The organism is Dongia sp. (assembly GCF_041910485.1).
Taxonomy (GTDB): Bacteria; Pseudomonadota; Alphaproteobacteria; order Dongiales; family Dongiaceae; genus Dongia.
This window is the reverse complement of record NZ_JAYRQR010000027.1, coordinates 1-51,314: the sequence shown is the minus strand read 5'-3', so window position 1 is coordinate 51,314 and position 51,314 is coordinate 1. Positions and strand designations below refer to the sequence as shown.

The window sequence follows — 51,314 nt, the reverse complement described above, 5'->3', positions numbered from 1 at the left end:
TAGCCGATCCAGCCCAGGGCGGTCAGCAGCAGCACCAGCGCGATGGTGACGAAGATATCGTTGAAGCCAGTGACGAGGCGGAAGCTTTCCTCATCGACCAGGCTGGTCGAGCGCTGGGCGGCGACATGGGCGCGGAAGGCGTCGGCGGTCGCGGCCGGCATCACCCCGGCGGCGACGGCTGAATCGAGATCGGTTTCGCTGTACATCGCCGGTACTTGCTCAATGCCGGAAGTGGCGCATGCCGGTCAGCACCATCGCGAGGCCGGCATCGTCCGCCGCCTTGATGATGTCGGCATCGCGCATCGAGCCACCGGGCTGAATGACCGCCGTCGCTCCCGCGGACGCTGCCGCCAGCAAGCCGTCGGCGAAGGGGAAGAAGGCGTCGGAGGCCACCACCGAGCCCTTGGCGAAACTGGTCGCGGCACCCGCGGCCTTCGCCGCTTCGTCGGCTTTCCAGGCCGCGATGCGCGAGGAATCGACGCGGCTCATCTGCCCGGCGCCGATACCGACCGTGGCGCCGTCCTTGGCATAGACGATGGCGTTCGACTTCACATGCTTCGCGACACGGAAGGCAAAGAGGAGATCGGCGGTTTCGGCTTGTGTCGGTGCGCGCTTGGTGACGATCTTCAGCTCGCCTTCGGTGATGTGGCCGAAATCGCGGTCCTGCACCAGGAGGCCTCCGGCAAGTGATTTGACGACGAGGCCCTTGGCCTTGGGGTCCGGCATCGATCCGGTTTCGAGCACGCGGACATTAGGCTTGGCGGCCAGCACCGCCTTCGCTTCATCGGAAATCTGCGGCGCGATGACGACTTCGGCAAAGAGCTTCACGATCTCCGCCGCCGTCTTGGCGTCGAGCGGACGGTTGAGCGCGATGATGCCGCCGAAGGCCGAGACCGGATCGCAAGCAAGCGCCTTGGCGTAAGCCTCCGCCATCTTCGCCGCATCGTCGATGCTGGCGACACCGCACGGGTTGGCGTGCTTGATGATGGCGATGGTGGGTTTGTCGAATTCGGCCACCAGTTCGAAGGCGGCGTCGGTGTCGTTGAGATTGTTGTAGGAGAGCTCCTTGCCCTGGAGCTGCACCGCCGTCGCGACACCGGCACGCGCGGGGCCGGCGCGATAGAAGGCCGCCTGCTGATGCGGGTTCTCGCCATAGCGCAGCATCTGCACGCGGGCGCCCGAGAAGCTGATCGATTCAGCGAGCGGGTCGGCCGCCTGTTCGTTCATCCACTGCGCGATGGCGCCGTCATAGGCTGCCGTGTGCGCATAGGTCTTGCGCGCGAGCGCCCGACGGAAGGCGAGCGACGTGCCGCCCTGCTGCTGCTCCATCTCGGCGATGAGCTTGGCGTAATCGGCCGGATCGGTGACGACGCTGACGAAATCATGGTTCTTCGCCGCCGCGCGCAGCATGGCCGGACCGCCGATGTCGATATTCTCGATGCAATCATCCCACGACCCGCCGCCCGCCACGGTTTTGACGAAGGGATAAAGGTTGACGACGAGGAGGTCGATGTCGGGAATGCCGTGCGCAGCTTGCGCCGCGACATGGTCGGCAAGATCGCGCCGCGCCAGGAGCCCGCCGTGGATCTTGGGGTGCAGCGTCTTCACGCGCCCGTCCATGATCTCTGGGAACCCGGTATGGGCCGCCACTTCCTTGACCGCGATCCCAGCGGCGCCGAGCGCCTTGGCCGACCCGCCGGTCGAGAGGATTTCAACACCCTTCCCAGCGAGATACCGGCCCAGTTCCTCAAGCCCCGCCTTGTCCGAAACCGAAATGAGGGCGCGGCGGATGGGGCGGTGCTGATGCGGCATGATCACTTCCCGTGACGTCAAGGAGATGCCGGCAGGGCTTAAAGCGCCGAACCCAGGGTGGCAAGGGTGATTTGCGGGGGTCTGGGCCGTGGGAGGCACCGAGACCCCTGCCAACCCTTTGAAAGACTTGGCAGGGGCCGGTACGGGAGGCGGCCCAGGGGACGGCCGGACCGCATCCAGTTCGCGGAAATCCGAGAGAACGGCTTTCGAAGCGAAAATTAGCGAAAGCCGAAACGCGCGTCTTGGACTTGGGCGAAGAAAATGGGCGAAATGCGAAATTGCAGACGTTAAATCAACAAACTTTGCGGATTTCGCGTGGCGTTGCCCCAAATCGGCGGCGGAAAGCCCGGTTGAAATGGGAGAGATCGCTGAACCCGGCGGCGTAGGCGAGGTCGGCGACGTTCCGTTCCGCCTGGGCCGGATCGCAGAGCAGCCGGTAGGCCAACGCCAGGCGCCGCTGGCGCAGAAAGTCGGTGAAGGTCGTGCCCGCATCGGCGAACAGCATCTGGATATAGCGGGGCGTCACCTTGTGCCGGCGCGCCAGCCGCCCGATGTCGAACGCGCAATCGGCAAGCGACCGCTCGATCTCGGCCTTGAAGAGATCGAGCCGCATGGCGGCGACACTCTGTCGCGTTTCCGCTTCCATCGGCTTTGCCCCGTCTTTGGCGAAGGCGTGGGCCGCAAGTTCGACCAGATGCCGCGACATGGCGGCAGCGAGCGTTGCATCTTGCCCGGCGCCGCCCTTGTAGACGAGATCGGCATAGCCCATGAGGAGACCGAGCAAGCCGTCCTCCGGCCGCAGCACGCGCAAGGGACAGGCGTCGAGATCGGGGATGACCTTGGCGAGAAGCGCGCGCGAGAAGCGCAGGCAGCGAACGTCGGCGCGGTCATGCACCATGCGCCACGCCCGGTCGAGCGGATAGAGCAAGCCGTCACCGGCGCGCGCCGTCACATGCCAACGTTTCTCCAACGTGAGTTCGACGGGCGCCGACATGACGTCGAGCATGAAATCGTCCTGACCGTCAGCGAGCATCGCTTGCGTGCGCTGGCAGGTGAGCGGATCGGAAAGGCCTTCGACGATGCGGATGCCGGGAAGAACCAGTGCGTTGACCGTGACGGTGAAGCCCGGGCCGTCGTTCGTCGGCTTGATGTCGATGCCCATCAGTTCGCGCGCCAGAAAATCGTGGAGCGTGTTGAGCCGATGATCCGCCGGCAAGCGGCGCGTATCGATGCTCTGGAATTCCAGCGCCATTCCCCGTCCACCCAGCAAAAGAGCCCTTTTCTTGGACTTCTCGTGCGGCGGCGGAGCCTTGTCAAGCGGGCATAACTTGTACGACTGTACAACCTTCGGGAGTCACACACCGATGTTCGTAGAGCAGCAAATCCAGGTGCGGCAATCTTGGGCGACGACACCTAGAGCGGTCGGCAATACCGAACGAAAGGCTATTTCTTACCTTCCTTTTGCAGCAGCCAGCGGATTTCTGTCTGATCGCTGTCAATCGTGCCGATGACGACAATTTGCTGCGACCGCTTCACCTGGCCGTTCTGCCCGATATGGACGCTTTCAGCGAGGCCCAGATCGGCCCCGTCGACACGCAGCCGCCAGCCTGAGCCCTTGGGCATCTTGATGATCGCGGCCTGGCCGTTCTGGGTGACGCTGACGCTGACCTGCGGATGCAGATGGAAGCGCAGCGCATATTCATTGCCGCCCGGCCCCACCAGATGTTCTTCACCCATGAAGTCGTTGCCGTCGGCCGACAAATAGAGCTTGCGCCGATGCACCAGGCCGAAACCTTCTTCGTACCCGTCATGCGACGTGTCGATCCAAATCTGTCCATCCGTTTCTTCGCGCCGGCAGGTCACGATCTCGGGCCGGAGCGCCAGGCCGCCATGCGGCAGCAGCATCGATGAATTCGTGTTGTCGACAACCAGCGTCGAATGCGCGGCGCTGGTCCGCTGCACCTGGCGCCATTCCTTGCTCCAGGGATGCGCGCCGCAATTGACGATCATGCGCTCATTGTCATAACCGAACTCGAAGGACAGCGTCCCGGCATGGGCGTGGCTGTCAAGCCCGTGGCGCGGCGGCGCCCCGCAATCCATGATGACGACGCTCTTGCCGCGATCGAGGCGCTGAAAACCGGTGAGCGGCAGCTGGTTGAGCGGCCGCAATTTTTCACCGGCGCGCTCCAGCACCTGGAAGACATGGGCCGGGTCAAGCTCCGGCGTGTCGTTGAAGCCCGCCAGTACGGCGTCGCCGTGGCTCAGCATGAGGAGGACCGAGCCCAGATTGTTGACGGCCATCGAGAGCCCGTCGGGCAGCTTCATCCCGGCCAGCGAATAGACGTCGCGCAGATCGATGAGGTGCTGCAGCAATTCCAGCATCACCTGGGGCGAGCGTTCGACATGGCCGCCATCGGCGAGGATCTGCGACGCCAGCGTCGGCCCCAACAGCGCCTGCCCCTTGGCCAGCCATTTCTCACCCCGGGGCAGCATCAAGCCGGCCAGCATCAGGCTGATGATCGCTTTTACATGCTGTGCGCCAGCGAGCGCATCAGGCAGCGCCCGGGCAAGATGTTCGGCCTGGCGCGACAGGGAGAGCAGCAGCTGCGAGCGGAAGAGCGCATCGCTGTTCACTTCGAGATAGGTGTGATTGAGCAGCACGTTGCGCAGGCGTGCCGCCAGAATGTCGGCGCGCCAGGCGAATTCCTCGTACCGCTCATTCTCCTCCATCCAGCGCGTCACCAGCGATTTGGCGAGGTTGCGCGCCGACGGTCCGCCCACGGCCCGAAGATCGTTGAGCCAGGCGAAGGAATTCACCACTTCGCGCCAGCCGTCGCTCATGCCGATCGGATTGCCGAGCGGCTTCGGGCTGCGCACCATTTCGCCGGCGAAACGGAATTCGTCGCTGAGCAGCAGCAGGCCCGCCTGCGCATCGCCCGGCCAGGGTTCAGGCGAGGAAAATTGCAGATCGCCCGCCGAACGCTTGCCCAGCGTCATGTGATAGAGGCTGCTTTGATAGACCGGCTGCAGCAGGCGCCGCCGGCAACGTTGCCAGATCAGCTGACCGGGCAGCGAGAAGAATGTCTGCAGGCGCGGCGCCACCAGTTTCGGCCGCTGGTTGCCGCGCCGCGGGCCGGGCTTCTTCGTTTCGCTGATGCTGCCCTCGGCCATCGCGGCGCCGGGCCCGGTCTCAGGTACGCAGGCCGGCGATATTGCCGGCGTAAGCTGTTGGCCCGCCCTTGAAGGTCGCGGTACCCGCGACCAGCACGTCGGCACCGGCCGCCACGACCTGGCGCGCGGTTTCCGCATTGATGCCACCATCGACTTCCAGGTCGATGACGCGGCCACCCTGGGCGGCACTCACCTTGTCGATGCGGCGGCGGATCTCGGCGATCTTCTCCAGAGCCGAGGGAATGAAGGCCTGGCCGCCGAAACCCGGATTGACGCTCATCACCAGGACGAGGTCCAGATCGGGCAGCAGATAGTCGAGCACGTCGAGCGAAGTGGCCGGGTTCAGCGAAAGGCCCGCCTTTTTCCCCAGCGATTTGATGAGCTGCACCGTGCGATGGGGGTGCGGCCCCGCCTCCGGGTGGAAGGTGATGATATCGGCGCCGGCCGCGGCGAATTCCGCCACAAAGGGGTCGACCGGGGCGATCATCAGATGCACGTCGAAGGGGATGGCGGCGTGGGGCTTCAGGGCCTTGAGGACGCCCGGGCCGATGGTGATGTTGGGGACGAAATGCCCGTCCATCACGTCGACATGGACATAATCGGCCCCCGCCGCCGCGATGGCGGCAACCTCGGCGCCCAATCTGGCGAAATCGGCCGACAGGATCGACGGCGCTATCTTGGTTTTCTGTTGCATGGCAGCCTAACTAGCATCCGCCCCGCGCCGCGATCAAGGACGGGTGGGAGAAGCTTTCGGCTAGCGCCGACACCCCCACCCTAACCCTCCCCCTGAAGGGAGAGGGGACTGCAGCCGGTCTGCCACCGCTGTCTCAGCGAACCCGGTGAAATTCCCTCTCCCTTCAGGGGGAGGGCCCGCCGACGAATGTCGGCATGCGCCGACGGGGTGGGGGTGCGCGCCAGCGAGCGGAACGGAGCGGATCCGCCCCCGCGCATGCCACCCCCGCATTACTGGCTCTTTGCCCGGGAGGCTTCGACCCTATATTGCTGAACCAACGAGTTTACCTGTCAGGAAGCGCCGATGGCCGCCCCCCATTCCCCCGCCCAGCCGCGCCCGGCGGGTGACACCAATCCGCATACCCAGATGCACGCCTTGCGCGCCCTGCTGCCCCATTTGTGGCCCAAGGGCCAATGGGACCTGCGTGGGCGCGTGGTCCTGTCCGTGCTGTGCCTGATCATCGCCAAAGTGGCCAATGTCTATGTGCCGCTTCTCTTCAAGCGCATGGTCGATGCCCTGGGGCACCCGGCGGGGACGGCCGCCGGGACAGCGACGAGCCTTATCGGCATCTCGCTGGGTCTCCTCCTCGCCTATGGCGTCGCGCGCGTCATCAGCCAGGCCTTTGCCGAATTCCGCGACGGCATCTTCGCCAAGGTCGCCCAGCGCTCGATCCGTGCCGTGGCTCTGTCCACCTTCCGGCACCTGCATGCACTGTCACTGAAATTTCACCTGGAGCGGCAGACCGGCGGCCTCAACCGCGCCATCGAGCGCGGCGCCAAGGGCATCGAGTTCCTGCTGTTCTTCATCCTCTTCAACGTGCTGCCGACCTTGATCGAGATCGGCATGGTCTGCGTCATCCTGTGGACGCTCTATGACTGGACCTATGCCGCCGTCACCTTCGTCACGATCCTGGTCTATATCTGGTATTCGCTCAGCGTCACCGAATGGCGCATCCAGTTCCGCCGCGACATGAACGAGAGCGATCAATCGGCCAATACCAAGGCCGTCGATTCGCTCCTCAATTACGAGACGGTCAAATATTTCAGCAATGAGGAGCATGAAGCGCGGCGCTATGACGTGGCGCTGCAGGCTTATGAGAAAGCGGCCGTCAAAAGCCGCACGTCGCTCGCCATCCTCAATACCGGCCAGGCCTTCATCATCGCCACGGGCCTGGTGCTGATGATGGGCATGGCGGCGCGCGGCACGGCGCAGGGCACGATGACGGTCGGCGATTTCGTGCTGGTCAATGCCTATCTCATCCAGCTTTACCTGCCGCTCAATTTCCTGGGCTTTGTCTATCGCGAAATCCGCCAATCGCTCATCGACATGGAATCGATGTTCGCCCTGCTGCGCGTCGACATCGAAATCGCCGACAAGCCCGGCGCCAAGCCGCTCGCCGTCGCTTCGGGCGAGATCCGCTTCGAGAATGTCGAGTTCGGCTACGATCCGCGCCGGCCGATCCTGAAAGGCGTCAGCTTCACCGTGCCCGCCGGCAACAAGCTTGCGATCGTCGGTCCATCGGGTGCGGGGAAGTCGACACTCTCGCGCCTTCTGTTCCGTTTCTACGATGTGGGGTCGGGGCGCATCCTCATCGACGGGCAGGATATTCGCGACGTGACGCAAGGGTCGCTCCGCGCCTCCATCGGCATCGTGCCGCAGGACACGGTCCTCTTCAACGACACGGTCGCCTACAACATCGCCTATGGCCGGCCGGGGGCGAGCCCCGCTGAAATCCAGCAGGCGGCGGAACTGGCGCACATCCATGATTTCGTGATGGGCCTCCCCGACAAATACGAGACCAAGGTCGGCGAGCGGGGCCTGAAACTGTCGGGCGGCGAGAAACAGCGCGTCGCCATCGCCCGCACGATCCTGAAAGACCCGCCGATCCTGCTGTTCGACGAGGCGACCTCGGCTCTCGATTCCCACACCGAGCGCGAGATTCAGGACAATCTGGCCGAAGTGGCGCGCGACCATACGACGCTCGTCATCGCGCACCGTCTTTCCACCATCATCGACGCCGACGAGATCATCGTGCTCGATGACGGGCGCATCGCCGAACGTGGCCGGCACGAGGAACTCCTGGAGAAGGGTGGCCAATATGCCGGCATGTGGCGCCGCCAGCAGGAAGCGGCGCGGAAGGAGCTGATGGGCAGCGATATGTCGGGTGGAGAATTGAAGAGCGGAAGTGCGGGCAGTAAAGTGCCGGCATGAACGCCGCCACCGGGTCCACCATAAAACACCATGCCGCCCAGATCGTCGCCGGAGACCGGCGGGCGCTGGCGCGCGCCATCACGCTCATTGAATCGACCCGGGCAGACCATCGCCGCCAGGCCGAGGCGCTGATCGAAGAGTTGTTGCCCCACAGTGGCCGGAGCTTGCGCATCGGCATTTCCGGCCCGCCCGGCGTCGGCAAATCAACCTTCATCGAAGCCTTCGGCCAGCATGCGATCGGTGAGGGACGGCGCCTCGCCGTGCTCGCGGTCGATCCTTCCTCGCGCCTTTCCGGCGGGTCGATCCTCGGCGACAAGACGCGCATGGAGGCCTTGTCCCGGTCGGAAGCAGCCTTCATCCGCCCCTCGCCTGCCGGACTGACGCTAGGCGGCGTCGCCAGGCGCACGCGCGAGGCGTTGCTGGTCTGCGAGGCGGCGGGATTCGATCTCATCATCGTCGAGACTGTGGGTGTCGGCCAATCGGAGACGGCGGTTGCCGAGATGGTCGACCTGTTCCTAGTCCTGCTGCTGCCCGGTGGCGGCGACGATCTGCAGGGGATCAAGCGCGGGATCATGGAGCTTGCCGATATCCTGGTCGTCAACAAGGCGGATGGCGATCTCAAGATGGCCGCCGACCGCGCCGCCGCCGATGTCGCCAACGCGCTGGGGCTGATGCAGCCGCGCCATGCGGGCTGGCGGGCGGAAGTATTGCGGACCTCGGCTTTGAAGCAGACCGGCATCGCGGAGGTCTGGGTGAAGGCCCTCGCCTTTGAAGAGACCTTGAAAGGCAGCGGTGCCTTCGACGCCCAGCGCCGCGACCAGGCCAAAGCCTGGCTGTGGCATGAGCTTTCCGACAGCCTCATCGAGGCGCTGAAGGCCGACCCGCATGTGGCGGCCAAGCTCGGGAACCTGGAGGCCAAGGTGGGCGCCGGCAAAATGGCGCCCGGCACGGCCGCGCAGGAACTGCTGGCAAGCTTCCTCAATCGCTGAAACAAGGTAAATCTTCCGTCGATATGACGGATTTCCCATAGAAGCGACATGAATTCGGCAGTTATTCCAGCTTTTCTGCCTATTCACCTGTTCAATTAACCAATCCGTTACCAGACCTGCGCCAGATTAGGAATGATATATAGCATTATCATACAATTGTGCGACATCACGGCAAATAGGTTTAGCAGCTGTGGGAAGCTAGGGTGCCGCGACTTAAATCCGGGACGGGTGACGATATGAACAGATCATTCGGGATCGCTGCCAAGCTGGCCCTGGCCATTGCGCTCTTCGCGCTGCCGGTCGGCTTCACGATCTACAAGCTTTACGAATCGCAGCAGATCGCGATCGATTTCGGCGACAAGGAAGCCCAGGGCAATTTCTATCTGGGCGCGTTGCGCAAGGCGCACGGCGCGCTGCTGGATGGCGGCGACAAGGCGGCGATCGCCGACACGGTCACCCAGGCCGAAGGCGCCTATGGCGATGGCATGCAATCGGCCGAACTCGCCGCCGCCGCCGTCACGGCGGTCAAGGGCGACGATGCGCTCGCTGCCGCCGGCGCCATCCGCGCGCTCATCACCCGGGTGGGCGACAAGTCGAACCTCATCCTCGATCCAGATCTCGACTCCTATTACGTGATGGATCTGGTGCTGCTGAAAGTGCCGGACCTCATGGACCGCGTGCAGGAGATCGCCGCCTACACCCATGATCACGCCAGCACCCCCACGGGCGGTTATTCGATCAATGACGTGGCCGGCCTCCTGAAACTCGACGGCGGGTTCAAATCGGTCGTGGCCGGTGCCGCCGGATCGCTCGATTCCGCCTATAGCGGCAGCAAGGACAATATCAACGGTTTGGCCGACATCCTGCCGGACCGCCTGGGCAAATCCTATGAAGCGATGACCCAGGCCATCAACGCCTTCTCCGACACCTATATGCAAAGCGAACTGGCGGGTGAGGCCGGCAAGCTCGACGTCGGCGCAGTCGACAATGCCGCAAAGGCGGCGCGGCAGGCGGTCCAGGCCTTTGGCGATGCCAACGATGCCGCTTTGGCCGAACTGCTCACCGCCCGCGTCGGTGTCTTCGTCACCGACCGCATCGTCACCTTTGCCGTCACCGCCATTCTCTTCGTGCTCGCCATCATGGGCACGGTCTTGTTCATCCGCCGCAACGTGACGCGGCCGATCGTCAATCTCGCCGGCATCATGGACGAGCTGGCACAGGACCGCACCGACCTTGCCGTGCCGCTGGTTGCCCGCAGCGACGAGCTGGGTCGCATGGCGCGCGCGGTCGAAACCTTCCGCGGCGGCATCTCGAAGCGCCTGGAACTTGAGCGCGCGGCACGGGCCGAGGCCGAGCACCGCGAAGCCCAGATCCGCGAGATCCAATCGCTCTGCGCCGATTTCGACAGCACCTTCGGCACCACGGTGGGCTCGATGATGGGCATCGCCGGCGATCTGAAGCAGGAATCCGAGGTGATGCGCGAAGCGGCGCAGACCTCCGGCGCGCAATCGGAAACGGTCTCGCGCCTGGCCAGCACGGCAGCGGGCAACGCGCAATCGATCGCGGGCGCCATCACCGAAATGTCGGCCTCGATCTCCGAGATCGGGCGCCAGGCCGAAACGGCGACCCAGACTGCCGAAACCGCCGTCGCCCGCGCCTCCGAAATCGGCCGCATCGTCAACGGCCTGACCCAGGTCGCCGACCGGGTGGCCGGGGTCCTCGGCCTCATCCGCGACATCGCGGGGAAGACCAACCTCCTCGCCCTCAACGCCACGATCGAGGCGGCGCGCGCGGGTGAAGCCGGGCGCGGCTTCGCCGTGGTGGCGACCGAGGTCAAGAGCCTCGCCAACCAGACGACCGACGCCACCGCCGAGATCGAATCCCAGATCGCCAGCGTGCAGAAGACGGCACAGGAGGCGGCCTCGGCCATTTCCGAGATCACCGACGTCATCAACGGCATGAACGCCTCGACCGGCGCCATCTTCGCCGCCGTCACCCAGCAATCGGCAGCGACGCAGGAAATCGTGCGCAACGTCACCGAAGCCAGCGCCAAGACCCAGGAAGTGGCGGAAGTCATCACCGAGGTGAAGGCCGCCGCCAACACGACCGGCGAACGCTCGGGCCATGTGCTCGAAGTGGCGGGGTCGGTCACCGGCCAGGCGGGTCAGCTGAAATCGGTGGTCGAGCAGTTCATCGGCCGCCTTATCAGCACGGCCGGTCGCGACAACGATCGCCGCAGTGCCTGAGCATCCGGCGCGATCACACGATCTGCGCCGCGATCTCGCCTTTGAACCAACGCCGCAGGTCGGCAACGATGGCGCGCCGGGCGATGCCGGAGCGCCAATGCAGTCGATATTCACCCAGGCTCAGCGCCGGCAGATCGAAAAGGCGGACGAGTTGACCGCTGTGCAGAAGGTCGCTGACGAAACGTTGCTCGACCAGCGCAACGCCCGCGCCGGCAAGGACCGCCTGGATGGCGGCATCGTCCATGTCGAGCTGCTGCGCCGCATTCAACGGCAAGGGGTCGATACCGTTCACCTGGGCGAAAATCCGCCAGTCCCATCCATCCGGCGTGTTGAGCAGCAACGGCAGGCGGCGCAGGGCCTTGAGGGGCAGCGGCGTTTTGCGGCGGCCGAGCAGCGTCGGCGCCGCCACCGCCACGGAACCGTCTGCAAACAATCGCTCGCTCAGCCGGTCGTCCGTTGGGACAGCGTCGAAACGGTGATAACGGATGGAGAGATCCGCACCGGCATCATCCGCGCCGAGCCTGCTGGCGATGGCCAGTTCGACCTTCGCCCGCGGCAGATCGGCTTGCAGGCCGAGATAGCGCGGCAACAGCCAGCGCAGATAGAAGGATGCCGAGACTTGAAAAGCGAGGCTCCTGTCAGGCGCCTGGCCGGGCATGGCTTGATGGAGCAGGTCAAAGGCCCGTTCGGTCAATGCCAACAGCCGTTCGCCGGTGGCCGTCAGAACCACGCCATGTGCATTTCGCTTGAAGAGATCTGCATCGACATGCAGCTCGAGGATCTTCACCTGGCGGCTGACGGCACCGGGTGAGACGCCGAGCTCGCGGGCGGCGCCGGCAAAGCCACCGTGCCGCGCTGCGGCGTTGAACGCACGCAATGCATTGAGCGGCGGCAGGTTTCTGGCCGATGCGAATCCAGGGTCAGTTTTCCTGAGCCTCGGTGATTTTTTCAGCAGTTGCGGCGGAGGCGTTTCTTTTGGCATGAGACTATGATGCTGACCTTGAGCGGATACCGTCAATCTTGAACAGAAACACTTACGCGTCGGGCTTCACCATCCACCCGAACCTCGGCAGCGCTATGGCTATTGTCGCCGTGATCGCCGGTGTCGGCATGGACGTGTTGGCAAAGACGGCGGCCTTCGATGCCAGCCCGGCGCAGGTCACGTTGCTGCGCTGGATCTACGGTATCGCGACGCTGGGCCCGATTCTCATCATCATGCGGGTAAGGCCGGGTTCGCCCCTGCGACCGATCTATCTGCTGCGCGCGCTGCTCAATCTGGTCGCCAGCTTCTCGCTCTATTACGCCCTGGCGCACCTGCCGCTGTCGCTGACGGTTGCCATCTTCTTCCTGGAGCCGCTGGTGGCCCTCACGCTCGCCGCCATCCTTCTGAAGGAACATGTGAGCCTTCATGTCATCGCCGGGATCGGCATCGCCATTCTGGGGATCGCGGTCATGGTCGCCTGCGACGGCGCCGGCATCGCCGATTGGCGGTTGGACCCCGCCATCCTGGTGGCTCTCCTGGGGGCCGTCGCCTGGGGCACCATGCTGGTGACGACCCGATCGATCGGCCGGCAGGAACCGGTCCTGTCGCTCATGTTCTGGCTGTCGGTGACGACATCGATCGGCATGGCGCCCATTGCCGCCCTGGATTGGCGGCCTTTGGACATCGAGGCGCATCTTTATATGCTGGGCGTCGCCGTGCTTGGCACTTGCTACGGGGTTCTCGGGATCACGGTCCTGCGCCACGCCCCGGTGCGGGTCAAAGCCGCCAGTTCCTTCCTCAGCCTGCCCCTTGCCTTCGTGGCGGGCTTCGCCTTTTTCGGCGAGGTACCGGCATCGGGGGTGGTTTTGGGTGGATTTCTGGTGCTTTTGGGCGTCTATGGGGCCCTTCGCCGGCCGAGATTGGAGCCGCCTTTGGCACCGGAATCGCCTTGACGGACGGGGCTTTGCCACGTAAAAACCGCCCCGAGCTGGCCGGAACCCATATTCCGGCCCCTTTCTTTTGACGTAAGTATCTGATTCAGAAGGATTACCGCCATGTCCCGGCGTTGCGATATCACTGGCAAGGGCGTGCAGACGGGCCACAATGTGAGCCACGCCAACAACAAGACCAAGCGCCGTTTCCTGCCGAACCTGCAGGAAACCAAGCTGCTTTCGGACACGCTGGGTCAGCAGGTCCGCCTGAAGCTCACCACCCATGCCCTGCGCTCGATCGAGCACAATGGCGGCCTTGATACCTATCTGGCCAAGACGGCGGACAAGAACCTGCCGGCCGAAGCGAAGCGCCTGAAGCGCCGCATCGAGAAGGCCGCTGCCAAGGCCGCTGCCTAAGAGCTTTTCGTCCCCGACGAAGGAAAGGCCCGCCCAACCGGCGGGCCTTTTGCTTTTTGGAGATCAGCCCCGCGCCCTGTGCGGGTTGTCGAACGGTGGGGCGCTGGCTAGATTCTGCCAATATTGCCAAACACCAAGAGCCAGCGATCATGAGCAAGCCCGGACCCTACCGCCTGAAAGAGACCCTTAGCCCCGACGCCCCCGTGGTCGCTGTGCCGATGTGCGTCAAGTTCATCGACGGGCAGAACTACCACACGGTCGGCGAGAAATATCTGACGGCGCTCATCGAAGGATCCGGCGTCTATCCGCTATCCTACCCGGCGCTCGGTGCCGCCCTGCCGGTCGAGGCGCTGCTTGACCATGTCGACGGGCTGCTCTTCACCGGGAGCCCCAGCAACATCGCGGTCGAGCATTACAATGGCGATCCGGACCGGGACGACAGCCCACAGGATCCCGGCCGCGACGCTGTCACGCTGCCCCTCCTCCGCGCGGCGCTGAAGCGCGACATCCCTGTCTTTTGCATCTGCCGCGGTTTCCAGGAACTGAACGTGGCACTGGGCGGGACATTGCACACCCGCATCCATGAACAGCCCGGCAAGCTCGACCATCGCGGCGCCGATGGTTCCTATGACGAGATCTACAAGCCGGCGCACCAGCTCATCCTCGAGCCCGGCAGCGCGTTCGCGCAGATCCTGGGCACTGAGGAGATCACCATCAATTCAGTGCACTGGCAGGCGATCAACCGGCTGGGCAATGGACTGGTCGTCGAAGGCCATGCCCCCGATGGGGTGATCGAAGCGGTACGCGTCGCGGGCAAGCGTTTCGCGCTGGGCGTGCAATGGCACCCGGAATATCGCTGCATCGACAATCCGGATTCGATGAAGCTGTTCCGCGCCTTCGGTGCGGCGGTGCGCGCCTACGCCGCCGAGCGGCGCGCGAAAAAAGCCGCCGCCAGCGCCGCCTGAGCGCTGCAGAGGCAACGCCGAATCCTGATCATATCTCCGTGAGGTCGGAATTCCGGCGGCGATTCCAACCACTTCCGAGTTATGCACCTGTGCATGTCAGATGTGCATTCTTTTGGAAGCGCACCTCTTGAATTCGGGTGTATCAGGATCATCTAAGTCTCATGCGATTGGCGCAGTTGCAATGACTGTCGCCAGCACCGGAAGCGGTCTCCCCCACCGTAACCGGACTCCGCGAAAACGGAGTGTCGAACGCCCGGTCCTCCCCTGACCGGGCGTTCTTATTTTCTGGGCGTTCCTAATACTGAGCCGTGAGTCGCCGCCCCAACTTGGCGGCCACGCTGATCATCCGTGTAACAGGATGCCGGTCGGCTGGACGCTGACCGATTCGACATGGCATCTCACCGGATAGTATTTCAGTCGCATCATCCGCGCGGCGGCAACTAATCCCACGAGTTCTCACCCATGCGTATTGCCACCTGGAACATCAATTCATTGCGCCTGCGCCTCGACCTGCTGCGGCGTCTCACCGTCCAGGAAGGGCCGGATGTCATCTGCCTGCAGGAGATCAAGGTCGAGGACGGGCTGTTCCCGCTCGCCGACGTCATGGCACTGGGGTACCCTTACGTGCGCTTCCACGGCATGAAGGCCTATAACGGCGTCGCCATCCTGTCGAAGATTCCTTTCCAGATCATGGACCCGAAGGATTGGTGTCTCAAAGGCGATGCACGCCACGCCCATGTCATCCTGGGCGGCGACGTGGAGCTGCACAATTTCTATATCCCGGCCGGCGGCGACATTCCCGACCCCGAAAGCAACGCCAAGTTTGCACACAAGCTGCAGTTCCTCGACGAGCTCAAAGCGCATTTCGAAAGCCACACCAAGCCGGGTGCCGCCGCCAAGGGCAAGGCGATCATGGTGGGCGATCTCAACATCGCGCCGTTGGAAGACGATGTCTGGTCTCATAAGCAGCTGCTTTCCGTCGTCAGCCACACACCGATCGAGGTCGAAAAACTCGATGCCGTGCAGAAGGCCGGGCAATGGGTCGATGCCGTGCGCCAGATCACGCCACCGCCCATCAAGCTCTTTTCCTGGTGGAGCTATCGTTCGGCCGATTGGACCAAGAACGATCGCGGGCGGCGCCTGGACCATATCTGGGTGACGCCGTCCATTTCAAAGCGGGTGCGGCACGCCACCATCCTGCGCGATATGCGCAGCTGGACCCAGCCCAGCGACCATGTCGCCGTCATCGTCGATATCGACTAGACGCCCTTGCCGCAAACCGGCGCAAAAAAAGAGGGGATGACCGTCTGGTCATCCCCTTCGTGAAGCGTCACAGGGTATTTGCGTTGGGGTTAGGGGTCGAGTGCAACGGGATTAAAGTCAGATGAGGCGCAACTCCTCGTCGATGCGTTCCAGCAGATGCAGCACCACGGAGAGCCGGCCCGGTTCGCGCAATTTGTCCTTGGCGAGCTTCACCAAGGATACCAGCCGGTTTGCGGCTTCATCCGACGCGCAGATATAGCTGACCGCTTCGTCACCGGCCTCAATGAAGCTGCGCAACAGCGAGGCACGCGCGCCGACCCATTCCAGATGATCGCTGAGGGTTCGCGCGGCGCGGAGATTGTGCGGCTGATCGTGAATGACATCGAGTAATCGCTCGGCCACCTGCAGATAAAGGTCTGCCAGATCGCTGACTGATTTGGTCATCAAAGCTGTGTCAGGAACATTGCCGACCGGGTTGCCGACGCGGCTCTTGCTGCGCGCACGCAGCGGCACGGCAGCGCCACGCATCATCGTCGCGACCATGCCTTTGCTGACCAGTTTTCGACTTGTCTGCCTGAGTTGTACGCCCATGTTCAATTCCCCATCTTCACTGGCGATCCGAGCCAGCGACTACAGAATGGTATGGGGTGTGGAATAACTGAAGCGAAGCCTGTCTCTTTTTCCTGCCAATCTCTACCGGATTCACGACAAGTTGAGGGAAGATGGCACTAGCTGAACAAACGCATGATAATGTTGCGCTCAAAGGCTGTGTTCGCGCGCACTTTCACGCCAAACATAGACCAGCAGGGTGATGAAGATAAGCGCACCACCCAACAACGTTGCCGCTGTCGGCACCTCGCCGAAAATCAGCCAGACCCAGAGTGGGCCGAGGGGCGTCTCAACAGCACCGAGCAGGGCCGCTTCACTCGCAGCAAGCCGCTGCGCACCCTTAGCATAGAGGACGAAGCCGATCCCCGAGGTAATGGGACCGAACAATGACAGCCAGATGACATCATGGGCGCTGACCGACAGCGGCGTCGCGAAGGGTAGCGCCATCAAGGCGGTGAGCAGGCAGGCGCAGGCACCGACACTGACCATCGGCAGATCTGGCCAGCGCCTTACATGCACTGTGATGAGCGCCATCAACAGGGTCATCAGCAAGGCCAGAGCATCACCCGACAAAGTGTGATCGAAGGCACCGGTAGAACCGGCTGCGAAGCTTGGCGCCATCATGATGGCGATGCCGATGGCGGCAATGAGACTGGCGAGCAGCGCCGCAGGGCTCGGCCGCTCGCCCAACATGACATAGGCGAGGCATGCCGCCGCGAACGGGACGGCGGCATAGATGAGCGACACTTTGGCGACGCTGGTGAGGCTCAAGGCGGCGATGAAGACCAGCATGGCAAAGGCGGTCAAAACGACGGCGATCCAATAGGGCGCCTTGGCCGCGCGGATCGCCCGCCAGCCATCGCGACCGTCACGCAGGGTCATGAAGACGAAAAGCGCCACCGAACCGAGCCCACCACGCCAGACCAGCATGGTCCAGAGGTCGGTATGGACAACACGGGTGAAGAAGCCGGCCGAACTCCAGGCCAGAGCAGCCCCCAATACGAAGAGGATGCCCAGATGCCGCTGCCAGCGGGCGCCCAGAAGAGCGGCCGGATCGGTGGCAAGGGGCAATGACAAGGCAGGTTCCTCCGATGGGAAAGCGGGGTCCAGTCCCCCTGCTCCAATCTGACATGCCGGCTCGTAGCGGTTGAGTACACACCATCCCGCAAAGCCGACAAAGAGTAGCGGGAAAGGGTCAGACGGCCCTGTCCGCCGTCGAAACGCGCCGGCTGAGGCTGATGGGGTCGATATCGGCATGGGATCCCGACCCGGCAGCACCAGGCCCGCCCGGCCCTGATTCAGGCCGCCCAACCTCCAGGGGGAGGGCAACCAGCCATTCGTCGCCGCGCCGGATGGCCGGCAGCGCGCGCCGGCACAAGGATGTCACCTTCTGTCCGTTGCCATGCCAGGGGCAGCGCCAGGTCCGGCTGCCTTCGTCGAAATGTCCCAGCGCCAACGGGCCACCGCGATGCGGGCAGGTCCCCGGCACGATGCGCGGCGGCCCTTCCTTCGTGCTGAGGAGGAAGTAGCGCCGCGCGCCATGCCAGATTTCCGTGCGGCCGGCGGGAACGAGAAGAAAGCGGTACTCGGTCATCCCGTTCACCCGGCCCGTGTCGCAATGAGGATGTCTTCATAGAGATCGTCTGGGGTCGGCAACCGTGTCACCGCGGCAAAGCCCGCCTCGCGAAGAAAGCCCGCCAGTTCGTCGAGATCGAAGAGATAGGATTGGCGCATCTGTTCGAATCGTTGCCCGTCCCATTCGACCTGATTGACCCAGGTCTTGATGCGGGTCTGCCAATCATAGCTCATGTTCCAATGCGCCAACGCCTCGCGCCCGTCCACCAGCATGCGGCCGACGAACATGGGGTGGTAGCTGTTGCCCTTGTGATTGTTTTTCTGGAGACCGATGAAGAAGCGCCCACCCGGCCGCGTCACGGCGTGGAAATTGCGCAGCACCTCGATCACCCGCGCGAAGATCGCCACCGGTCCTTGGCGCATGTCGCCGGGCAGCCAACTATCCATGAAGCCGATTGCCGCATCGACGTTGAGCACCGTATCGAACTGTCGGTCGATGCGTTGCGGCAACTCCTGCCAGCGTGCAAGTTTGAGCTCGGGGTTCCATTTGTCCCGGTCCTGCCGGGCGGCGATGGTCGCGCGGAATTCGTCCAGCAGATCGCGATCGGCATCGGCGCCGGTGAGGTTTTTGAAACCAAGGTCGCGGAGCTCGATCATCGGGAAACCGGTACCGCACGCGGCATCGAGGATGGACTGGTCGCGATCGCCGAGCGCCTGCGCCAAAAGCTTGGCAAAGGTGCGACGGTAGGCGTCGGTATGAAGCAGCTTGCCGCTGATGGACCACATGTCGGCAATCTTCGCGTCGTCGGTCGACACCGCAGGTTTATAGACCGACATGAGAATTCCGGCGTTTTCATTGGACATGTTGGTTCCCCTCTGTCTGCAGGAGTGAATCAGCATCGTGGCGCAGGAGTGGCAGGAGGCGCGCCAGCGACTGTGTATCCACCTGTTCGCTCATCACTTGGGCGCGCAGCCAATAGGCGCCGTGCGCGGTGCATCCCGTGAGGTAGGCATCCGACCCGGCGGCCAGACGGTCGCGGAGCCGACGATTGAGCCGGTCGAGCTGTCCAGCTGGGACGGCGGACGGACGGTACCGGAAACAGACCATGTTGAAGGTGGGCGGTGCCAGCAATTCGAAATCCGGCGCGGCGGTCACAAGGCCGGCGAGATGTCGGGCGAGATCGCAGGCATGATCGAGGCGTGCCGCAAGGCCATCGGTGCCATAAGCCGAAAGGGCGGCATAGAGGCGAAAGGCGCTGAAGAAGCGCGTGCAGGCAATGGTCCAGCGCAATGGCTCGTCGCCATCGGCGATCGTCTCGAGCGCCGCCGGATCGGGGATGACATAGCTGGCCTGGGCAAGGCCCACATCGAGGCTGGCTGCAAAGGCGGCGCGCTGCCGGCAGAGGAGAACCGAACAGGGGGACGATACGAAGAAGAGCTTGTGCGGATTGATGACGACACTGTCGGCCGCATCGAGACCGGCGAGCTTGGCACGGTGCCGCGAGCTCAGTAGGGCCGCACCGCCATGCGCCGCATCCACATGAAACCAGGCCCCCGCCTGTTGTGCCAAACGCCCCACCGATTGGAGATCGTCGAACGCGCCGTTCGCCGTGCCGCCTGCCGTCGCCACGATGGCCATGACGATGCGGCCGTCGGCGCGCAAGCTGTCGAGGCGATCCGCAAGGGCAGCGGGGTCGAGCGAGAGATCGGGCCGGGCGGGAATTTCAATCATCGCCTCGGCCGGCAGTCCCAATATGTGCCGGGCCCGGGGCAGGGTATAGTGCGCATGCGCGCCGACCAGAAGGCGCAGATTTTCGCGCGCGTGGCCGGCGGCAAGGGCTCGGTCCCGCGCTATCAACAATGCGGTGAGATGCGCCTCGGCCCCGCCATTGACCAGCGTCGCCACGGCATCATCCGGAAAACCCGCCAGTTGTTTCATCCAGGCAAGGACCCTGGCCTCCACGGCGACCGAATAGGGACCCCCTTCGAACATGGTGACGGTCGGATTGAAGGCAGCGGCAGCGAGATCGGCATAGAGGCTGGCGAAACTCGGCGCTGGCCGCTGATGCCCGAGATGAAGCGGATGGCGATAGTCACGCACCAGGGGCAGGAACTCCTCGAGCAGGATCTGACGGAGACGCGCTGCCCCGCCGCCTTCCCGCGGCAAGGCAGCGGGCAATTGAGTCTCGATCGCCGCCCGGTCGAGGCTCGCAACCGTGCGCGATGCCGGCCTGGTCATGCGACTGAGGAGGAGCGGCACGGCTTCGTCCATCAATTCCGCCATCGCTGACGGCATGAGGTCGAAGCCGTGGCCGGTCGCAGCAAGCGTGCCGGAAGAGATCATGCCGGGGCAGATCATGCCGCACCCATCGCGGCAGAAGGGCGCTGCCAAAGCGTCGCTGCGCTCTCGGGTGGCAGGATCGGCTGGTGATAGGTGCTGTCGGGCGAGGTGACGATGGAGCCGTGAAGCCTTCCACCCGGAATGAAGAGCGCATCACCCGCAATGAGACGCAGTTCCACGCCGGCCAGCGGGAAGAAGGTCATGGTCCCGGTTTCAATCACCAGCAACCGGTCGTCGGGATGGATGTGGGTGGTCGAGCGTTCGTCGTGGACTTCGCGGAAGGTCTCGCTGTCGAGGCGGCCGGCGCGCCAGTCGGCGAGGAACGGTGCGAGTTTCGGGTCGTTGGGACGCACGGCACCCGCCCAGCCGAGCTGGTCGGCCAAGTCGCGGTCAGCCAGCTCCTGCAACAATCGGAATTCCTCGAAGCCGCGCAGGATGCCCTCGATCGCCCGCGGGCCACAGGTGGCAATAGCCGGTTCGATGAGCCGCGTCAGCACCATCTGCCGGTGGTGCCGGTCGATATGGTGATGCTCGTCGAAATAGCGCAGATCGATTTCATTGCCGAAGATGCGGCGCAAGGTGCGCGCCTGTCGGCCGGTTACATTGACAAGGCTGGCTTCGGTATAGAAGAGCGCCCCCAGATAGCGGAAGACGTGGCGCTTGTTGGCGGCGACATAGTGGAAATAGTTGGCAAGCGCCAGCGATCCCGGTTGGTAGAATTGCCAATAGGCATGTGGCCGGCAGTCGAGGCCGATGCTGGCAAGAGTTGCCTCGAACAAGGTCGAATGCTTGGCGCCGTGTACAGCAGCGCCATATTCGTCGATCAGGACATTGAAGAGGGATGATTGCAGCGGGCCATAGGCACCGGGGGCAAGCCGCGCCATCGCCGACGCTTCGGACAGGAAATCCGGGGCCATCTGCACCAGATAATGCCCTGCGGCGGCGCGCGGGTCGGCGGCGTTGAGCAGCGCCGCCATGACCGGGTCGGCAAGATCGTCGGTAGGCGCCGTTTCCTCGGCCGTCAGAAAATCCCGAAGGCGCGCCAGCGCCGGTTCCGCCGACCAGGGTCCGGTGATGTCGATCGATGCCTCAAGATCGGCAAAGGCGAGATTTTCGAGATGCGGTCGCGCGGCACCCGCCCGTGACGCCGTATCCGCGCCGTAGAAGAGATCGAAATTCCGCCACCCGGATTCCCCTGCGGACTCCTTGGCCAAAGGCAGGAACAGGAGATCGGTTTCATATGCGTTGAAGAGCAGGCGGTGAAGGACCAGGGCGCTGTTGCCGGCGAGCCGCGCCATCGGCACCGCGCGATTGAGGGCGAGATGCGGCAGATCCTTGGCCCGGGTCGGGCGGCGGAACGGATCACCGTCGATCAGCAGTTCGTCTGCTGTTGCCTCATCCTGCCAGGAGAGGGCGGCAAAGTGCGCTATGGCCCTGCGCGCGTCGGATTCCTGCTGGATTGTCGCGATATCAGTCATGATGGCCCCCTCAAATACAACCAAAGAGGTTATTTCCCAATCATGATACGCGAATATAGTGATGATGCCACAACCATGACGTGCAAAATGCAAATCCTACGATAATGAGCATCGATACCTAGGAAAGTTTTGGGATGCGGGAAGCGAGGGCGGAGGACATAATTCGAACTGCGGGGAAAATCAGGGAAAGCGGGCCGCAGACGATCCATCATGAAGAAGATTGCCAAGACGACGGAGTTTTCCCAGGAAGCGCGCGCCGCCATCGACGCGCAATGGTTCGACGTCGATGCTGTGCCGGTTCCGGTCCTGGTCGTACCGATCGATTATCCCACCGACTGGCATATCGAGCCGCATGTCCATCGCAAGGCGCAGCTGATCTTCTGCTGCTCAGGGGTCATGACGGTGGAAACGGCGAGCGACCAATGGGTGGCGCCGCCCAATCGCTGCATCTGGGTGCCCGGTGGCCTTTCCCACGAAATCCGCATCAACCAGGCAGCGGCGATGCGAACCCTTTATGTCGAGCCGGGCGCACGGCCGGGCCTGCCCGCGCAACCCTGCACGCTCGGCGTTTCGCCGCTGTTGCGCGAACTGATCCTTGCCGCCGTCATAAGCACCACGGCACCGGACCCGAAGGACTTCGCACCCGGCACACCCAACGCCCATATTGCCGACGTGCTGCTCGACCAGATCGTTGCGATGCCGACATCGGATCTTCACATCCCGATGCCGAGCGACCGGCGCCTGCTGCCGATCTGCACCGCCCTCACCATCAATCCCGGCGACCGGCGCAGCCTCAAGGATTGGGCGGCCCAAATCGGCACGTCGGACCGCACCATCGAGCGGCTGTTCGTGCAGGAGACGGGCCTTACCTTCCACCGCTGGCGCGAGCAGATGCGACTCCTCAAGAGCCTTTCCTTGTTGGGAAGCGGCCGCGCGGTCAAGAACGTCGCCCTTGAGCTGGGCTTTGCCAATCCCAGCACCTTCATCGCCATGTTCCGGAAGATCATGGGTGTCACCCCCGGCGCTTACCTCAAGGGCGCGGAATAGGCGGCGCGACTTTCAAGCGGCGCGTTCGGCAGGCGGTGCCGATGTCTCGGCATTCCGCTTTTCCGCCGCCGGCAATGCGGGCTGCTCGGGCAGCTGTTCAGGTTGGCGCGATTTCACCGGCGGGGTGTCGCTGATGACGTCGAAATCGAAACGGGTCATGTCGGTCTCCTTGGTGTGAGACCGCCTTCCAATCGGGACCCGGATTTTCAATGAGGGGGTTTGAAAATACAAAAGGCCGCCGGTGGAAGGCGGCCCTGGTGTCAAGCGTGGATCAGAATCCCTCAGGCCGCCGGATTATACCAGCGGTACCAAAATCGCCCACCGAGCGCGGCGGCGGAAAGGGTCTGAACCTTGCTCATGGGTGCTACCTTAGCGGTCCGAGCCCGGGCTGGCAAGAGCGTGTCGCCGGCGCGACAGCTTGCCGCCCGACCTGGCGCAGCATGGGGCATGCAAATCAAGGGAGACCCGGGATGGACAAAAAAGCTGATCACCAGGGCGGCTGCCTGTGCGGCGCCGTGCGCTATCGCGTCGAGGGCGCCATGCGTCCCGTCATCGCCTGCCATTGCTCGCAATGCCGGCGCGCCACCGGGAGCTTCATGATGGCGAGCGCCGCCATGCACGACCACCTGACCATCGAGGGCGCGGAGAACATCACCTGGTACAACTCGTCCGACACGGCGCGGCGCGGCTTCTGCCGGATCTGCGGATCGAATCTGTTCTGGGAGGGGGCCGGGCGTCCCCATACCAGCATCACCGCCGGCTCCCTCGACGGGCCGACCGGGCTTTCGCTCGGCCGCCATATCTTCGTTGCCGACAAGGGTGACTACTACGAAATCGCGGATAACGTCGCGCAGTCGCAGACCTTCGAAGGCTACGATCCGACGCCACCCAAATAGCCCTGCATTGGGAGGCGACAAGCCGGCGGCATTTCGCTAAAGGATCGTCATGTCCGATCCGGCCCTCGATACCCTTCTGCTGCCCTTCGCGACCGGCGCACTCACCTGGCCGACGGCAGGCGGGATGCTGTTCCTGCGTGCCCGCATGGGCAGCGCCCTTGCGCAACCTGGGGTGCCGCGAGACCGATTGATCTGCCGGCAGACCTTCCGGCCCTTTGCGAACGATCTCGAAGCGGCGGGGGTGGCACTCGCACAGGATCCGGATCTTCCCAAGGGCTCCTTCCCGCTCATCCTGCTGTTGCCGCCGCGCCAGCGGGACGAGGCGCGCCATCTCCTTGCCGAAGCGGTCAATCATGTCATGGCCGGCGGGATCGTTGTGGCGGCCTCTACCAACAACGAGGGCGCTCGGTCGGTCGAGGCGGATCTCGGCAAGCTCGCGGGCGATGTGTCATCACTTTCCAAGAACAAGGCGCGCGTCTTCTGGAACGTCATCGACAAGGCGCATATCGACCAGACTCTGCTGGCGGAATGGCTGGCGCTGGGGCGCCCGCGCCGGCTGGAGAGCGACCCGCGATTTCTCACGCGCCCCGGCCTCTTTGCCTGGGACCGGATCGACGCCGGATCGGCGCTGCTCGCCGAACATCTGCCGACGGATATCAGCGGTGCCGGCGCAGATCTCGGCTGCGGCTTCGGCTATCTCGGCGCCGAAATCCTGGCGCACTGCCCCAGGGTCAAATCGCTCGATTGCTATGAGGCCGAGCGCCTCGCCCTCGATCTCGCACAAGGCAATCTCGCGCCGCTTGCCAAAGGCGTCGCGCTCGACTTCCTGTGGCAGGATGTGACGCAGGGACTTCAACGCCGCTATGATTTCATCGTCAGCAATCCGCCCTTTCACACGGGCCGCGCCGACCGCGTCGATCTCGGGCAAGGCTTCATCGTCGCAGCCGCCAAGGCATTGCGACCCGGCGGTCGCCTCCTCATCGTAGCCAACCGGCATCTGCCCTATGAAGAGGTCTTCGCCACCCATTTCGCCCACCGCCGCATCGTGACGATCGCGGACGGCTACAAGATCATCGAAGGCACGACATGAAACTGGTCAAGCATCTTGCCAATCTGGGCTACGGCAGCCGCAAGGAAGTGATGGCGATGCTGCGCAACGGCCGCTTCACCGATGCGCAAGGCCAGGAGATCGACGCGGATTCGACGATCGACCATCGCGAGATCCGCTTCGACGGCGCACCGCTCGACCCGGACGCAGAGGCCGTCATCATGCTCAACAAACCAGTGGGCTTCACCTGTTCGACCAAGGATCCGGGGCGGATCGTCTATGATATCTTGCCGATGCGCTGGCGCTTCCGGAAGCCGCCGATCTCGCCCATCGGCCGGCTCGACCGCGATACGTCGGGGCTGCTGCTCTTCACTGCCGACGGCGCTTTCCTCCACCGCGTGATCTCGCCCAAATCGAACGTGCCCAAGGTCTATGAAGCAACGCTCGCACGGCCGCTGCGCGGCGACGAGGGCGCCCTCTTTGCCAGCGGCACGATGATGCTGGAATCCGAAACCAAGCCGCTGCTGCCGGCCGAGCTTACCGTCACGGGTGAAAGATCCGCGCGCCTTGTCCTGCATGAAGGCCGCTATCACCAGGTGCGGCGGATGTTCGCCGCGACCGGCAACCATGTCGAAACGCTGCACCGCGCGGCGATCGGCGGCCTTACCCTCGGCGATCTTGCCGAAGGGTCCTGGCGTGAATTGTCGTTAACCGAACGTCAGCGCGTGATCTTGCCTTAGGAAAAGGCCTGATAGTCCAGCACGTAGTGAACGAAGCCCACCGGCCAGAGTGAACCTGTGCGGCGGTAGCAGATCATGGCGGCGGCGCCATAGAGGCCGGCCGCGATCATGCCGGCGGGTGCCCGCCACCAATGGAAGAGGCCGAACAGGACGGCGCTTGTCAGCACGACGCGCCAGAAGCCCCAACCGAATGAGCTCATGACATGGCTCGCGAGCTTGCGGAAGATGAGCTCCTCATGCAGCGCCACCAAGGCAAGACCCAGGGTGATGTCCAGAGCGTAGAGAAAGCCCTTTGGACTAGGATAGGCGCCGAGCGGTGCCTGCGGAAACCAGGCAGCCAGGGTCTGACCGATCGGCAGCATGAGGAAGAGCGCCAGGATGCCGATGATCCAGGCCACCGCTTCGAGCGTGCCGACCTTGAGTTCATCACGGCGGCGCAGACACCAGCGCCCGGCCGGAAGAATGAACAAGACCGCGATCGCCATGATTCGACCGGCATAGTCCGCAAGGAGCCAGGGCAATGCGTCGTCCGTACCCAGGCGGTAAAGTTGGGTGGGCAGCATGGCGAGCATGGCGAGGATGAGGCAGAGCAAGAGACGCTGCGACCGGGGAACCGATTCGGTCCGCGTCTGCTGCCCGCCAAGCAATAACTCGATATCCGTCATGCCGCCCCCCGATGGCCGCAGCTTTCCGTTTCAGCCCCGGAGACCAGCATGCCAGCCGGCGGGGCCTCAGGACTGTGACGGCCATCACATTCCGTGAGCTCAGGGGGATGTGCTCACGGAATAAAAAGGACGGGGCCGGGGATTCCGACGTCCCGGCGAGGTCAGCTGTAAAAGTAAGGATCGAGAACGCGGACTTCCGTGATCTGGTCGACCGGGAGGTTGGTTTTGCCGGCAACACGGCGGATCGCCTCGGGATTCGGCCCATCATAAATGCAATAGGACTTCTTCTTGTCCATGCTGACATAGGAATGGACCCAGGTGACGCCGTCGGTGAGGTTGGTATCCACCACTTTCAGGCAGGCCTCGGCGCCCTCGGCATTGATCGGGACGACAAGGCCGGCTGGAAACTCGCGTTCGACGACATAGCGGGGCATGGCTGACCTCCTTGATGAACGATTGCACCTGGCCGGCCTGCATCGACCGGCTGAGGTTTGACGCTAAGAGCGTCGACAAACGCGAGCATCGGGAGGATTCCCCATTTTTCGGCCCTACTCCTGCCAGGGTCGCTTGCGGACCTCGAATTCGATATCGGCGCGAGAGAGACCGATATCCTTGAGGAGATGGGAACTGAGGCCGGTGAGATGCCGACGCTGGCGCCCCCGTTCAATCCAGGACAACAGCGCGTCAAAGCCGCGGATGAAGAAACTGGTGCGATGCGGCGCCGGGGCGACTTTCTGGGTCGCCACCGCGTTCGTGCAATCAATCATGATCAGAGCTCCCGCTCGAAAAAGACCAGCCAGTCGGCCAGGACCGGCGGTATGGCGTAATAGGGCGCGATGCGCCGGAAACCGAGGCTTTCATAGAGGCCGATCGCCTCGGCCTGGTGATGGCTGGTGTCGAGGCGCATGGCCCGGTAACCGATACGCACGGCTTCCGCGAGGGCCCGTTCGGCGAGCGACCGACCGATGCTGAGACCGCGATAGGCGTCGGCCACGAACATGCGCTTCATTTCGGCGATGCCGACGCCGAGGTTGTGCAAGGCAACGCAGCCGGCCGGTTGGCCACGATGATAGGCGAGCAGCAGCATGCCGTGCGGCGCCGCGTATTTGCCAGGCAAACCGGCTAGTTCCCCTTCAAAGGCGGCCGCATCGAAATAGCGGTTGATAAGCGCTATGTCGGCGGCATGCCGCTGCTTGTGCCAAGCGACGAAGCTGCGCATGAGGTCGCGCACATGGTCAAGTTCAGTACCGGTTGTCGCCCGGACAATGTCGAGCGTCATGGGTAGGCTCCTTACTGGTGCAGATGTGGAGCCTGGAAATTAGGTCCGGACCCCCTTATGCCGCATCGGGAGGATTCCCCATTTTTGCGGCGGCAACTACTCCAGCATCTGTACTGACGAGCCCCAGCCGGGCGGCAAGGGCCGCCGCTTCGCCGCGCGACCGGACGTCAAGCTTCCCAAGAATGGCGGAAACATGATGGTCGACCGTCTTTTCCGAAACGAACAGGCGGCCGGCGATTTCAGCGTTGCGCCTGCCTTCGGCAAGATGGGCGAGCACGCCGAGCTCGCGCGTGGTAAGGCCGAAGGGATTCTGCCGATGGCGTGCCTGAGCACCGCGCTTCACAGCGCGCGCACCGCCGGCACGCAGTTTCCGGCGCAACATGCCGGCAAGGGGTGCTGCGCCAAGTTCATCGGCAAGGTTGAGGGCCGTGCGCAGATCATCTTCATTGTCGCTGTCGACGAGGGCAGCTGCCTGCAGATAAATGCACCCACGCGCAGCCCAACCTTCCGCCGCCGCAGCCGACCTGCCAAGCATCTGCTCCAGAAAAAGGCCAGCGCTGCTGGAACAATCCTCGCATTCCGGATCGAGCCGGCGGCGCCACATGGCCAGGGCGCCATTCATCCAGGGTTCCGGTTGTGCGATCGCCAATTGCCAGGTTTCCGCCAGTTCATCCGCCATGTCGGGAAGGCGTCCCTGCAGCCAGGCCGATTCGGCGCGCGCCAGGGTCACGAATCCGATGCGCTGCATTTCGCCGGTCGGCAGCGCCATCTGCCGCGCATCTTCCAGATATTCATCCGCACCGGCCTCGCCACGACGGGCGCGCAGGAGGCCCAGAACGGTGAGCGCCGGTATCTTGCTGATCGGTGCCGTCAGCGGGTGACGGACCACCGCCTCGGCATCCTCGGCCGCCAAATCCCACTGCCCGCGCTCCAAATTCATGATCGCGCGGACCGTCTTCATGTAACGACCCCAGGCATCGAGATCAAAACTCTCGCAGAAGGGAATGCCCTGGGCGAGATAGTCGTCGACCGCATCAAACCGATAGATGCGCATGGTTGTCGTGGCGAGATTGGTATAGGCGCGTGCCGCCTGTTCCTTGTAGCCGAGATCGAGCGCTATCTGCAGGCTGCGTTCGAGATCGGCCCGCCCGCCTTCATCCAGCATCGTGAGCCGCGCCGTGCCGACATTGTTGAGGGCATGGCTGAGAATTTCCATCTCGCCCAGCATCTCCGCCAGAGCGATCGCCTTGGCACCCCATTCCAACGCCAGCGCTGTGCGATTGGACAGCATGTAGAGCTGCGCGCAATTGCTGCAGGCCATGGCGAGTTCGGGTCCCGGCGGCAAGGCGTTCAGGCAGGCAATCGCCTGCTTGGCGAATTCCTCGGAATCATCCTTGCGGCCATTGAACCAGGAGAGGCGCGAGAGCCAGCGCAGATTGTCGCCTTCCCGCAGCTTGTCGCCGATCTCGCACCACAGCGCCAAGGCGTGCCGACGGGACGCCACCGCTTCCTCGATCCGGTCCACCACATAGCATTCATAGGAAAAACGTTCGTAGAGGCGCGCACGTTGATCCGGTGGCAGGGAACCGGCATGGCGCAAGGCGCTTTCATAATGCGCTGCCGCCTCGCGGTGCGCATTGAGTGCGGCCGCCTGTTCGGCGGCAACCGGCGCATAGCGCAGGACCGATGCCGAATCGTTCGATTGGTCGGCATGATAGACCAGGCGCGCCAAGGGCACTGCCTCGCCGAAGCGCTGCTGCAGCGCATAGAGGATGCAGGCGTGCAGATCCTGCCGACGCGGAACGGTGAGATGCGCCTCGACCACGCGGCGGGCGAGTTCATGGCGGAAGGCAACGGCACCATCGGCATCGATCACCATGCCGGCAGCAAGGCACTCAGCGATGGCATCAGCCTGGTCGCCCACGGTCCGTTCGAGCAACCAGCGCTCAGTCCGCCCCGGCACCACCGCCACCAGATCGGCAATGCCACGCGCCTCGGGCGAGAGGCGCTGCAGCCGGGCGATGACGGCATCGCGCACCGTTGCCGGTGCGGAACCCTGCGGAACCGCCAGAGCCTCAGTCACGAAAAAGGGGTTGCCGCAGGTGACGCGGTAAAGATCCGCTGCCGGCCGGCCGGCAGCGGCCGCGAGCCAGGTGACGGCACCCTCGCTCAAGGGCTCCAATTCCAGCCGGCGGAGATTTGCCGCGGGCAATTCGCCGATGACACCACGCAGCAGATGCGTCTTGCCGATTTCATCCGCGCGGTAGCTGAGGATGAGAAGAAGCTTCATCTGCCGAAGGCGCCGGCCCAGGAACTTCACCAGATCGAGTGTCGCCTCATCGGCCCAATGCGCATCCTCGATGATGAGGACGGTCGGACCGCCGAGTTGCATCAGTTGATCGATGGTGAGGTTGAAGACGATCTCGCGCCGATCGGCATGCAGGATGGCCGGCGCGAAGCTGCCACCGATCTGGCGCGCGATGTCATAGAGCGGCGCCAGCGGATGCGGTGTGAAGAGAGATTCGCAGCCACCCCAAAGAAATCTGGCGGCGGTCCGCTGGACCCGGCCGCCGACGCGTTCGGCATGAAGTTCGGCGTCCCGGGCGAAATGCTGCAACAGGCTGGTCTTGCCGATCCCGGCCTCACCGGAGAGAAGCACGATGCGGCCCGCACCGTTGGCGGCTTCCGCCGCCCACTGATGAAGCAACGCGAGTTGTTGGTCACGCTCAAGCAGAGTCATGATTGACGGCAATCCGAGTCTATTTCGCTCTTCCCGAGAAGGGCCTCGCGGTAGCACGCAGATTTCACACCATGCAAGCGACGCCAAGTCCTGAAACTGGATCAACCTTTTCTTGTGCAACGCATTATGATGCAGACTTGCCACAGATGCGAGAGAACGCGGAAAGGCCAGGATTTAACCGATAGGGAAAAACTTGCATCGATGTGTATCTCCGGGCGCGTTACAAGCAGAGATTGTTGATAGTTTGACCCAGAAGTTCGCCGACTATGATGCTGCGGCGCGATGACAGTTTGGTCCTGCGCCACCCCGGCGCGAGAAAGGCTCTGATCGATGGCAAAAATCCTCGGCGGTATCGGCGAGGCGTTGGCGGACCGGAACTTTCGCATTTTCTCGGTCGGGTCGATCACCTCCTGGATCACCTATTTCGTCCAGAACGTGGCCTTTTCCTGGACGGCCTGGGAGATCACGCACTCGACGGCCTGGCTCGCCGGCATCTATCTGCTGACCACCATCGCCACCATCATCTTCCTGCCCTTGGGCGGTGTGTTCGCCGATCGGCATGACCGGTTCCGGTTGGTGCAGGTTGCCTATGCCTGCGATTGCCTGAAAGCGCTGGCGCTCGCGATCCTCGCCTTCACCGACCATCTCGGCCTCGTGGCATTGTGCATCTGCGCCATCCTGCATGGGATCATCCACAGCTTCAGCGTGCCGGCATCCTATGGAATGCTGCCCCGCTTCGTGGCGCGAGAGCGGCTGGCATCGGCCATCGCCGTCAATGCCGCCTATTCCCAATTCGCCATCTTCGCTGGTCCCGCCCTTGCCGGATGGATCCTGGTGCATTGGGGTGCCGCCACCGCCTTCGCCGTCAATGTCGCCGGCTACCTCGTCTATTTCGCGGCGTCCGCGCGCCTGCGCACGCCGGCGGATTACCGGCAGGCACGCACAATCCGCCGCCCGATCACGCAGGAGGTCATGGCAGGTGGGCGCTACATCTTCGGTCATGCGGGGCTGACCGCCTTCATGGCGCTCATCCTCGTCGGCGACGCCATATCGGCGGCGACCTACCAGATGATGCCCGCCTATGCCGATCTTGAGCTTGGCAAAGGTGTGGGCGCGGTCTCGCTTCTCTACGGGGCCGCCGGCATCGGTGCCACGATGGCGGCGATCTGGCTGGCCCAGGGCGGTGCCGCGCGCGCAACGCCGCAGCGCGTACTGTGGGCCTTCCTGGGCTTTGCCATCGCCATCTATCTGATGGCCGGTTCGCCCTTCCTCTATCTCTCGGTCGCGGCGATGCTGCTCTATGGCTTTTCGGGTGAGACGCGCCGCACGGTCACGGTCTCGATCATGCAATCCTCGGTCGAGGATGCCCAGCGCGGCCGCGTGATGGCGACTCAGCATCTGCTGACACAGATCGCCGGCGGGATCGGCACGCTGGGCGTCGGCCTCGCCGCGCACCAACTCGGCCTGCGCCTGCCGCTCGCCTGCGCCGCGATCCTCCTCACCCTCGTCTGGCTCGCCATCTTCGCCCGGCGCGGCCGCATCGCCGCCGCCTTTGCAGACCGGCGCGCGGCGGAAATCTCGACAGCGACGACGGTTGCCAAATAAGAGCGCCCCTGCCAGTATGCGCGCGATGATTGTTCACGATTTACCCCAGCAACCGTAGGCAGCATTCATGGTCGCGCGCGTTCGTACCGTAGCATTCGAGGGCGTCGACGTGCGCCCAGTGGATGCGCAGGTGCAGGTTTCGGGCGGCATGCCGGCCTTTACAATATCGGGGCCAATTACAACTCTGGAGAACTGAATGCCGCAACTACAGCGTTCTGTTGCCGCTCTACGTATTGGTGGGGATGGATTAGTGCCCGAAGAAATATCAAAGATGATGGGTAGTGCTCCGTCGCGGGCACATCGCGAGGGCGAAAAATTTGGCGGATCCGATGGCCTTCGGAATGAGCGTAAGAGCGGTCAATGGAGCCTTGAAGCAACCGATCGCGAACCAGAAAACTTTGACCGGCAGATTAATGAGATCCTGAGCAAGCTGACGGATGACCTAGCCGTTTGGGCCAGAGTCCGAGCAAGCTACGAGGTAGATCTGTTCTGCGGTTGGTTCATGGGTAGCAGCGATGAAGGAATCGATGTTTCGCCCGAAAACTTGAAGGCGCTTGGTGATCGCGGCATCAAGCTGTCAATCTGCATGTATGCTCCTTCAAAAGGCTAAGCCATGGTTGCACGCGTTCGCACTGTTGCTTTCGAAGGCGTCGAGGTGCGGGCCGTCGATGCGCAGGTGCAGGTCTCGGGTGGCATGCCGGCCTTCACGCTGGTGGGCCTGCCCGACAAGGCGGTGGGTGAGAGCCGGGAGCGGGTGCGGGCGGCATTGACGGCGATTGGTCTGGCGCTGCCGCCCAAGCGGATCACGGTCAATCTGGCGCCGGCGGATCTCCTGAAGGAAGGGTCGCATTTCGATTTGCCCATCGCACTGGGGCTCCTCGCGGCGATGGGCGTCATTGAGGCCTCGTCGCTCGATAGCTTCGTCGTGCTGGGAGAACTTGGGCTCGACGGATCGGTGGCGGCCGTAGCGGGCGTGCTGCCCGCAGCGCTCCATGCGGCATCAAGCGATCTCGGGCTCATTTGCCCGGAGGCACAGGGCGGCGAAGCGGCCTGGGCGGGCGAGGTCAATGTGGTGGCGCCCGGCAACCTGCTGTCGCTCATCCACCATTTGAAAGGCCAGCAGGTGCTGCGGGCGCCTGAGCCGAAGATTGCCGAGGATACGGGCTCGATGCTCGACCTCAAGGATATCAAGGGCCAGGAGAGCGCCAAGCGCGCGCTGGAGATTGCGGCGGCGGGTGGACACAATCTGCTGATGATCGGCCCGCCGGGGTCGGGCAAGTCGATGCTGGCGCAGCGCTTGCCCGGTCTGTTGCCGCCGCTCTCGCCGGCCGAGGCGCTGGAAGTCACCATGATCCACAGCCTGGCCGGCAGTCTCGCTGAGGGGAAGCTGCTGCGCCGGCGGCCCTTTCGCGATCCGCATCATTCGGCCTCGCTCCCCTCGCTGGTCGGCGGTGGCCTCCGCGCGCGGCCGGGCGAAATCAGCCTCGCGCATCTTGGCGTCCTCTTCCTCGACGAGTTGCCGGAATTCCAGCGCGCGACCCTTGAGGCCCTGCGCCAGCCGATGGAGACGGGCCGCGTTTCCATTGCGCGCGCCAACGCCCATGTCACCTATCCGGCACGGGTCCAAGTGGTGGCGGCGATGAACCCCTGCCGCTGCGGGCATCTGGGCGATCCGCAACTGGGCTGCGGCAAGGCGCCGAAATGCGGGCAGGATTACCAGTCGCGCATCTCCGGCCCCCTCTTCGACCGCATCGACCTTCATGTCGATGTGCCGGCGGTTTCCGCCGCCGATCTCTCGCTGCCGCCGCCCGCGGAGGGGAGCGCCGAGGTGGCGGCACGGGTGGGAGCCGCGCGTGCCCGGCAGACTGCGCGCTATGCCGCGCACGGCATCCGCACCAATGCGGAAGCCGATGGCGAATTGCTGGAAAACCTCGCCGCCCCGGATGCGGAAGGGCGCCGCATCCTTACCCAATCGGTGGAGAAATTCCGCCTGTCGGCGCGCGGCTATCACCGCGTGCTGCGCGTCGCCCGGACGCTGGCCGATCTCGCCGGCGCTGATGACGTGCGCGCGATCCACATTGCCGAGGCGCTGGGGTATCGACGGATCGCACCGAGCCGGGCGGCCTGAGCAATAGCAAGACCGTCCACTCGGTCAGCGCTAAAGCTGCCTCAACCTATCTTCACAGCGACAATGCGACGTGTCCGTGGATCAAGTTCGATGTTGAGTCGGTCCAAGAGGTAATCGTCGGTGACCGGATCGCCGGTTTGATAGACACGAAGTGTCATGCCGATATAGTCGGGGCCCTCACCCGAACCGCTCCATCCTGGCAGCAAAATTCTTCTCGCATCAGCCGCGATCGTCAATGTGTTGCTATCACCGAATCGCGCTTCCATTTTGTTTTCTAGGGCGTGAATTCTTACGCCCACAAGAGGGTGGTCCTTGCCCCAATAATCTTCTGGGCCCCTCGACAAGCGGCCTTGCGCCTCGATGGGTCGGAACACCTGAATTTGGTTGCCACTGGGTGGTGTCGCAACGAAGTCGAAGTCCTGAATGCCATCGCTCGGCGGGGCGATATAGATCCAAGGCTCAAGCCGGGGCTCGTGCCAACCGGCCGAAGCAACGCGGCCTTTGGCGATGATGTTGATTGTCGGGGGGTTCGACTTTTGCAGTTCCAGTTGGACTTCCGTGACATCATGTATCCGCGACATCATTCCCTCCTCCGAAGCTACAACTTAAGGAGGATAGTATTTCATTTATACAAGTAAGAGGAGTCTCTTTTAGTTAACAACACTCTGAGAGGTCTGTAAGCCCAGTCAAACCCTCCCCGATTTCTCAAAGGACAAGCTATCGCGCGGTTTGCGCCGCCTTTTCCGCAACCTTCGGCATGAAGCGGTCCCAGCGCACGATGGCGCGGTCATGGGTACCTTCGCCGATGAGATCAACCTCGTCGCGGGCGCTCACCTGCCAGCTGGCGCGCTTGCCGTCGGCTTTGCTGCAGGTGACGGTCACCGTCACCACCATGCCCGGCGGTGTGGCGGCGAGATGGCTGACATTGATGCCGATACCGAGGCTGCCCTCGCCGTCATCCAGATGCGGTTTCAGCGCATCGATGCAGGCCCATTCCATGAGTCCCACCATGAAACCGGTGGCGAATACCGCCGGCATCGACTGGAAATCGGGCGATTCCGGATAGAGGTTGGGAACGGTCTTGGCGTCAGTGACGCGGAACGTGAAGGTGTGAACGTCGCCGACCTTGAGCGTATCCTTCATGCGCCACCTCGCCTTTCACAGCGCTACTTCGGGTCCACCAGGGGAATGTGCGGCGCCGCATGGCGCGGCAGCACACCGGTCAAGCGCGGGTCATCCTGCACCTCGACCATGAAGGCGTAGGGAACGAACCCCGCCTTCTGATAGAAGCCCAGCGCATTGGGGTGATCGAAGGTGCAGGTATGCACCCAGAGGCGGCGGATCGGCACCTGGTCTGGGCGCCGATTCCAGGCGAGATGGATGCCGCGATCAATGAGATAGCGCCCGGCACCCGTGCCGATTGCTTCCGGCACCACGCCGAAGAAGGAAAGCTCGCACTGACCTTCTTCGCGGAAATCGAGTTCGAGGAGGCCCGCGACGCGGTCGCCATCCATCAGGCGATAGAGATCGACATCGCGGCTGCCCAGAATCGCCTGCAGCTTCTCGTCCGCCATGATGAGGCGCGAATACCACAGCCAATCGGCCCCGACGCGGCGGAAGAGATCGCGAAAGGCGGCAAGATCGGCCTGCCACGGCACCAGACTGAACCGATCATCGCCCGGCCGGGCGGGTCGCGGCGCGGGTGGTGCCATCATCTCAAGGCAAGTCACCACGTTGGCGATCTGGCCGGGCTTCAGGGGCGAATAGCCGAGGGGAAGAACGGGATTGTCCATGGTCGATCGTTCGATGTTGAAACCGGCACCATCTCTAGCGAGCGGCGGCGCAAAAGAAAAGCGCCCGGCAGTCGAGGCCGCCGGGCGCCGGTCACCGCATGAAATGATTGGCTTCTATTTGACGATCGTTACCGGTGCCGAGGCGTGGCTGACGACAGCGGTCGCGACGGAACCCAGGAACAGGCGGGCCAGCTCGTTTGTGGTGTTGGTGCCCATAACGATATGGTCGATCTTGTTCCTGTCGGCATAAGAGACGATGGCATCGGCAACCGCGCTGCCGCTCGCCACGACACAATCGTAATTCTCGAACTTCGCGGCCTTGGCCGATTTCACGGCCGATGCGAGCTGCTTGTCGGACTGGGCGGCCGCGGCGTTCATCGATTCCGCGTCCCAGTAATGTGTGCGCCGCGCGCGGGTCGGCACGATATTGACGGTGAGAAAGGTGAGCTTTGCTCCGGTCGCCTGAGCCAGTTCGACCGCGCAGTTGGCGACGTGGCCCGTGATTTTGGAGCCATCGACCGCACACAATATTCTTTTTATGGCCATGATGCGTTTCCTCCGTTGTCGGTGGGCGCACTGCCCTACCCACGTGGCATCATGCGCCCCCAGTCGGCGCGAATGCTTGACTCAAATCAACCTCGGGAATGTCGATATTGGAGCGAAACAGAACGGCCGCGGGACGAAATCGCCCGCGGCCGCTTGGTCTTAAGTACGCGTCGAACCCGGCTTACGACGCGGCCAGGTTCCTCAGCACGTAGGGCAGGACGCCGCCGTGGCGGTAGTATTCGACTTCCTCGGCGGTATCGATGCGGCAGGTGACGATGATCTCCTCGACCTTGCCGTTGGAACGCGTGATCTTCACCGGCACGTCCATGCGCGGCTTGATGTTGCCATTCTTGCCGGCACCGGCGAGGCCGGTGATGTCGAAGATTTCGGACCCGTCGAGATTGAGGCTTTTCCGGGTCATATCGCCCTTGAACATCAGCGGCAGGACGCCCATACCGACGAGGTTGGAGCGATGGATGCGCTCGAAGCTTTCCACCAGCACCGCCTTGATGCCGAGGAGCAGCGTGCCCTTGGCTGCCCAGTCGCGGCTGGAGCCGGTGCCATATTCCTTGCCGCCGATGACGACCAGCGGGGTCTTCGCCTTCTGGTACTTCATGGCCGCGTCATAGATCGACATGCCTTCGCCCGACGGCATGAAGCGGGTGACGCCACCTTCGGTTCCCGGCGCCATCTCGTTCTTCAGGCGGATGTTGGCGAAGGTGCCACGCATCATCACCTCGTGATGACCGCGGCGCGCGCCGTAGGAGTTGAAATCCTTGGGCTCGACGCCGTTGGCGATGAGGTACTGACCCGCCGGGCCGTCCTTTTTGATGGAGCCGGCCGGGCTGATATGGTCGGTCGTGATCGAATCGCCGAGGATGGCCAGGGGACGCGCACCCTTGATGTCGCTGATGGTGCCCGCTTCCTTGCTCATACCCTGGAAGTAGGGCGGATTGGCGACATAGGTCGAGACCTTGGGCCAGGCATAGGTGAGGCCCTTGGGCGCCTTCACCTTGCGCCAATTGGCATCGCCCTTGAAGACGTCGGCGTAGCGCTTCTTGAAATCGCCGAGCTTCACGGCCTTGGCGACCGTGTCGGAGACTTCCTTGTTGCTGGGCCAGATGTCCTTCAGATAGACGGGCTTGCCCTTCTTGCCGTAGCCGATCGGATCCTTGGTGATGTCAATCTTCATGCTGCCGGCCAGCGCATAGACCACGCACAACATCGGCGAGGCGAGATAGTTCGCCTTGCAATGCGGATTGACGCGGCCTTCGAAGTTGCGGTTGCCGGACAGCACGGCGGCCGCCACCAGATCGCCCTTGGTGATCGCATCGGCGATCGGATCCGGCAGCGGGCCGGAATTGCCGATGCAGGTGGTGCAGCCATAGCCCACCAGGTTGAAACCCAATTTGTCGAGGAACTTGTTGAGGCCGGCATTCTTCAAATAGTCGGTGACGACCTGCGAACCCGGCGCCAGGCTGGTCTTGACCCAGGGCTTCACATTGAGGCCGAGTTCGACCGCCTTCTTCGCCACGAGACCCGCGCCCAGCATGACCGACGGGTTCGAGGTGTTGGTGCAGGAGGTGATGGCGGCGATGACGACGGCGCCGTCCTCGATCTCCCAATCGACACCCTTGACGCCGACGGCGCTCTCATTCCCCTTGCGGGCGAAGACATCGACCAGGTTCTTCTTGAAGCTGTCCGCCACCGTGGTCAGCGGCACGCGGTCCTGCGGGCGCTTCGGTCCGGCAAGGCTCGGTTCGACGGTTGAGATATCGAGCGACAGCGTATCGGTGAAGACCGGGTCGGGGCTCTTCTTGTCGCGCCACATGCCTTGCGCCTTGGCGTATTTCTCGACCAGCGCGATGCGGTCGGCCTTGCGGCCGGTCGACTTCAGATAGCGGATCGTCTCGGCATCCACAGGGAAGAAACCGCAGGTCGCGCCGTATTCCGGCGCCATGTTGGCGATCGTGGCACGGTCCGGAAGTGCGAGGTCATCGAGACCGGGCCCATAGAATTCGACGAATTTGTTGACGACACCCTTCTTGCGCAGCATCTGCGTCACGGTCAGCACGAGGTCGGTCGCCGTGGTGCCTTCCTTCAGCTTGCCGGTCAGCTTGAAGCCGATCACTTCCGGGATAACCATCGAGATGGGCTGACCCAGCATGGCCGCCTCGGCCTCGATGCCGCCCACGCCCCAGCCCAGCACCGCCAGACCGTTCACCATCGTGGTGTGGCTGTCGGTACCGACCAGCGTGTCGGGATAGGCAAGCGTCTTGGCCGCGACCTTCTTGCCCTTCACGGTCTGGGCCGGTTCCTTCATCGTCCAGACGACCTGGGCGAGATTCTCGGTGTTCACCTGATGGCAGATGCCGGTTCCCGGCGGGACGACGCGGAAATTGTCGAAGGCGGTCGAACCCCAGCGCAGAAACTCGTAGCGCTCGCCGTTGCGCTCATATTCAAGCTCGACATTTTTCTTGAAGGCACCGGGACCGGCGAAGAAATCGACCATCACCGAATGGTCGATGACGAGATCGACGGGCGAGAGCGGGTTGATCTTCTTCGGATCGCCGCCCAGAGCCTTCATCGCGTCGCGCATGGCGGCGAGGTCGACCACGGCGGGAACACCGGTGAAATCCTGCATCAGCACGCGCGCCGGGCGATAGGCGATCTCGCGGTCCGAGCGCTTGTCCTTCAGCCACTTCTTGACGGCCTGCACGTCCTTGACCGTGACGCTGCTGCCATCTTCGTAGCGCAGCAAGTTCTCGAGCAGCACCTTCATCGAATTGGGCAGGCGCGAGAGGTCGCCCAGGGTCTTCTCGGCCGCTTTCAGGCTGAAATAGTCATAAGATTTCGACCCGACCTTCAAAGTCTTCCGGGTCTTGAGGCTGTTCAGTTGAGGCACGGAACCACTCCCACGTTGCGGCGCAGTACGGGCAACCTGCTTCCTGGAGCAGCGACATGCGCTCTTTGGCTGCGTCACGCGGCTGGCATTGGGGGCCGACCGCCCAGGCTAGCAGGACTTAAAACCTATTTTCCAATCCCCACCCCGGGACCGGGCGCGAGAACAAGTCGAGTCGAATATCCGGCAATTTACCATGAAGGCGACGAGCCAGCGAGGGGCAAAGCCCGGCAAACTCCCGGCAATTCCAGGGAAATATTGCCTAGACCAGCCGCGCGGCACGCACTCGGACACGGACCCACATAATCCTTGCACAGAGAGGGTTTACGGCAAGCCGGGCAATTTGGTCACTATGGGATTCGGCAGGCTAGCCCAACATTAGGTTGGCCTTGAGGAATATCCGATACAGCGTCGGGACAAGCCGCACGACCGATCGGCCCAAGGCCAATTCCTTATTCTTGCCACATTCCGGTCCTAAACGGGACACAGGGCGCATGAAGACTGATGTTCAGGACGGAAGGCCATCCCCCTTTTCGTCCTATTGCGACCCGGCGAGTGGTCGGCCCATTCGCCCGGATGCCCCTCGAAGGGTTCCTTCCAACGCGGTGCCCGCGCGCCGCAAGGCGGAACCCAGGCCGAGAACCGCGCCAGTCCCTACCCCCGAATGGCGCGGTGTGAAGGGCAGGCTGCCGCGCGCCATCCCCATCCCCCGGCGCGCGGCGCCGCCTTCAATCGAAGGCAGCGACGAGCGCCTCTTTCCTGAAAAGGACCCGGGCGCGGCGCCGCCTTCAATCGAAGGCAGCGACCAACACCGCTGCCGAAGAGTTTCAGCGCAGCATCCCGGATGCTGCGCCGCTAGATGATCGAAGTTCGCAACCGCGTTACTACAGCCGCGCGCCATTGGCAGCGCGGCTATTTTTTTTGCGCGGCCATGGATTGCGGGCATCGGATTGTGGGGGCATTATCCGCGCCATGTTTCTGCGTAGCGATCCACCCATTCCCAATTGGCCGGGCCTTGCCGGACGGGACATTTCCTGGGCCCGGGCCGACGGCATCGTTACTGAACCGGTTCGGCGCATCTTCGCTTGGTGGAGTGAACACGCCACCGATGGTCCGCCGGCGCGCGAAATCTTCGACATTACGGCCTTCGGCGACATAGCCGAGCATCTCTACATCATCGCCGGCATAGAAGGCGGATTTGAACTGCGCCTGGCCGGGGAAGAATATATCCGCCTCTTCCACATCAAGCGTGGCTGGATTTGGCGCCATGACGCGACCGACCCGGTGATGCGCGATTCTGCAGCTCTCCTCACCTTTGTCGCCCAAGCGAAACGTCCGCTGCGCACAGTGGGGCGGCTGGAACTCATCGAACGGCATTGGGTCGAACTTGAGGCCATAGTCTGTCCGCTGGCACCCACGCCATCCGGCCAGGCGAAATTTCTTGGATGCGCCGCTGCCCTGCCACAAGTGTAGGCTGCCACAAGTGCAGGCCGGGAAGCGTCAGGCGTTGACTAGCATTGCGGCGCTGCCACCTTTCCTGATTTGTCGTCTTTGATGGATACGCCATGAACCGCATCACCCTGGCACTGGCGACGTTGCTGGCGATGCTGGCTTTTGCCGCCAATTCGCTGTTGTGCCGCTTGGCGCTGGGCGCAGGCAGCATCGATGCGGCGAGCTTCGGCAGCTGGCGGATGGTCTCCGGAGCGGCAACCTTGGCGGTGCTGCTCTCTCTGAAGCAAAGGCGATGGCCGCTCAATGTCGTGGCGTTTCGACGCCAGCTTCCCAACGCGCTCATGCTGTTCCTCTATATGGCGGGCTTTTCCTTCGCCTATCTCAGCCTTGCCGCCGGCACCGGCGCCCTGATCCTGTTCGGATCAGTGCAGCTCACGATGTTCGTCGTCGCATTGCGCAGCGGGGAACATTTCCCGCCCCTCTCCTGGATAGGCTGGGTGATGGCGACCGGCGGCCTCCTCTACCTCATCATGCCGGGTCTTCAGGCTCCTGACCCGATCGGCGCCGTTCTCATGGCGATCGCAGGCATTGCCTGGGGCATCTATTCGCTGCTCGGGCGCAAGTCGCAGGATCCGCTGGCGGCAACGGCGATGAACTTCATTCTGGGCATCCCGCTGATGCTGCTGGTTATCCTGGCCCAATTCATGATTGCCCCGGAAGACCTGCATGCGAGCGCCCGTGGCGTGGCGTTGGCTATTGCATCCGGTGCCGTGGCATCCGGTTGCGGCTATGTCATCTGGTACGCCGTTCTGCCGCATCATCCGGCGACCCGCTCTGCCGCCGTGCAGCTTTCCGTGCCGGCGCTTGCCGCTTTGGGTGGTGTGCTGCTGCTGGGGGAAGAGCTGACTGTGCGCTTGGCTCTGGCGGCGGTGCTGACCCTGGGTGGCGTCGGGCTTGTCCTTGTGCAACGCGCCGCCCGCAATCGCTAGGCACGGCTATTCGGCGGCGCTGCGCTTTTCCTTGTCGGTGCAAAGCGGCAGCCGCAAAGTCACCACCGTTCCCTCATGCAGTTCGCTGTCGAGATGGAAAGTGCCTCCCGACAGATCGGTCAGCGACTTGACGATGGGCAGACCCAGGCCCGTGCCCGATTGCCGCCGCTGCAAGGCGCCATCCACCTGCACGAAGGGTTTCAGGACCTCGGGTATGTCCTCTTTGGCGATGCCGATGCCGGTATCTTTGACGATGATCTCGGCCTGGACCGCATCGAAACGGCGGGCAATCAACTCGACCGTTCCGTCCTTGGGCGTGAATTTCACCGCGTTGGAAACAAGATTGGTGACGATCTGCTTGGTGACGCGCAAATCGGCGAAAAGCGGCGGCAAGTCGGGATCGATTTCGGCCGTCAGGATGACGCCGCCATTCTTGGCCCGCTCGCGCATCAGGATCATGGCGGAATCGAACACATCGGCGATCTGGATCGGTTCCGGATGCAGTTCCATCTTGCCGGCCTCGATCTTGGAAAGATCGAGAATATCGTTGATGAGAGAGAGCAGCATATTGCCGCTGTCGAAGATGTTCTTCGCATAGTCGCGGTATTTCGGCGTGCCGAGCGCGCCGAACAATTCCATCTTCATCACTTCCGAGAAACCCAGGATGGCATTCAAGGGTGTCCGCAATTCGTGACTGACATTGGCGAGGAATTCGGATTTCGCCCGATTGGCAAGTTCCGCTTGGTTCTTGGCATCGCGCAATCCTTCCTCAGCACGGATACGCTGGGTGACGTCGTTCATGATGCCGACGAATTGCAGGATGCGGCCACTCTCATCGGTGATTGGGCTGATCGCCAGTTCGTTCCAGAAGGTGCGGCCGTCCTTGCGGTAGTTGCGCAAGGTCACGGTAATCGGCCGGTGCTGGGCCAAGGCGCGGCGCAGTCGTTCCAGTGCTTCCGGGTCGGTATCGCGGCCTTGCAGCAGGCGGCAATTGCGGCCGATCATTTCTTCCGGCTTGAAACCCGTCATGCGGGTGAAGGCCGCATTGACGAAAGTGACCGGATGGTCGGGTTGTGTCGCGTCGCAGATCACGATGCCGCTGGAAACGGCGCCGACAACCGTCGCCAGCACTTCATTGCGCTGGGCGAGTTCGGTGAGGCGCAGTTCGCGCCCTTTGATCGCCGTCACATCCGTCATCAGGCGCAAGGTACCGCCTTCGGCCGTGCGCGATTCGATCACCAGCAGCGTACGCTCGTCCGGCCCCGGCACCTCGATGCGCCAGGGAAGCTGGCGGTGACGCGCCAGATGCTCGGCGATCGCCGCTTCCGGGTCAGCGACATTCGTCTCGACCCGGCTTTGGCCGCGCAGGATCGACGCGCGCACCAATTCGCCATAGGTGACACCGATCACCAGCAAATCGGAAATTGATGCGTTGAGACGGCGATAGGTGCTGTTGCAGGCAACCAGCCGGTCGGCATTGTCGAAGACGGCGACACCTTCCGGAAGATCGGCGATGGTGCGGCTGATGAGCGGGGCGGCCTTCAGTTCGGGTTCGTCTTCGGCTGCCTGTTGCTGCTGTGGCGGCACAGCCTCGGCGAGAAGCCGGCCCATAGCGAGAAGTGCCGGCCCAAAAAGAAGCGTTGCGAGCGCATTGAGCAGCATCGCCGTGGGCGCCGCCGCAACGAGTGCCGGCAGAGTGAGAAGTCCCGGCAGATAACCCAGCACGGCGAAGTTGCGCTCAACCTTCAAGGAAGGCCAGCGTCCCATGGCGGGCGGCAGCAGCGCCGCAACGGCAAGGGCGAGCGCTGCCGGTACTGCACCGCCGAGCCCCAGGATCGGCAAGCAGAGGATGGCAGCGGCGATGGCACTGATCCGGCCCAGCAACGGATCGAGCTTGAGAGCTGCCAGGAGCGGCACCATGAATGGGCCTGCGAGGAAAGCAACGTCGCGCCAGTGCGGCCAGTCGAACCAGCCCGTCGTCGGGCCGAGTTCAACTCCCGCGCGAATCAGCCCGAGGCCGCTCATGACGATCACGCCGAGGGCAAGACCGGCACCTGCGCGCCCCAGGCGGCCAAACCCGCGCCAGCCGAGAAGTCCCAGAAAGCGAAAGGCAGCCACAAGGCTCAACGCGAGGGCGAGAGAGCCAAGGCCCAAGGTCGGGGCCGAATTGAGGAAGATGAGGGTGCCGTCGATCACTGTTCGGGGGTCTTTCCGGGATCAACTCATGGTCACCAAAGTTGGTCGGAGCTTATACCCGGCTCTGTATATTCGGGCAATCCTAACAATATCAAGCATTTGAGGCAATTTTTCAGCGTCGAGGTTTTCCCTCATTTTTCGCTGTTGGAAAATCTCTTCCATTCGGCGGCACAGGCCTTGGCGGCCGCCTTTGCCATGAAAAGTAGCCGCCCCGAGTCGCGCTCCCAACTTTTGCGACCGGCCCAATTCATCAGCTCATCAATGGTGGCGCTGTCGCGCCAGCCGCTGGCCCGGAGCTGCGCCCAAGCGACGAGATCGCCCATCGCGCCGATGGCTTCTTCGCGCCGATCGGCGTCGCCGGCCAGTTGCACCAATTCGAGCTTGTCCTGATCCGGCTGCAATTCACGGAAGGTGTAGGCAGCGTGCCCAATCGACAATTCGGTGAGAAAGGCCGGCGCTGCGGCTTGCAGGCGATATTCAACCCGCACCACGCGCAGGGCCTCGCTGGCAAAGCGCGGCTGGCGGTGCCCAGCCTTGGCCAGCGCCTTGACGAGGGGCGAGCCCGGTTGGGATTTGAGATCGATCAGCGATTGCCCGTCCTTGCCGCCATTTCCCTTGATGAGGACGACATAGCGGGGTCGTCCCAATGCCCCCAACCCCGCCACGCGTTGTGCCACATCGAGCACTTCGAAGAACTCCGGATGGGCGCGGCGCTTGGCAAACTGCTTCAGCGCGGCACGCACCTTCTTTTCCTCATCCGCTTCCAGGCGCATTGCCTTGCCCGTGTCGAAGCGAAGCTGACGCCGGCCGCCCTTGACGGTGGTCCGCTTGGCAAGAAGGTCCGCCTGGCTGCGACGCTCGAGATCCTGCAGCAAATCCCCGATGGCACCTCGTGCCGTGCGCCTTTCCAGCCAGCGCGGCTTGCCGTCGCGCAAGGCCGCCTGATAGCGGGCAAGGCCGTGGGCGGCGAGCTCCACCGCGTCGCCCCTGCCGATGCCGAGCTCAGGTGCTGAGAGGATGATGCTGGTGAGAAATCGCAGCAGGTCGATGACGGCCGGACCACGGCAGGCGTCATCGAAATCACCGATATCGAAATAGGTGAGGCGATTGTCCCCGCGATAGGTGCCGAAATTCTCGAGATGCAGGTCGCCGTTGAGCCACACATTCGGCGCCTTCAAGCGCAGCACCGGCTTCAGCCACTGCCGATAAAATTCCTCGCCGGTGCCCCGATACCAGGCAAAGGCCGATTGGCGCATCTTGCGCTGCTTGAGGTCGAGGAGTCGTTGATGGATTTCCTGGCGCGTCATCTGAGGAATATGACGGCGCACCGCGAGCCGGTCCAGCCCGGCCTGCAGTCTTCGCCGGATTTGGCAGAAAATGCTTGTTCAATGTCATTGCTGCCACGGAAACGGTTCCGCACAATGACGGCCTTACCGTCTCCGGGCAAAGAGCCGGTTCGGGATATAGGAAGGCGGAGGACCATGCGCAGAACAGGCAAGCGGCGGCGCATCGCCATGTTCATTTATCCAGATGCGCACCTTCTCGACATATCCGGTCCGATGTCGCTTTTTGCTGCCACGAACGAATTCCTGCAGCAGCCGGCCTATGAAGTGGCATTGCTGGCTGCGAAGCCGGGTCCGGTCCGGACATCTGCCGGCATCGACCTTGTCGCGACCGGCCGCATCGGTCCGGTACGCCGCGATATCGACACATTGCTGGTGGCTGGCGGCAAGGGCGTTGATGCACAGCTCGACGATCCCCGCGTCCTGGCGTGGCTGCGCCGCCAAGCCCCCTCATGCCGGCGCGTCGCCTCGGTCTGCAGCGGTGCCCTGCTGCTGGCCAAGGCCGGGCTTCTCGACGGTCGGCGCGCGGCCACGCATTGGGTCCGCTGCGAGCAGATGGAAGCCCGTTTTCCCAAGGTAAAAGTCGAGCGCGACCCCATCTTCGTGCGCGACGGCAAATATTTCTCTTCGGCCGGAGTGAGCGCCGGCATGGATCTGGCGCTCGCCCTGATCGAGGCGGATCTGGGTCCCGAAATGGCGGCGGCGCTGGCCCGTGAGTTTGTCCTCTACATGCGCCGCAGCGGTGGCCAGGCCCAATTCAGCCCCGCCCTGCGCGCGCAGGACACAGCCCCCGGCCCGATTGCCCGAATCCAGCAATGGATCCTCGCCCATCTCGAAACCAAGCTCGGCGTCGAGCAACTGGCACGCGAGGCCGGCATGAGCCCGCGCAATTTCGCGCGCCGCTTCCAGGAGGAAACCGGCATGACGCCGGCAGCCTTCGTCGCGGCGGCCCGTGTCGATGCGGCGCGGGCAGCCTTGACCGATGGCCACCAACACATCGACGAAGTGGCGCGCCGCTTCGGCTTCGGTTCGGCCGAGCGGCTGCGGCGCACCTTCCGCCGACATCTATCCGTAACACCCAGCCGCTTCCGGCAGAATTTTCAAACAACGGGGATTGCCTGATGACCCAAAATGTTTGCCTGCTGCTCTTTCCCGATGTCGAGGTATTGGACTTCGCAGGGCCATTTGAAGTCTTTTCGGTGGCCGGCGAGGTTCGCAGCCCAAAGCCATTCAATGTTATGACGGTTGCTGCCCATGATGCGTCGATTGCTGCCGTCGGCGGTCTTAAAGTGGAACCGCTTTGCAATCTGGAAAACGCGCCACAAGCCGATATCCTGCTCATTCCGGGTGGCAAGGGAAGCCGACGCCTGCTCCATGATCAGCGCGTACTGGATTGGGTGGCCCGCCAAGCAGCCAAGGCCGAGATCGTCGCCAGCATCTGCACCGGCGCCTTGATCCTGGGAAAGCTGGGGCTTCTCGACGGTCTCAAGGCCACCACGCATCAATGCGCCATCGAAGAGCTGCGTCAGATCAGCGGCCGCATCGATATCCGGCCACAGGCACGATTCATCGACAATGGTCGCATTCTCACTTCGGGCGGGATCAGCGCCGGAATCGACATGTCGCTTTATCTGCTGGAGCGGCTGACGGATGCAGCCCTCGTCGCCGATGTCGTGACTGAGATGGAGTATGACTGGCGCATGCGGGCGGCCGGTTAAGGCCGCCCGCCGCTCCCCTTCCCCAACCGGTGGCGGGGCTTTGCCTAGATGGCGCGCACCTGCGCGATGAACTGGCCGACCTCGGCATTCAGCACATGTGATTGCTGGCCAAGCTCGGTTGCGGCACCCAGCACCGCACCGGCCGCCTTGCCGGTTTCATCGGCGGCCTGCGTCACGCTGACGATATTGCCGGACACTTCGCTGGTGCCTTGGCTCGCCTGCTGGACATTGCGCGCGATCTCGTTTGTCGCCGCCGATTGCTGCTCGACGGCGGTCGCGATGGTGTTGGAAATCTGGCTGATCTCCTGAATGACGGTCGCAATGCCTTGGATGGCGGTCACCGATTCGTCCGTCGCTTTCTGGATCTCGCCAACTTTGGCGCTGATCTCTTCGGTCGCACGCGCCGTCTGTGAGGCGAGGTTCTTCACTTCCGACGCCACCACCGCAAAGCCCTTGCCGGCGTCCCCGGCACGGGCCGCCTCGATCGTCGCATTGAGCGCGAGGAGATTGGTTTGCGCGGCGATTTCACTGATGAGGCTGACGACATCGCCGATCGCCTGGGCCGAGGTCGCCAGGCCCTGCACCTGGCTGTTGGTGTGTGCGGCCTGGGCCACCGCCTTTTCCGCAATGCTGGTCGATTGATTGACCTGGCGACCGATTTCGCTGATCGAAGACGTGAGCTCCTCGGTCGCCGCCGCAACGGTCTGGACGTTGGCCGTCGCCTGCTCGGCGGCGGCTGCGACAATGCCGGATTGCTGGTTCGTCTCGGCGGCCGTCGCGGTCATCGACTGCGCCGATTGCTGCAGATGGCTCGATGCGCTGGACAGCGAGGAGACCAGATTGCCGACCTTGCCTTCGAAGGCAGCGATGAGGTCGTCGAGCGCCCGGCTGCGGGCAAGCTTGCTCTCGGCATCGCGTTTGACGGCTTCGTCCGCGGCGCGTTGTGCTGCCAGCGCATCCTTGAAGACAACCACGGTCCGCGCCATGTCGCCGATCTCGTCCCGGTTGGCAAGCGCCGGGATATCGATATCGAGATTTCCCCCGGCGAGATCGCGCATGGTGTCGGTCATCGAGCGGACAGGCAGCGAGATCGACCGGCCGATGAGCAGCGCCGCGACGATGCCGATGCCAAGGGCCACGGCCGCGATGATCAGCATCAACTGCAGCGCGCGCTCGACTTTCACATTGGTATCGGTCGCGACCTGATCCATCGTGGCGCGCTGCGATTGGGTGATTTCGTTTGCCAGCTCACCGATGCGCTTGGCCTCTTCGACCATCTTCTCGTTGATGAGGGCATTGAGCGTGACGGCAAGGTCCTTGAGCTCGCTGAGGCTCATCGAATATTTCTGCATCGTCTGCGCGGCTTCCTGCGCCATGCGCCGATGCTGCTGGACTTTGAGCTTGCCCTGCAGGGCTGCGATGCTGGAAGAGAAGATCAGGACCGAACGCGCCGACTGTTCGATAAAAGTCGGATCGCCGGTCGAAACGTACCGCTCGGCAGCCATACGGGCATTGAGGAGTTTTTCCTCCGCCTGGCCGGCATAGGCCGATACTTCGAAATCGCTTTCGGAAATGCCGCCCGCCAGGATGTCGGCCATGTTCTTGCTGGCCTTCTGCCCCAGTTCGGCGAGCTCACTGTCGCGCAGCCAGTCGCGATCCGACTTCATCTTGACCGCTTCTTCAAGGTCGGCGGCATAGGTGTCGAGCAGGCCCAGGATCTCGTCATACTTGCCCTGGTCCGCTGCTGCCGCAGCAGCGCGTTGGGCGCTCAGGCCCTCCTTGATCGCGGGCAGCAGGCGGCGCGCCTCGGCGAGCGAATCCTCCGACCCGTCGCGGATGAAATCCATCACGTGTCGGCGCAGCGAAACCACGTCGCGATCGGCCTGCTGGGTGGCGATCGCCCCACCCGCCATGCGATTGAAGTCGCCGAAACTCGATTTGGCGCCGGTCAGCGCGAAATAACTGAAGCCCAGCACCGCCACCAGTACGATCAGGACGATGGCGAAACCAAAGGTGATGCGGCTGCCGATCCGGAGGCGAGCCAGGGTGGTCTGAAGCATATGGAGAAGCCTCACTTATGGCCGTTTCTTGGGGAGCCGGCCAAGCGTTCGGCCGGATTTTTCTATGCAAATGTTATGGGGTATTTTTTCCCGGGAATTCTAAAGAAGACGTTAGCGGCTTCGCCTTCTTCTACATTTCCGTGTAACGGAATGCTCACGACAGCATAAGCGGAAGGAATGACGGGGCGGGATGCGGGGAAACTTCTCCGCATCCCGCCCAAGCAAGGCAACGTCAGATCGCGCGCACTTCCGCGATAAACTTGCTGACCGCCGCGTTGAGAACGTTCGATTGCTGGCCGAGATCGGTCGCAGCCCCCAGGACCTGGCCCGCAGCCCGGCCGGTTTCGCCGGCAGCGGCGGTGACGCCCTGGATATTGCCGGTCACTTCGGTCGTGCCGTGGCTGGCCTGCTGGACATTGCGGGCGATCTCGTTGGTGGCCGCCGCCTGCTCCTCGACGGCAGCCGCAATCGCCGTCGAGATGCTGCTGATCTCCTCGATGACCTTGCTGATTTCCTGAATGGCGCCCACCGAATTGTCGGTCGCCGTCTGGATCTCGCCGATCTTGCTGCCGATCTCCTCTGTGGCCTTGGCGGTCTGCGAGGCGAGGTTTTTCACCTCGGACGCTACCACGGCAAAGCCTTTGCCCGCCTCACCCGCCCGGGCCGCTTCGATGGTGGCATTGAGAGCAAGGAGGTTAGTCTGGCTCGCAATATCGTTGATAAGCCGCACCACGTCGCCGATCGCCTGAGCAGCGGTCGCAAGACCCTGGACCTGCGTGTTGGTCTGAGCCGCCTGCGTCACCGCTTTTTGGGCAATGCTGGTCGACTGATTGACCTGGCGACCGATCTCGCTGATCGAGGAGGTCAGTTCCTCCGTCGCGGCAGCCACGGTCTGCACGTTAGCGGTCGTCTGTTCAGCAGCAGCAGCGACGGCGCTCGATTGCGCGTTGGTCTGGTCGGCCGTTGTCGACATCGACTTGGCCGAACTCTGCAGTTCGCCGGCAGCGCTGGAGAGCGCCCCCACCAATTCGCCCACCTGACCCTCGAAACTGCGGATGAGATCGTCGAGTCGCTGCGCGCGTTCGAGCTTCGCCGCGGCATCCGCCTTGGCTGCCGCATCGGCCGCACGTTGCGCTACCAGCGCATCCTTGAAGACGACGACCGTTCGTGCCATGTCGCCGATCTCGTCGCGGTTCTCTTGGGCCGGAATGTCGATCTCCAGATTGCCCTGGGCCAACTCACCCATCGTGTCCGTCATGCCGCGTACCGGCCGGGCGATGCTGCGACCGATGATCCAGCCGGCAAAGGCACCAATACCGAGCGCCGCAATGGCGACGATGATCATGATCGTGATAGCACTGCTGATGGTCGAGAGCGTCAGCGACTTTACTTCAGTCATGCTCTTCATCTGCGATTCAAGCACCGCGCTCGACACTTCGGCAAAGCGCTTCGCTTGGTCGTTCATCGACTTGTCCAGCGCATCCAGCTTCGTCGCCATGTCGGCGAGCGTCACGAGATTGGCGCCGTAATCCTTCATCGTCTTCGCGACGTCGAGGGCGCGCGCCCGATAGACCATATTGACCAGTTTCCCTTGCAGGGTCGTCACATCCATGCCGAAGAGCGAGACATATTTCTGCGCCGCCTCAATGAGTTTGGGGTCACCGGTCGCGGTATAGCGCGCCGCAGAGATGCGTGCGGTCAGCATCTTTTCCATCGCCTGACCCGCATAGGCGGCGCCGACAAAATCCTCACTGTTGAGTGCTGCTTCAAGAAGATCCGACATGACCTTGCCGGCGGATGCGCCGAGGGCAGACATCTGTTCGTTCTGCACCTTATCTCGCTCGCCTTTCAGCGCGATGACCTTGCCAAAATCGGCAGCATAAGCGTCGACCAGTTGATTCATCTCGACGAACATCGCCTTGCGTTCGGCCGATTTGGTCGACTCGATACGGTCGGCAATGTCTTTCTTGAGCGCGGCAATGAGGACATTGGCCCGATCCAGCGACTCAGGCTTTCCCTCCTTCAGGAAGGACAGCACGTTGCGACGCAGACCAACCACATTGCGGTCGATGCGCTGCACCGTCATCGCATTCTCGGAGATGCGCACATACTCTTCGAGATTCGTGCGGATGCCCTGCAACGATATGAAGCCGAAGAGGACCGACCCGGCCAGCAGCAGCAGGATGAATCCGAAGCCGAACTGAATGCGGGTACCGATACGGAGGCGCGCGAGAAGCGATTGAAGCATGAAGAGCCCCACCTTTGCGATTTTCTCGCCCGGCGCGCTGCTCGTGGCACCCCAGGCATTGATTGCTGTCAGGCAGGCATTTTTTCCAGGAAAGTCTAAAAAAGACGTTACCTGATCGCTCAGATCTCTACATTATTGTGTGGGCTGGCCGCGTTCTACAACCTAAATTCTGCTATAGGTTAATAGCCGCGCTGC

General features: G+C 63.2%; 44 protein-coding genes and 1 pseudogene. 18 read left to right on the top strand and 27 right to left on the bottom strand.

Annotated features, from left to right (window positions below; all coding sequences use genetic code 11):
* From ACE3PP_RS08645 to rpe, 5 genes and pseudogenes are all read right to left on the bottom strand, one after another.
* Positions 1-206 (bottom strand): annotated as a pseudogene (locus ACE3PP_RS08645) (hypothetical protein); the annotation flags it as partial.
* 13 nt (positions 207-219) lie between these two features.
* On the bottom strand, positions 220-1,812 hold the full coding sequence (gene purH, locus ACE3PP_RS08640) for a bifunctional phosphoribosylaminoimidazolecarboxamide formyltransferase/IMP cyclohydrolase (RefSeq protein WP_374380601.1): 1,593 nt from the start codon (positions 1,810-1,812) through the stop codon (positions 220-222).
* Between the two features lie 292 nt (positions 1,813-2,104).
* Positions 2,105-3,064, bottom strand: a complete 960-nt coding sequence (locus tag ACE3PP_RS08635; protein WP_374380598.1) for a helix-turn-helix transcriptional regulator — start codon at positions 3,062-3,064, stop codon at positions 2,105-2,107.
* 191 nt (positions 3,065-3,255) lie between these two features.
* On the bottom strand, positions 3,256-4,983 hold the full coding sequence (locus tag ACE3PP_RS08630) for a heparinase II/III family protein (protein WP_374380595.1): 1,728 nt from the start codon (positions 4,981-4,983) through the stop codon (positions 3,256-3,258).
* Between the two features lie 19 nt (positions 4,984-5,002).
* Positions 5,003-5,677, bottom strand: a complete 675-nt coding sequence (rpe, locus tag ACE3PP_RS08625; RefSeq protein WP_374380593.1) for a ribulose-phosphate 3-epimerase — start codon at positions 5,675-5,677, stop codon at positions 5,003-5,005.
* Positions 5,678-6,019: 342 nt separating this feature from the next.
* Between rpe and ACE3PP_RS08620 the strand changes: the two genes are divergently transcribed.
* From ACE3PP_RS08620 to ACE3PP_RS08610, 3 genes are all read left to right on the top strand, one after another.
* The gene (locus ACE3PP_RS08620) at positions 6,020-7,927 is read left to right on the top strand and encodes an ABC transporter ATP-binding protein/permease (protein ID WP_374380590.1); all 1,908 of its coding nucleotides are present in this window, start codon (positions 6,020-6,022) and stop codon (positions 7,925-7,927) included.
* The gene (gene meaB, locus ACE3PP_RS08615) at positions 7,924-8,916 is read left to right on the top strand and encodes a methylmalonyl Co-A mutase-associated GTPase MeaB (RefSeq protein ID WP_374380587.1); all 993 of its coding nucleotides are present in this window, start codon (positions 7,924-7,926) and stop codon (positions 8,914-8,916) included. The genes ACE3PP_RS08620 and meaB overlap by 4 nt, the downstream gene beginning before the upstream one ends.
* Before the next feature lie 236 nt (positions 8,917-9,152).
* A complete protein-coding gene (locus tag ACE3PP_RS08610) occupies positions 9,153-11,162 on the top strand; it encodes a methyl-accepting chemotaxis protein (protein ID WP_374380584.1) in 2,010 nt (669 codons plus the stop codon).
* Between the two features lie 13 nt (positions 11,163-11,175).
* Here ACE3PP_RS08610 and ACE3PP_RS08605 read toward each other — a convergent pair whose 3' ends face one another.
* Complete coding sequence (locus tag ACE3PP_RS08605) at positions 11,176-12,039, bottom strand: LysR substrate-binding domain-containing protein (protein WP_374380581.1); 864 nt, start codon at positions 12,037-12,039, stop codon at positions 11,176-11,178.
* 143 nt (positions 12,040-12,182) lie between these two features.
* Here ACE3PP_RS08605 and ACE3PP_RS08600 point away from each other — a divergent pair, with 143 nt between their 5' ends.
* The 4 genes from ACE3PP_RS08600 to ACE3PP_RS08585 all read left to right on the top strand — a co-directional run bounded on the left by ACE3PP_RS08600 (position 12,183) and on the right by ACE3PP_RS08585 (position 15,721).
* Positions 12,183-13,097: a DMT family transporter gene (locus tag ACE3PP_RS08600; RefSeq protein ID WP_374380578.1), complete on the top strand. Its 915-nt coding sequence runs from the start codon at positions 12,183-12,185 to the stop codon at positions 13,095-13,097.
* A gap of 102 nt (positions 13,098-13,199) precedes the next feature.
* Positions 13,200-13,493 (top strand): 50S ribosomal protein L28, encoded by a 294-nt coding sequence (rpmB, locus tag ACE3PP_RS08595; protein WP_374380575.1) that lies wholly within the window; start codon positions 13,200-13,202, stop codon positions 13,491-13,493.
* A 149-nt stretch (positions 13,494-13,642) separates the two neighbouring features.
* A complete protein-coding gene (locus tag ACE3PP_RS08590; RefSeq protein WP_374380572.1) occupies positions 13,643-14,458 on the top strand; it encodes a gamma-glutamyl-gamma-aminobutyrate hydrolase family protein in 816 nt (271 codons plus the stop codon).
* Positions 14,459-14,920: 462 nt separating this feature from the next.
* Positions 14,921-15,721 carry an exodeoxyribonuclease III gene (locus ACE3PP_RS08585; protein ID WP_374380569.1) on the top strand — a complete coding sequence of 267 codons (801 nt, stop codon included), beginning with the start codon at positions 14,921-14,923 and terminating at the stop codon, positions 15,719-15,721.
* Positions 15,722-15,838: 117 nt separating this feature from the next.
* Here ACE3PP_RS08585 and ACE3PP_RS08580 read toward each other — a convergent pair whose 3' ends face one another.
* From ACE3PP_RS08580 to ACE3PP_RS08555, 6 genes are all read right to left on the bottom strand, one after another.
* Entirely contained in the window at positions 15,839-16,312 is a 474-nt protein-coding gene (locus ACE3PP_RS08580; RefSeq protein WP_374380566.1) for a hypothetical protein, read from the bottom strand.
* A gap of 168 nt (positions 16,313-16,480) precedes the next feature.
* Entirely contained in the window at positions 16,481-17,407 is a 927-nt protein-coding gene (locus tag ACE3PP_RS08575; protein ID WP_374380563.1) for a DMT family transporter, read from the bottom strand.
* A gap of 118 nt (positions 17,408-17,525) precedes the next feature.
* Entirely contained in the window at positions 17,526-17,924 is a 399-nt protein-coding gene (locus ACE3PP_RS08570; RefSeq protein WP_374380560.1) for a Rieske (2Fe-2S) protein, read from the bottom strand.
* Positions 17,925-17,929: 5 nt separating this feature from the next.
* Positions 17,930-18,769 carry a class I SAM-dependent methyltransferase gene (locus ACE3PP_RS08565; protein ID WP_374380557.1) on the bottom strand — a complete coding sequence of 280 codons (840 nt, stop codon included), beginning with the start codon at positions 18,767-18,769 and terminating at the stop codon, positions 17,930-17,932.
* The gene (locus ACE3PP_RS08560; RefSeq protein ID WP_374380554.1) at positions 18,759-20,249 is read right to left on the bottom strand and encodes an aspartate aminotransferase family protein; all 1,491 of its coding nucleotides are present in this window, start codon (positions 20,247-20,249) and stop codon (positions 18,759-18,761) included. Before ACE3PP_RS08560 ends, ACE3PP_RS08565 begins: the two co-directional genes overlap by 11 nt.
* 11 nt (positions 20,250-20,260) lie before the next feature.
* Positions 20,261-21,724: an iron-containing redox enzyme family protein gene (locus ACE3PP_RS08555; RefSeq protein ID WP_374380551.1), complete on the bottom strand. Its 1,464-nt coding sequence runs from the start codon at positions 21,722-21,724 to the stop codon at positions 20,261-20,263.
* Positions 21,725-21,934: 210 nt separating this feature from the next.
* Here ACE3PP_RS08555 and ACE3PP_RS08550 point away from each other — a divergent pair, with 210 nt between their 5' ends.
* Positions 21,935-22,771, top strand: a complete 837-nt coding sequence (locus tag ACE3PP_RS08550) for a helix-turn-helix domain-containing protein (RefSeq protein WP_374380548.1) — start codon at positions 21,935-21,937, stop codon at positions 22,769-22,771.
* A gap of 12 nt (positions 22,772-22,783) precedes the next feature.
* On the opposite strand, the gene ACE3PP_RS08545 is transcribed toward ACE3PP_RS08550, so the two are convergent.
* Positions 22,784-22,930, bottom strand: coding sequence for a hypothetical protein (locus tag ACE3PP_RS08545; RefSeq protein WP_374380545.1), 147 nt, complete (start codon positions 22,928-22,930; stop codon positions 22,784-22,786).
* Between the two features lie 311 nt (positions 22,931-23,241).
* Between ACE3PP_RS08545 and ACE3PP_RS08540 the strand changes: the two genes are divergently transcribed.
* From ACE3PP_RS08540 to ACE3PP_RS08530, 3 genes are read left to right on the top strand one after another with little or no spacing between them, the layout of a single operon-like run.
* The gene (locus ACE3PP_RS08540; protein WP_374380542.1) at positions 23,242-23,667 is read left to right on the top strand and encodes a GFA family protein; all 426 of its coding nucleotides are present in this window, start codon (positions 23,242-23,244) and stop codon (positions 23,665-23,667) included.
* Positions 23,668-23,716: 49 nt separating this feature from the next.
* On the top strand, positions 23,717-24,757 hold the full coding sequence (locus ACE3PP_RS08535; protein ID WP_374380539.1) for a class I SAM-dependent methyltransferase: 1,041 nt from the start codon (positions 23,717-23,719) through the stop codon (positions 24,755-24,757).
* Positions 24,754-25,455 carry a pseudouridine synthase gene (locus ACE3PP_RS08530; RefSeq protein ID WP_374380536.1) on the top strand — a complete coding sequence of 234 codons (702 nt, stop codon included), beginning with the start codon at positions 24,754-24,756 and terminating at the stop codon, positions 25,453-25,455. Before ACE3PP_RS08535 ends, ACE3PP_RS08530 begins: the two co-directional genes overlap by 4 nt.
* Here ACE3PP_RS08530 and ACE3PP_RS08525 read toward each other — a convergent pair.
* The 5 genes from ACE3PP_RS08525 to ACE3PP_RS08505 all read right to left on the bottom strand — a co-directional run bounded on the left by ACE3PP_RS08525 (position 25,452) and on the right by ACE3PP_RS08505 (position 30,139).
* On the bottom strand, positions 25,452-26,120 hold the full coding sequence (locus ACE3PP_RS08525) for a CPBP family intramembrane glutamic endopeptidase (protein ID WP_374380533.1): 669 nt from the start codon (positions 26,118-26,120) through the stop codon (positions 25,452-25,454). The genes ACE3PP_RS08530 and ACE3PP_RS08525 overlap by 4 nt on opposite strands.
* A 161-nt stretch (positions 26,121-26,281) precedes the next feature.
* Positions 26,282-26,554 carry a DUF4242 domain-containing protein gene (locus ACE3PP_RS08520; protein ID WP_374380530.1) on the bottom strand — a complete coding sequence of 91 codons (273 nt, stop codon included), beginning with the start codon at positions 26,552-26,554 and terminating at the stop codon, positions 26,282-26,284.
* Between the two features lie 114 nt (positions 26,555-26,668).
* Complete coding sequence (locus ACE3PP_RS08515; protein ID WP_374380527.1) at positions 26,669-26,887, bottom strand: DUF1127 domain-containing protein; 219 nt, start codon at positions 26,885-26,887, stop codon at positions 26,669-26,671.
* Positions 26,888-26,889: 2 nt separating this feature from the next.
* Positions 26,890-27,399 (bottom strand): GNAT family N-acetyltransferase, encoded by a 510-nt coding sequence (locus ACE3PP_RS08510; protein ID WP_374380524.1) that lies wholly within the window; start codon positions 27,397-27,399, stop codon positions 26,890-26,892.
* A 55-nt stretch (positions 27,400-27,454) separates the two neighbouring features.
* Positions 27,455-30,139: an AAA family ATPase gene (locus ACE3PP_RS08505; RefSeq protein WP_374380521.1), complete on the bottom strand. Its 2,685-nt coding sequence runs from the start codon at positions 30,137-30,139 to the stop codon at positions 27,455-27,457.
* 330 nt (positions 30,140-30,469) lie between these two features.
* Here ACE3PP_RS08505 and ACE3PP_RS08500 point away from each other — a divergent pair, with 330 nt between their 5' ends.
* The 3 genes from ACE3PP_RS08500 (at position 30,470) to ACE3PP_RS08490 (ending at position 33,872) form a co-directional block, all read left to right on the top strand.
* Positions 30,470-31,744 carry an MFS transporter gene (locus tag ACE3PP_RS08500; protein WP_374380518.1) on the top strand — a complete coding sequence of 425 codons (1,275 nt, stop codon included), beginning with the start codon at positions 30,470-30,472 and terminating at the stop codon, positions 31,742-31,744.
* A 196-nt stretch (positions 31,745-31,940) separates the two neighbouring features.
* Complete coding sequence (locus tag ACE3PP_RS08495; RefSeq protein WP_374380515.1) at positions 31,941-32,354, top strand: DUF4279 domain-containing protein; 414 nt, start codon at positions 31,941-31,943, stop codon at positions 32,352-32,354.
* Between the two features lie 3 nt (positions 32,355-32,357).
* A complete protein-coding gene (locus ACE3PP_RS08490) occupies positions 32,358-33,872 on the top strand; it encodes a YifB family Mg chelatase-like AAA ATPase (protein ID WP_374380512.1) in 1,515 nt (504 codons plus the stop codon).
* A gap of 41 nt (positions 33,873-33,913) precedes the next feature.
* On the opposite strand, the gene ACE3PP_RS08485 is transcribed toward ACE3PP_RS08490, so the two are convergent.
* The 5 genes from ACE3PP_RS08485 to acnA all read right to left on the bottom strand — a co-directional run bounded on the left by ACE3PP_RS08485 (position 33,914) and on the right by acnA (position 39,116).
* Positions 33,914-34,456, bottom strand: coding sequence for a hypothetical protein (locus ACE3PP_RS08485; protein ID WP_374380509.1), 543 nt, complete (start codon positions 34,454-34,456; stop codon positions 33,914-33,916).
* 133 nt (positions 34,457-34,589) lie between these two features.
* Positions 34,590-35,015, bottom strand: coding sequence for a thioesterase family protein (locus ACE3PP_RS08480; protein ID WP_374380506.1), 426 nt, complete (start codon positions 35,013-35,015; stop codon positions 34,590-34,592).
* A 23-nt stretch (positions 35,016-35,038) separates the two neighbouring features.
* Positions 35,039-35,665 (bottom strand): GNAT family N-acetyltransferase, encoded by a 627-nt coding sequence (locus ACE3PP_RS08475; protein ID WP_374380503.1) that lies wholly within the window; start codon positions 35,663-35,665, stop codon positions 35,039-35,041.
* A gap of 114 nt (positions 35,666-35,779) precedes the next feature.
* Entirely contained in the window at positions 35,780-36,211 is a 432-nt protein-coding gene (locus ACE3PP_RS08470) for a universal stress protein (protein ID WP_374380501.1), read from the bottom strand.
* 181 nt (positions 36,212-36,392) lie between these two features.
* The gene (gene acnA, locus ACE3PP_RS08465) at positions 36,393-39,116 is read right to left on the bottom strand and encodes an aconitate hydratase AcnA (RefSeq protein ID WP_374380498.1); all 2,724 of its coding nucleotides are present in this window, start codon (positions 39,114-39,116) and stop codon (positions 36,393-36,395) included.
* Between the two features lie 969 nt (positions 39,117-40,085).
* Here acnA and ACE3PP_RS08460 point away from each other — a divergent pair.
* Entirely contained in the window at positions 40,086-40,586 is a 501-nt protein-coding gene (locus tag ACE3PP_RS08460) for a hypothetical protein (protein ID WP_374380495.1), read from the top strand.
* A gap of 92 nt (positions 40,587-40,678) precedes the next feature.
* Positions 40,679-41,554, top strand: a complete 876-nt coding sequence (locus tag ACE3PP_RS08455; protein ID WP_374380492.1) for a DMT family transporter — start codon at positions 40,679-40,681, stop codon at positions 41,552-41,554.
* 6 nt (positions 41,555-41,560) lie between these two features.
* Here ACE3PP_RS08455 and ACE3PP_RS08450 read toward each other — a convergent pair whose 3' ends face one another.
* Positions 41,561-43,750, bottom strand: a complete 2,190-nt coding sequence (locus tag ACE3PP_RS08450) for a PAS domain-containing protein (protein WP_374380489.1) — start codon at positions 43,748-43,750, stop codon at positions 41,561-41,563.
* 131 nt (positions 43,751-43,881) lie between these two features.
* Positions 43,882-45,057 (bottom strand): DUF2252 family protein, encoded by a 1,176-nt coding sequence (locus tag ACE3PP_RS08445; protein ID WP_374380487.1) that lies wholly within the window; start codon positions 45,055-45,057, stop codon positions 43,882-43,884.
* A 174-nt stretch (positions 45,058-45,231) separates the two neighbouring features.
* Between ACE3PP_RS08445 and ACE3PP_RS08440 the strand changes: the two genes are divergently transcribed.
* The gene (locus ACE3PP_RS08440) at positions 45,232-46,215 is read left to right on the top strand and encodes a GlxA family transcriptional regulator (protein ID WP_374380484.1); all 984 of its coding nucleotides are present in this window, start codon (positions 45,232-45,234) and stop codon (positions 46,213-46,215) included.
* Positions 46,215-46,811 carry a DJ-1/PfpI family protein gene (locus ACE3PP_RS08435; protein ID WP_374380482.1) on the top strand — a complete coding sequence of 199 codons (597 nt, stop codon included), beginning with the start codon at positions 46,215-46,217 and terminating at the stop codon, positions 46,809-46,811. Before ACE3PP_RS08440 ends, ACE3PP_RS08435 begins: the two co-directional genes overlap by 1 nt.
* A gap of 44 nt (positions 46,812-46,855) precedes the next feature.
* On the opposite strand, the gene ACE3PP_RS08430 is transcribed toward ACE3PP_RS08435, so the two are convergent.
* The gene (locus tag ACE3PP_RS08430; protein ID WP_374380480.1) at positions 46,856-48,871 is read right to left on the bottom strand and encodes a methyl-accepting chemotaxis protein; all 2,016 of its coding nucleotides are present in this window, start codon (positions 48,869-48,871) and stop codon (positions 46,856-46,858) included.
* 232 nt (positions 48,872-49,103) lie between these two features.
* A complete protein-coding gene (locus ACE3PP_RS08425; protein WP_374380477.1) occupies positions 49,104-51,119 on the bottom strand; it encodes a methyl-accepting chemotaxis protein in 2,016 nt (671 codons plus the stop codon).
* Positions 51,120-51,314: the final 195 nt, after the last annotated feature.

Bases quoted from the DNA above. Each gene is read 5' to 3' on its own strand.
- rpe (WP_374380593.1), bottom strand. From the start codon at position 5,677: ATGCAACAGAAAACCAAGATAGCGCCGTCGATCCTGTCGGCCGATTTC.
- ACE3PP_RS08440 (WP_374380484.1), top strand. From the start codon at position 45,232: ATGCGCAGAACAGGCAAGCGGCGGCGCATCGCCATGTTCATTTATCCA.
- ACE3PP_RS08555 (WP_374380551.1), bottom strand. From the start codon at position 21,724: ATGACTGATATCGCGACAATCCAGCAGGAATCCGACGCGCGCAGGGCC.
- ACE3PP_RS08500 (WP_374380518.1), top strand. From the start codon at position 30,470: ATGGCAAAAATCCTCGGCGGTATCGGCGAGGCGTTGGCGGACCGGAAC.
- ACE3PP_RS08565 (WP_374380557.1), bottom strand. From the start codon at position 18,769: ATGTCCAATGAAAACGCCGGAATTCTCATGTCGGTCTATAAACCTGCG.
- ACE3PP_RS08590 (WP_374380572.1), top strand. From the start codon at position 13,643: ATGAGCAAGCCCGGACCCTACCGCCTGAAAGAGACCCTTAGCCCCGAC.
- ACE3PP_RS08490 (WP_374380512.1), top strand. From the start codon at position 32,358: ATGGTTGCACGCGTTCGCACTGTTGCTTTCGAAGGCGTCGAGGTGCGG.
- ACE3PP_RS08460 (WP_374380495.1), top strand. From the start codon at position 40,086: ATGTTTCTGCGTAGCGATCCACCCATTCCCAATTGGCCGGGCCTTGCC.
- ACE3PP_RS08540 (WP_374380542.1), top strand. From the start codon at position 23,242: ATGGACAAAAAAGCTGATCACCAGGGCGGCTGCCTGTGCGGCGCCGTG.
- ACE3PP_RS08505 (WP_374380521.1), bottom strand. From the start codon at position 30,139: ATGACTCTGCTTGAGCGTGACCAACAACTCGCGTTGCTTCATCAGTGG.
- ACE3PP_RS08570 (WP_374380560.1), bottom strand. From the start codon at position 17,924: ATGACCGAGTACCGCTTTCTTCTCGTTCCCGCCGGCCGCACGGAAATC.
- ACE3PP_RS08635 (WP_374380598.1), bottom strand. From the start codon at position 3,064: ATGGCGCTGGAATTCCAGAGCATCGATACGCGCCGCTTGCCGGCGGAT.
- ACE3PP_RS08550 (WP_374380548.1), top strand. From the start codon at position 21,935: ATGAAGAAGATTGCCAAGACGACGGAGTTTTCCCAGGAAGCGCGCGCC.
- ACE3PP_RS08545 (WP_374380545.1), bottom strand. From the start codon at position 22,930: ATGACCCGTTTCGATTTCGACGTCATCAGCGACACCCCGCCGGTGAAA.
- ACE3PP_RS08495 (WP_374380515.1), top strand. From the start codon at position 31,941: ATGCCGCAACTACAGCGTTCTGTTGCCGCTCTACGTATTGGTGGGGAT.
- ACE3PP_RS08485 (WP_374380509.1), bottom strand. From the start codon at position 34,456: ATGATGTCGCGGATACATGATGTCACGGAAGTCCAACTGGAACTGCAA.
- ACE3PP_RS08435 (WP_374380482.1), top strand. From the start codon at position 46,215: ATGACCCAAAATGTTTGCCTGCTGCTCTTTCCCGATGTCGAGGTATTG.
- ACE3PP_RS08530 (WP_374380536.1), top strand. From the start codon at position 24,754: ATGAAACTGGTCAAGCATCTTGCCAATCTGGGCTACGGCAGCCGCAAG.
- ACE3PP_RS08475 (WP_374380503.1), bottom strand. From the start codon at position 35,665: ATGGACAATCCCGTTCTTCCCCTCGGCTATTCGCCCCTGAAGCCCGGC.
- ACE3PP_RS08445 (WP_374380487.1), bottom strand. From the start codon at position 45,057: ATGACGCGCCAGGAAATCCATCAACGACTCCTCGACCTCAAGCAGCGC.
- purH (WP_374380601.1), bottom strand. From the start codon at position 1,812: ATGCCGCATCAGCACCGCCCCATCCGCCGCGCCCTCATTTCGGTTTCG.
- ACE3PP_RS08520 (WP_374380530.1), bottom strand. From the start codon at position 26,554: ATGCCCCGCTATGTCGTCGAACGCGAGTTTCCAGCCGGCCTTGTCGTC.
- ACE3PP_RS08510 (WP_374380524.1), bottom strand. From the start codon at position 27,399: ATGACGCTCGACATTGTCCGGGCGACAACCGGTACTGAACTTGACCAT.
- ACE3PP_RS08430 (WP_374380480.1), bottom strand. From the start codon at position 48,871: ATGCTTCAGACCACCCTGGCTCGCCTCCGGATCGGCAGCCGCATCACC.
- ACE3PP_RS08455 (WP_374380492.1), top strand. From the start codon at position 40,679: ATGAACCGCATCACCCTGGCACTGGCGACGTTGCTGGCGATGCTGGCT.
- ACE3PP_RS08515 (WP_374380527.1), bottom strand. From the start codon at position 26,887: ATGATTGATTGCACGAACGCGGTGGCGACCCAGAAAGTCGCCCCGGCG.
- rpmB (WP_374380575.1), top strand. From the start codon at position 13,200: ATGTCCCGGCGTTGCGATATCACTGGCAAGGGCGTGCAGACGGGCCAC.
- ACE3PP_RS08610 (WP_374380584.1), top strand. From the start codon at position 9,153: ATGAACAGATCATTCGGGATCGCTGCCAAGCTGGCCCTGGCCATTGCG.
- meaB (WP_374380587.1), top strand. From the start codon at position 7,924: ATGAACGCCGCCACCGGGTCCACCATAAAACACCATGCCGCCCAGATC.
- ACE3PP_RS08470 (WP_374380501.1), bottom strand. From the start codon at position 36,211: ATGGCCATAAAAAGAATATTGTGTGCGGTCGATGGCTCCAAAATCACG.
- ACE3PP_RS08560 (WP_374380554.1), bottom strand. From the start codon at position 20,249: ATGATCTCTTCCGGCACGCTTGCTGCGACCGGCCACGGCTTCGACCTC.
- ACE3PP_RS08525 (WP_374380533.1), bottom strand. From the start codon at position 26,120: ATGACGGATATCGAGTTATTGCTTGGCGGGCAGCAGACGCGGACCGAA.
- ACE3PP_RS08535 (WP_374380539.1), top strand. From the start codon at position 23,717: ATGTCCGATCCGGCCCTCGATACCCTTCTGCTGCCCTTCGCGACCGGC.
- ACE3PP_RS08630 (WP_374380595.1), bottom strand. From the start codon at position 4,983: ATGGCCGAGGGCAGCATCAGCGAAACGAAGAAGCCCGGCCCGCGGCGC.
- ACE3PP_RS08580 (WP_374380566.1), bottom strand. From the start codon at position 16,312: ATGGGCGTACAACTCAGGCAGACAAGTCGAAAACTGGTCAGCAAAGGC.
- ACE3PP_RS08480 (WP_374380506.1), bottom strand. From the start codon at position 35,015: ATGAAGGATACGCTCAAGGTCGGCGACGTTCACACCTTCACGTTCCGC.
- ACE3PP_RS08620 (WP_374380590.1), top strand. From the start codon at position 6,020: ATGGCCGCCCCCCATTCCCCCGCCCAGCCGCGCCCGGCGGGTGACACC.
- ACE3PP_RS08425 (WP_374380477.1), bottom strand. From the start codon at position 51,119: ATGCTTCAATCGCTTCTCGCGCGCCTCCGTATCGGTACCCGCATTCAG.
- ACE3PP_RS08585 (WP_374380569.1), top strand. From the start codon at position 14,921: ATGCGTATTGCCACCTGGAACATCAATTCATTGCGCCTGCGCCTCGAC.